Origin of the sequence: Nocardia arizonensis, from assembly GCF_001310275.1 — a bacterium.
Classification (GTDB): domain Bacteria; phylum Actinomycetota; class Actinomycetes; order Mycobacteriales; family Mycobacteriaceae; genus Nocardia; species Nocardia arizonensis.
Genome location: NZ_LGYZ01000002.1, coordinates 1 through 43635 on the forward strand (window position 1 = coordinate 1; position 43635 = coordinate 43635).

The window sequence follows — 43635 nt, forward strand, 5'->3', positions numbered from 1 at the left end:
CTGACATTCATCGACACACTATTGAGTTCTCAAAGAACACACGCACACACACCGACACCGGCAACCAACCGATGACTTCCGTGAGGCAACTTTTCCAGCCTAACTGACCTACCTTACGAAGTCAACTCCGCTCGGCCGTCCAGTTCAGGAAGTGTTCTACATGCTGGTCAGGCGCTCCTCGTACTACCTCGTTTCCCGGTCCCTGTTCCAGCCTCTGAGCTGGGGTTTCGGGCTCCGGGTCGGTGTCCGTGTCGCTCTGACTCGCAATAAGTTACGCGGCGGAGAACGCGCCGTCAAATCCGCACTACACGGCTGTGATTCCCCAGGTCAGAGACCCACGGCGGCACCGAAACGTGGCTTGGGCCGCACAAGTGTGACCCAAGCCACGCCGAACTCACGCTCGCGAGCGCAGCACTCCCGCGATATTGCGCTTGCCGCGGCGCAGTGCCAACCAGCGTCCGTGCAGGTAATCGCTCTCGGCGGGGGTCCATTCGGGGTCGGAGATCTTCACGTTGTTCACATACGCGCCGCCCTCGTTCACCGCCCGGCGCGCGGCGCCGCGGCTCTCCGAGAGTCCGCTCGCCACCAGCAGGTCGACGATCGTATTCGTATCGTTCGCGCCGATCTCCGCGACCGTCGCGTCGACGGCGGCCTCGCGCAGCGCCGCACCCAATGTCGACTCGTCGAGTTCGCGCAGATCGCCCCGGCCGAACAGTGCCTGGCTGGCGAGCTGCACCGCGCGGGTATCGGCCTCGCCGTGCACCAGCGTCGTCATCTCGGCGGCAAGCCTGCGCTGCGCCTCGCGGGCGTGCGGGCGTTCGGCCGTCGCGAGTTCGAGTTCGGCGAGTTCCTCGCGGGTGAGGAAGGTGAACCAACGCAGGTAACGCACCACGTCGGCGTCGGCGGTGTTCACGAAGTACTGGTACCAGGCATACGGGCTGGTCATCTCCGGATCGAGCCACAGACTGCCGCCGCCGGTGGACTTGCCGAACTTCTTGCCGTCGGCGGAGGTGACCAGCGGCACGGTCAGCGCGTGCACCGATTCGCCGTCGACGCGGCGGTTCAATTCGACGCCCGCGATGATGTTGCCCCACTGGTCGGAGCCGCCCACCTGCAATCGGCAACCGTGGGTGCGGCGCAGCTGGAGGTAGTCGTTGGCCTGCAACAGCATGTAGCTGAACTCGGTGTAGGACATGCCGTCGCCGTCGAGGCGCCGCTTGACGGTGTCCCGGGCCAGCATCACGTTCACCGAGAAGTGCTTGCCGATATCGCGCAGGAAGTCCACCGCCGAGAGTTCGCCGGTCCAGTCCATGTTGTCGGCGATGATCGCGCCGGTCGGCGAATCGTCCAGGTCGACGAACCGCTCCAGTTGCGAACGGATGCGCCCCGCCCATTCGGCGACCGTGTCGGTGGAGTTCATGGCACGTTCGCCGACATCGCGGGGATCACCGATGAGTCCGGTTGCCCCGCCCGCGAGCACGATCGGGCGATGACCGGCGCGCTGGAATCGCTTCAGCGCCAGCAGCGGGACCAGGTGTCCGGCGTGCAGACTCGCCGCGGTCGGATCGAAACCGGCATAGAGCGTCAACGGCCCGCCGTCCAGCGCCGCGCGCAGGGCGTCGAGGTCGGTGGACTGTGCGATCAGTCCGCGCCAGGTCAGTTCGTCGATGATGTCGCCGCTCACGCCGTCCCATCTTTCCGCACCGTTGCCCTGCGCCGATGCTCAGGTACCGCCGTCGCAGGCGAGGACGGCACCGCGCGGTCGAGCCGTTTTCCGCCGCCTCGATGGTCACCGCCGACCCGTCGGATGATCATCGAGGCGCGAACGCGACCGTGCGACCGGAGGGTCATGCCCTCCGGTCGCCGGTGGTTCGGGTCGGGTCAGCGCGCCACCGTCGCCCGCAGCGCATCGATGCTGTCGCGGCGCAGGTAGGCGATCGCGGCGAAGATCGCGGCCAGGACCAGCGGGAAGATCGCCATGAGGGGTGCGTCGAGGATGAAAGCCTGAGTGGCCGCGGCGCAGACCGTGAGGATCGACAGGCCCGCGGCGGCCAGTCCGCTGGTGCGGTAGATCAGCAGCCCGAGTCCGCCCGCGATCTCCACCGCGCCGGTGAAGTACATGAACCAGGAACCCGCGCCGATCTCGGCGAACGTACGCACGGCGTTGGATTCGCCGATCAGCTTCGGCAGGCCGGAGCCCGCGATGAAGAACACGCCGAACAGGATCTGAAGCGTCCACAGGGTCCGATTGAGTGCCTTGCCGGGACGGACGGCGGCGGCGGTGATGGCGGTCATGATGTGTGTCCTTCTGGTCGGTCGCACCGGGTCGGTGGTGCGTTCACCAGACAGGACGGGGCATCGTCGCCGAACTCATCGCCGCCGCGGAAGATTTTTCCCGTCGCCCGGATCAGGCCGATTCCGCGGCGGGCCGAGGTGCGCGCGGACTGCGACGATAGACCGATACCGCGCGCGAGGCGGGCAGCCAGAAACGCCACGGCAGGTCGGCGGCGAGACTGACGCCGACGCGCGGCCCGACGGCGATATCCGCGGCGGTCACCGGATCGCGCAGTTCCAAGCGAATCGGCGAGGACGAGTCGAGCAACCGGGTGCCGTAGTCGGCGAGCTCGATGGCGAGCACACTGCCGAAGTTGCCCGGCCCCCGTGCCAAGTCGCTGTCGGAGCGGGCAGCGCGCCGACGGGCGCGGGCCTCATCGATGCCCGCGACCACTTCGCCGGAGCGCAGCAGCGCCGCACTGGCGACCCCGTCCGGTCCGGTCGTCACGTTCAGGCAGTAGTGCATGCCGTAGCTCAGATAGACATACAGTGACCCGGCCGGGCCGAACATGACCGCGTTGCGCGCGGTGCGACCGCGACCGGAATGCGAGGCCGGGTCCGGCCACGGCCCCGCGGGATCGCCGCCGTACGCCTCGACCTCGGTGATCCGCACCCCGACCGGACCCGACCACAGAATCGACCCGAGCAGGCGCTTGGCGGCGGTGGGGGGATCGTGGGCGAGCGAATCTGCGGACACAGCCGCCAATTCTCCCGGATTCGCGGTCGCCTCAGCCGATGAGGTCCGTACCGCGGGTCAGGCCGGCGAGTTTGTGCGGGTTGACCTGGAAGCGCAGGTTCACGATGTGGCCGTCGATCAGGTCGTAGGTGAAGGCCGCGACCGGGTTGCCGTCGATGAGGGTCAGCACGCCGAGTTCGCCGTTGATCGTCGCGGTGCGGAAGCGGAATCCGGCGGCGACCGGCTTGGCGAGCACGCCGAGGGTCCAGCGCGCGACGTGGTCGGGACCGTGGAGCGGTCTGCGCGCGGCGGTGACCACGCCGCCGCCGTCGGACCACGAGGTCACCTCGGGGGCGAGCAGATCCATGAGCGCGTTGAGGTCACCGCCCGCGCACGCGGCCATGAATCGCGCGGTGACCCGTTCGCGTTCGGCCCGATCGGTGTCGAAGCGCGGACGCCGGGACCGCACGTGCGCGCGGGCGCGGTGGGCGATCTGACGCACCGCGGCCTCGGATCTGTCCAGTGTCGCGGCGATCTCGGCGTGGCTGTAGCCGAAGACCTCGCGCAGCAGGAAGACCGCGCGTTCCACCGGCGCGAGGGTTTCCAGCACCACGAGCACGGCGGTGCAGACGGTGTCGGCCGACTCGGCTTCCTCCGCGAAATTCGGTGTGGTCAGCAGGGGTTCGGGGAGCCAGGGGCCGACATAGGTCTCCCTGACCGCGCGAGCCGAGGTGAGCCGGTTCAGCGCCAGATTGGTCACCGTGCGCACCAGGTACGACTTCGGATGTCCGACCGCCGCGTGGTCGGTGTCGTGCCATTTCAGCCAGGCGTCCTGGAGGACGTCCTCGGCGTCGGTCACGGTGCCGAGCATGCGGTAGGCGGTGGCGAACAGCAACCGTCGTAGGGCAAGGTCGCTTCGTGGTCGACGGTGACCCGCCGGAGTTCGGTGTCGACAGCGGTGGCGGCGCCGCGTACGAAGTGGATATCGGTGCCGCGCAGCAGGTCGGGAATGCGGTGGTCGGCGAGTTGCGCGCCCGCCGCGACCTGGTGCATGCGCAGGCGTTCGGTGAAACGGTCGGAGGGGTTGACGAGGGTTATCCGCACGTCGCGGGTGCGGGTCCGCGCGGACAGGCGGATGGCGGCGAGCAGGCCGGTGTATCCCGCGCCGAGGACGACTACGCGGTGGGTTGTCGAGGTGGCGTTCATGGTTGTCACTCCCGGTGGTCGGTGGGTCATCGGTCGGGTCCGTGGGCCGGTGACACTCAGGGGACAAACGGCCGCGCCCCGATGTGACAGCCATCCGAGTGATCTGCGTCACAAGACGCCTCGGTGTCGGTTCAGGGACGAATCGGGGTCGCTCCCGGATGTGCCGCGACCCTGTCGATTCCTAACGTCGAGGCATGTCAACACAGATTCGCCCGCGCCGCGCACGGCGCTGGATTCTCGGTTCGATCGCCGCGGCGTCGCTCGCGGTGACGGCGGTAGCGGGCTGCGTCGTCGCGACCTATGTCGACGCGCCGATATCCACCGTGGGCACGGTGCAGTTCCGCAATCCGCTCGCCATACCGCCGGAAGACACCGGGCGCGTCGACGCCGACGGCGTGCGCGTCTTCGACCTCGGGATGTATTCGGGCCGAACGGAGTTCACCCCGGGCACGCGTACCGAGACATGGGGTTTCAACGGGACCTACCTCGGCCCGACGCTGCGGGCGCGCCGTGGCGAGCAGGTCCGCGTCGAGGTGCGCAACGAGCTGCCCGAGACGTCGAGCGTGCACTGGCACGGTATGCACCTGCCCGCGGCGATGGACGGCGGGCCACATCAGCCGATCGCCGCGGGCGCGAGATGGACTCCGCACTGGACCGTGGACCAGCCCGCGGCCACGCTCTGGTATCACCCCCATCCGCACGGCGCGACCGAATCCCACGTCCGGCGCGGACTGGCGGGGCTGTTCGTACTCGACGACGAGGACACCGACGCGCTCGCGCTGCCGCACGACTACGGCGTCGATGATCTCCCGGTCGTGGTGCAGGACGTGACCTTCCGCGGCGACCGGCTCGACGATTCGCACCGGATCTTCCGCACCACCGGCTTCCTCGGCGAGCAGATCCTGGTCAACGGCACGCTCGCCCCGTTCCGCGAGGTCGGCGACGAACTCGTGCGGCTGCGACTGCTCAATGCCTCGACCGCGCGCCTCTACGATTTCGGCTTCGCCGACGATCGCGGATTCGACCTGATCGGCACCGATAGCGGCCTGCTGCACCGGCCCGTGCGCGTGACCCGGGTGCCGCTCTCGCCCGGGGAACGCGCCGAGATCGTGGTCCGGGTGCGCCCGGGTGAGCGCGCCGTGTTGCGCAGTACCGCGCCGCGGGCCGGACTCGATTTCTGGAACGCGCGCTTCTCCGGCGGGGACGACAGCTTCGACATCCTCGAACTGCGCGCAGCCGCGACCCTGCGCCCCGCCCCCGCCCTGCCCGATGTCCTGGCGCGACCGTCGACGCCGGAGGGGACGAATCCGGCGCGGCAACGCGACTTCGATCTGGCGACGGACGGTATCAACGGGCAGCCGATGGATATGGGACGCATCGACTTCACGGTCACCCGTGGCACGGAGGAGATCTGGACTGTGCGCAATGTCGACGGGGCACCGCACAACTTCCACGTGCACGATGTGCGGTTCCGGGTGCTGAGCGTGAACGGCGCGGCGCCGCCGCCGACGCTGTCGGGCCCGAAGGACACGGTGTATGTCGCGCCGGGTACGGCCGTGCGGCTGGCCCTGCGCTTCGACGGACCGGCCGATCCCGCGGCGCCGTACATGTACCACTGTCATCTGCTCTGGCACGAAGACCGGGCGATGATGGGCCAATTCGTCGTGGTGGAGCCGGGGCAGAACGCGGAAACACTCGCACCGCACGGACATTGAGTCGCGGCGACTCGCCGAACGACCCTTGTCCGTCCGGTCGGGCCGCGCTAAATTCATCGCATAATGAATTCAACAACTGATGAGTTCAACAACTGATGAATTGAGGCGACCATGTCGCAGCCCTCGTCATCCGCGGCCGTGGAGATCCGCGATCTCACCGTCCGACGCGGTAAACGCGAAGTACTGCACAATATTTCGCTGACCATCCCGCGCGGCTCGATCACCGGCTTGCTCGGGCCGTCGGGATGCGGCAAGACCACGCTCATGCGCAGCGTCGTCGGCACCCAGATCGTGGCGTCCGGCCAGGTCACGGCGCTGGGGCTGCCCGCGGGTTCGCCCGAACTGCGCCGCCGCATCGGCTACGTCACCCAGGCGCCGAGCATCTACCCCGATGTCAGCATCCGGGAGAACGTCGCGTACTACGCGGCGCTGTACGGGCGTGACCGCGCCGATGTCGATGAGGCCATCTCGGCGGTCGGGCTCCTCGAACACGCCCACCAGCGCGGCGACGAACTCTCCGGCGGACAGCAGACGCGCGCCTCACTTGCCTGCGCGCTCGTCGCTCGGCCGGACATGCTGGTCTTGGACGAACCCACCGTCGGGCTCGACCCGGTCCTGCGCGTCGAACTGTGGAAGCAGTTCCACGAGTTGGCCGCGGGCGGCACCACCCTGCTGGTCTCGAGTCACGTGATGGACGAGGCCGAACACTGCGACCGGTTGCTGCTCATGCGCGAGGGCGTGCTGCTGGCCGAGCTCAGCCCGGACGAACTGCGCGAGCGCACCGGCGAACACAATCTCGAACAGGCATTCCTCGCACTCATCACGACGGGATCGACCGCATGACCGCCAACCTCACCCCCGCGCGAACGCCCCTGCGTCCCTATGCCGCGACCACCGGCCGCATCCTGCGCCAACTGCGCAACGACCACCGCACGGTCGGCATGATCCTGGTGGTGCCCGCCGTGCTCATGGCGTTGCTGTATTTCATCTACCAGGACTCGCCGCATCCGCCGTACGGTCCCTCGCTGTTCGACCGGGTCGGCATCAGCATGCTCGGCATCCTGCCGTTCATCGTCATGTTCCTGATCACCGCGATCGCCATGCAGCGCGAGCGCACCTCCGGCACCTTGGAGCGACTGCTCACGACCCCGCTGTCCAAGGTCGACCTGCTCGCGGGCTACGGCACCGCATTCTCCCTCGCCGCCGCGGCCCAGGCGACCGTGGCCTGCGTGGTCTCCTTCGGACTGCTCGGACTCGAGGCCGAGGGCAATCCCGGCTGGGTCGTGCTCATCGCGGTGGTCGACGCGATCTGCGGTGTCGCGCTCGGACTGCTGGCCAGCGCCTTCGCGCGCACGGAATTCCAGGCCGTGCAGTTCATGCCGGTGGTGGTCGCCCCGCAGATCTTCTTGTGCGGGCTGCTCGTGCCGCGCGATCAATTGCCCGGCTGGCTCCAGCCGGTCAGCGATGTGATGCCGCTCAGCTACGCGGTGGACGCGCTGCAACAGGTATCGGTCAATACCGAGGTGACCGGCGAGATGTGGCGGGATCTCGGCATCGTCGCCGCGTTCTCGGTCGTCGCGCTCGGCCTCGGCGCGGCCACCCTACGCCGTAGGACCGCATGAGCACCGTATCCGGGAACGATATCGGGGACCGGGATATCCCCGATGCCACCGATCTACCCGACGACGAGCGCCAGGGGCGATCCGGACGCCGTCCCGGCCGGTCGGGCGCCAAGGAGGCGATCCTCGCCGCGGCTCGGACGCGTTTCGCACGGCACGGCTTCGACAAGACCTCCATCCGTGCCATCGCGGGCGACGCGGGCGTCGATCCGGCGCTCGTGCACCACTACTTCGGCACCAAACAGCAGTTGTTCGTGGCGATGGCGGGACTGCCGGTCGACCCGGAGGCGACCTTGCAGACGATTCTGTCTGCCCCGATGGACCGGCTCGGCGAGACGATCGTGCGCGCGGTGGTCGGAGTATGGGATTCGCCCGCAGGTCCCGGACTCGTCGCGGTACTGCGCAGCATGCTCGCCGGTGGCGATATGTCGCCGGCCCGCATGTTCATCCTCGAGGTGGTGCTCGAACGGGTTCGGGAGCGGATCGCCACTCCCGAGGACGACGGCCGGGTACGGATCGGACTGCTGGCCACGCAGATGATGGGCGTGCTGGTGGCGCGCAAACTGATCGGCGTCGAGCCGATCGCCTCCATGCCCGTGGCCGACCTGGCGGCCGCGGTCGGGCCGACCATGCAGCGCTATCTCACCGGTCCGGTCGACCTTTCCGCCGAATCCGCCTGATCAGGCGTCGGGATGCTGCGCGAGGTATGCCTCGTGCTCGGCGTCGCCGACGTCGCGCGCCTCATCGATGAGCAGCACCGGGATGCCGTTCTCGATCGGGTAGGCGCGGCGCAGGCGCGGGTTGTAGAAGAGGCTGCGACCGTCGTCGGCACGGACCAGCAGCAGCGGGCCTTTGTCCTGTGGGCAGGCGAGCAGGCTCAACAGTGTGGCGTCCAAGGCGGCATCGTGCGGCATAGCCGATAACCTACCTGGCCGACGGATTCGACCGGGAACCGTCCGCCGCGGTCGCGGGACGGCGGAACGAGATGTAGCGGTGTCCGAAGAAGCTCGCGACCGCGACCAACCCCATGACCACGACCGCGGCGGGTTTGTCCGGGAAGCGCAGCACGGTGACCGCCAGTTCGAGCAGCACCACGTTCATCAGCAGTCCGCCGGAGTTCACCACGCAGAACCGCAGGAAATCGCGCACCACGTGACCGCGTACCCGGAACACCAGCGTGCGGTGCAGCACGAAGGCCACCGCGATGCCGATGACATAGGCGAGTACCACCGCCACCGACGGCGGGGTGTCGGCACCGAGTACGGCCAGCCAGGCGACGGTCAGGCCCATACCGAGCAGGGTGTTGAAGCCGCCGACGGCGGCGAAGGCGATCTCCTGGCGGCGAACCAGTCGCAGCAGCGGACCCGGGTTCTCCGCGCCGGTGGCGCCCGCGTGACCGGCGGCCTCACCGAGAACCTCCCCGCTCACCGGCTCGTCTCCGCGAGTTCCCGGGTCGGATGCGGCGTCGAATCCGTCTCCGGATCGCCGGGCGTCGGTGTCCGTCGATGCAGCCATTGCAGAACCCCCACTCCGAGTAGTCCGAGCAATACTGTCGCCGCGCCGATCCGCCATCCGGGCGGTTCCCAGGTGACGACGAGTCGGGCGTCGCGGGTGCCCGGCGGGATCTCGACGGCGACAAAGGTTTCCGAGACCAACCGGTACGGGATCTCCCGGCCGTCGAGTGTCACACGGTACCCCGGCCAGCCCAGCCGGGCGAGGACAACGCGCCCGCCGTTCGCCGAGTCGACCCGGACTCGGCTGGTCCGGTCGGTCTCGGACACCGATACCGCGCGCACCCCGTCCGCCGCGGCGATCCGGCCCTCGCGGGTGGACACCGGCCCGTCGACGCGCTCCAGAACCGCGATGTAGCGCTCGTGTCCCGGATAGTCCACCCATCGCCAACCCGGCGGGGCTGGATCGACGCCCGCGCCCGGGAACAGTGCCTTCTGCACCACGACCCGGTCCACCTTCATCAGGTCGACCACGCTGCGGCCGGTGGTCGGCTCGACGGCGAAGGCGCGGCGGTAGGCGTCCGGGCAGACACTGGTGTCCCAGCGCATGCACAGCATCTCGCCGAACCGGAGATGGCCGTTGGGGGTGTACCCGCCGACGTAGGTGAGCTCGAGATCCTTGGCGTAGTTGCCGAAGACGAGTGACCCGTACGCGCCGTCGAGGCTGCGATCCGACGGTGCGATCAGCGCGCGGTCGGCCAATTGCAGCGTGGTGCCCTCGAAATCGGGGAAGGCCGCCTTCATCTCCGAGCGCCGCTCGGCGAGCTTCCAGTTCAGCGGGGTGGGCTGGGCGGCGCGAACCTGGAGGTAAGCGATGGGAAAGATCGAGACGATGATCAGCGCGCAAGCCGCCGCCGTCCCACGGCGCAGCCCCAGCCACACCGTCGCGGCGCCGAGCGCGCCGACGCCGAGTGCCGAGATCACATGCCATACCACCTCGTCCGGCGCGGCCGATACCGACCGCAGCCACAGCACGCCGATCAGCACACCCGCGGCGACGCCGCGGCGACGCCGGTCCCGCGCGGTGGCGTACCGACCGAGCAGGACGCAGACCAGAATCAGCAGACTCAACGCCACCAGGGGCAGTACGCGGGCGGGCCAGCGCAGCGGACCGATGGTGCCCGGCCCCGCGGTCCACATCAGCGCGGCGATGGCGACCAGTCCGATCGCGGTGAACTCCCGCCAGTCGCGCCGAGCCCTGCGCCAGTCGACGAAGGCCAGCGCCGGAATCAGGAACCACGCGATGTAGACCACCGGTATCGGCTGGATGTAGCCCCACCACGAACTGTAGGCGGGCAGGGTGCTCGGCAGGCTCGCGTTCAGCGACTCCGACCACGGCACGGTCAGGAACTGGTCGTTGTTGATCTGGGCCGTGCCCCGCCACGTGACCCGCGCCGACAACATGCTGGGCAGATAGGTCGCCAGACCGGCCGCGGCCGCGCAGGCCGCGACCGCGAGCACCCGCGCCGAGGGCAGCGCCCGGCGCTGACGGACCAGTTCGCCGATGGCCACGGCGGCGATCACGAGTCCGGCCTCCACGGCCGGGAAGATGTACTGCACCGAGATCGCGAGATACAGGAAGACGAAGACCGGAATCGGCCCGCTACGCCCGCGGGCGTAGCGCACCCCCGAGGCCCACGCCTGCACCAGCCACGCCGTGCCGGTCAGCGCCGTGTACCAGCTGGCCTCGTCGAAGAACAGCAACCAGCCGGTGAAGGGCGCGGCGATGCCCGCGGCCGCGGCCCACGGCAGTGCCGCGCCGTACTCCTCGCACACCCGGAAGACGCCGAGCGCGAGAATGATGGCGAAGAGCAGTTTCACCACGGTCGCGTAGAGCGCGACATTGTCGACCGACGGCGCGATCAGATCGATCAGCAGCTGCGGCGGATTCAGCAGTCCGGCTTCCTCAATGGCGTAGTTGCCCGCCATCCAGTGTTCGGGGACCAGGACGGGGAACCGCCCGTCACGCAGTGTCCGGCCGAGAATGACCCACAGCGGGGCGTACTGCGATTCGGTGTCGTCGGCGTAGAAATGTCTGGCATTGGCGAACAGGACCGCAAGATATCCCGCAATCACGCCGATCGCGGTGATCAGACCCCAGGTGTACACATCCCGCCGGGCGCGGGCGCCGCTATCCGCCACGAGTCACAGACCATACAGTGCCGCCTCCGGCAGCCTGCACGGCCCGAACCCGCGTCCGGCGATCCGGCCCGACGCGGATCACCCGACTACGAGACCGCCTCGGCCAGTTCGCGTTCGGGTTCGCGTGTCGACGGCCCGGAATCGGGCGCGCCGGTGTCACGACGTCGCGAGCGCACGTAGAACCATTGCAGGGCGCCGAGGCCGATGACACCGAGGGCAAAGGTCGCGATGCCGATCTTCCAGCCCGGCGGACGCCAGGTGAGCACCAGTTCGGCATCCCGAGTGCCCGCCGGGATATTCACCGCGACAAAGGATTTCGCGACGGTGGTGATATCGATCGGCTTGCCGTCGAGTGTGGCGCGGTACCCGGGCCAGCCCAGGCGGGCGAAGACGATCCGGCCGCCGTCGGCGGAGCTCACCCGCACCCGGCTGGCGGTGTCGGTCTCGGATGTCGACACGGCGTCCACGCCCCTGGTGTCGGAGACCCGGCCGTTGACCGTCGAGATGCGCCCGCTCTCGCGTTCCAGCACCGCGATATAACGCTCGTGGCTCGGATAGGTCACCCATTTCCAGCCGTCGGGGGCGGGCTGGTTCACGGCATCGGGGAACAGCGCCCGCTGCACCACGACCCGATCCAGTTTCATCAGGTCGACCAGCGGCCTGCCCGTCGTCGCCTCGGGGGCGAACATGCGGCGGAAGGCGTCGGGGCAGACGCTGCTGTCCCAGCGCATGCAGGTCAACTCGCCGAAATAGAAGTGGCCGGTAGGGGTGTAGCCGTTGACGTAGGTCTGTTCGAGCGCCCTGGCGTAGTTGCCGAAGACCAGCGAACCGTACGCCCCGTCGATGCTCTTGTCCTGCGGCTGCAACAGTCCGCGATCACCCAGCTGGATGGTGGTGCCGGTGAAGTGCGGGAACTTCGCCATCGCCGTGGAGCGCTGCGCGGGCAGATTCCACGACATCGGGGTCGGCTGAGCGGCCCACACCTGCACGTAGGCGATGGGGAACATGGCCACGATGGTCAACGCGCACGCCGCCGCGACGCCCTTGTGCGCGGCCAGCCACACGACCGCGGCCACCAGCGCCGCCACCACCGCCGCGGCCAGCACGTGCCAGAGCGCGTCATGCGGATCGGCGGAGAAGGTGCGCACCCACAGCAGACCGATCAGCACGGCGGCGGCGATCGCGCGCCCGCGGTGGTCGCGCAGTGTCCCGAACCGGCCGAGCAGCACGCAGACCAGTACCAGCAGCCCGATGGCCAGCATGGGCAGCACCCGCACCGGCCAGCGCAGTGGGCCGACCGAGCCCGGACCCGCGGTCCACATCAGCATCATGATCGAGAACAGCCCGATGGTGACGAACTCGCGCCACGCCGCGCGCGCCCGGCCCCAGTCCACGAAGGCCAGCGCCGGAATCAGGAACCACGCGATGTAGGTGACCGGCATCGGCTGCACGTATCCCCACCACGAGGTGAAGGCGGGCAGTGAACTCGGCAGGCTCGCGTTCAGCGATTCCGACCACGGCACGGTCAGGAACTGGTCGTTAATGATCTGGGCGGTGCCGCGCCAGGTCACCTTGGCCGAGAGCATGCTCGGCAGGAAGGTCAGCAGTCCGGCCAGTCCCGCGCAGAGCGACACGAGAGTGAGCCGCAGGATCGGCAGCGCGCGGCGCTGGGTCACCAGCTCGCCCACCGCCACCGCCAGCAGCATGAGCGCCGCCTCGACCGCCGGGAAGATGTACTGGGTGGAGATGCACAGGTAGAGGAAGACGAAGACGGGAACTGGTCCCGATTGCCCGCGCGTGTAGCGCACCGCCGAGGCCCACGCGTGCACCAGCCACGCGGTGCCGGTCAGCGCGGTCATCCAGCTGGCCTGGTCGAAGAACAGGAAGAAGCCCGACAGCGGGAAGGCGATACCGGCGACCGCGGCCCACTGCGGTCGGCCGCCGTAGGCCAGGCAGATGCGGTACACGCCGGTGGCGGCGATGATCGCGAAGATCAGCTTGACGACGGTGGCGTAGACGGCGACGTTGTCCACCGACGGCGCGATCAGATCGATCAGCAGCTGCGGCGGGTTGAACAGGCCCGCGTCGTCCATGGTGTTGTTCCCCGACATCCACTGTTCGGGCACCATGACCGGGAAGGTGCCCTCGCGCAGCGCGCGGCCCAGGCCCACCCAGAGAGCGGTGTACTGCGACTCGGTGTCGTCGGTGAAGAAATGGCGGGCGTTGGCCAGCAGCACCGCCGCGTACCCGGCGATGACGCCGACCACCGTGATCACGGTCCACCGGATCACCTCGCGGCGCGAATCGGGCAGCGCCGCAACCGGACCGGGAGCGGAGACGACCTCCGTCGCGGCCATCGCGGCCCCGTCGTCCATCGCCTTCGGTACTGCACTTTCCGTCACGAGATCCAAACCCTACAGTGCACCGCGGTGCTTGGCATCGGCGCTGGAGGCCACGATGATGGTGTGATGTCCGGCCTCGGAACCCGCCACCGCCACCGTGCTAGAGTTCACGGCGGCTCGGGCTCTGCTGTCCAGCGGGGAATTCCGGCTCGCACCGTCATCGAAAGTCGATCCAGCTGATGCCGATTCCCTCAACACGCGTTCCCTCCACACGCGCCTTCCGGTCCCCCGACGCCGCGCCGAGCAGCCGTCCGGGCGCCGACCGTCCGCACGCGATCTCGGTGGTCGTGCCGGTCTACCGGGGCGAGGACACCATCGGCGACCTGGTCGCCGAACTCGACACGCTGACCGCGCCGGGGCTGACCCCGGGTGGCGCGCGGTACGTCGTCGAGGAGATCATCCTCGTCCACGACAACGGCCCGGACCGCTCCGACGTGGTGCTCCAGGAACTCGAGGCCACCCACGCCCGGGTTCGCACGGTCTGGCTGAGCCGTAATTTCGGGCAGGACGCCGCGACCATCGCGGGCATGTCCGCCGCACGCGGCGACTGGATCGTCACGATGGACGAGGACGGCCAGCACGATCCGGCCTTCATCGCCACCTTCCTCGACGCGGCGCTGTCCGAACGCGCCGATCTTGTGTATTCCAAGCCGACCAACACCCGCCCGCACGGGTTCCTGCGCAACCTCACCTCGCGCGGAGCCAAGCTGGTGCTGGCCACCTTGTTCGCCTTCCCCGACTCCACCCGGTTCGAGAGCTACCGCCTCATCCGGGGTGATATCGGCCGCCGGCTCGCCGAGGTCGCCTCCAACGGGGTGTACCTCGACGTCGCGCTGACCTGGGTGGTCGGGCGGGTGGCGCAGGTGCCGGTGCGGTTGCGGGCCGAGGGCCGCGAGGAATCCGGCTACAACTACCGGCGGCTGTTCTCGCTGTTCTGGAAGATGGTGCTGTGCAGCGGCACCCGTGGTCTGCGGCTGGTGAGCATGCTCGGCATCACCCTGGCGCTCGGCGGCGTTGTCATGGCAGGCGTCGTGGTGGTCGAGGCGCTGGGCCGCGACGACTGGGCGCCGGAGGGCTGGGCGTCGACGATCGTGGTGCTGCTGCTGTGTTCGGGCGCGATCCTCTTCTCGCTGGGATTGATCGCCGAATATCTCGGCGTGGCCCTGCACATCCTGGTCGGCAAACCGCTCTATCTGACCGTGCAGACGCCGACGCCTCGTCCGGCGCCGGAGCAGCCGCGACCGGTAGCCTCCGTAACCTCGGGATCGGCGAACGGCGCCGCGGACTTCCGGGAACTGTCCACGACCACCGCCACCAAGGGGAACGACCGGCTTGAGCACTGACCGCGTCATCTTCAGCCGCCCGTACCGGGCGCGCAGGGAACTCGCCAATCTGGAGGCCGTGCTCGCCTCCGATCACAGTCACGGCGACGGGCCGTTCACGGCCGCGGCCACCGCGAAGCTGAAGACCATCACCGGTGCTCCGCACGCCCTGCTGACCACCTCCTGCACCTCGGCGCTGGAAATGGCGGGCCTGCTGCTGGAACTCGGTCCCGACGACGAGGTGATCGTCCCGAGTTTCGCGTTCACCTCCACCGCGACCTCGATGGCGCTGCGCGGGGCCACCTGCGTATTCGCCGATATCGACCTCGACACCGGCAATCTGGATCCCGAGTCGGTCGCGGCGCTGGTCACCGAACGGACCAAGGCGGTGGTGGTCATCCACTACGGCGGTGTCGCCGCCGATATGGATCGCCTGCTCGACCTGGCCAACACGCACGGGTTCGCGATCGTCGAGGACAACGCGCACGGTCTGGGCGGCAGGTGGCGGGGGCTGCCGCTGGGCACCATCGGCACCCTCGGCACGCTGAGCTTCCACGACACCAAGAACGTGCACTGCGGTGAGGGCGGCGCGCTGCTGCTCACCGACGAGATCTTGATGGCGCGGGCCGAGATCATCCGCGAGAAGGGCACCGACCGCGCCCGCTTCCTGCGCGGCGCGGTGGACAAGTACTCCTGGCAGGACATCGGCTCGAGCTATCTGCCCAGCGAGCTGAACGCCGCGGTGCTCGACGCCCAGCTCGACGAGTTCGCCAACATCCAGGCGCAACGGCACCGGGTGTGGAACGGCTACGCGGCGGCGTTGCCGGACTGGGCCGCCCGCAACGACGTGCGCCTCATGCGGGTGCCCGACGACCGCGAGCACACCGCGCACCTCTACTACCTGCGCACCCCCACCGAACAGCGCCGCGACGAGCTGATCTCGCATCTGGCCGCGCGCGGCATCGTAGCGCCGTTCCACTACGTGCCGCTGGATTCGAGTCCGGCGGGTCTGAAGCTCGGTCGCACCCCGGTGCCGTGCACGCGCAGCGCCCACTTCTCCGGCACCGTCGTACGGCTGCCGCTGTGGCCCGCGCTCGGTGATGACCAGCTCGCCCGGGTGGTCGACGCGGTCACCGCCTTCACGGTCTAGGTCAGGCCGACAGCACGTACAGCTTCTCCCGTCCGCCCGCGATCAGTTCGCGGGCGACCACCCGGTCGCGATAGCCGTCGAGGAACGCGTCGAGGCTTGTCTCGGTGAACCGGTGGTCCTGCGCGCCGTCGCCCGCGTCGGTGAACCGGCGGGCGACGGCGGCGAGCACCGGATTGTCGCTGGAAGCGAGATTGCGCACCGGTTCGGCGAGTATCACCTGTTTGCGGGCCGCGGCCAGCATGCGGTCGAGCACCGGTGCCGGTTCGGGCAGGAAGTGGTAGAGGCTGGCCTGCATGATCACGTAGTCGGCGGCGGGCAGCGGATCATCGGAGTGCATGTTCCATACCAGGCCCGTGCCGCCCGCGGCGGTGAGACGGGCGATGAAACCGGCGTTGAGGTCGAGTCCGGTGTAGTCCACGCCGCGCCCGCGCAGGTGACCGGTGTAGAGCGTCGCGGGTCCGCAGCACACGTCCACCACGCTCGCGCCGTCGGGGATGAGATCCGCGATGGCCCGGTAGCGGGCCCGGTAGTGCCGTCCGTACAGTCCGCGCATCAGCAGTTCGTAGGTGGTCCGATTGGAGTAGATAACGCTCGCCCTCACACCGACGGATGCTACGTGCACACGGCGCGCCCGGCACGGCGATGAGTGTCCACGCAGGTCGATCTGTTACCGAACCCCTTGCCGGACATGGTGTGTCATCACGCGCCCGCATGCGGCGGGTGCACGGGAATCTCGGCTCACTCCCCCAGCAGTACCCTCGCCTCGTCCTCGGTGAGTACCTCGTAGCAATCGGAGACGCGGTTGTACCACCAGGTGTCGGGTCCGGGCGACGGACGGCCCTGCGCCTGCACGGCCCGTGTCGAAGGTCGATAGGTGGCGCTGCGCGGAATGTCGTCCACCACGTAGACCAGGTCCGGGCGCTGCGACGGGTCGAGAGCGCGGGCGGCCTCGGTGACGTCCTTGGGTTCGAGCCGGTGTCCCGCCCGCACGCTCACCGCGGCGACGGCCAGTGTGCGCTCGCCCGCTGTCAGACCGTAGGCGACCTCTAGGTCGACGGCGGTGATGTCGTTGAGCATATCCACGATGGGCTGGGTGTACACCGGTCCGCGCGTGGTCTCGATGACGGTGTCGGTGCGGTCGACCAGCCAGTAGTCGCCGTCGCCGTCGCGGCGGAACAGATTCTCCGTCGGCATCCAGGAATCGCCCGCGACGAATACCCCGCGCAAACCGCCCGCGGAGATGTCGATGCCGTCGGCCGCCTTGCCGAGCAGCAGACCGACCTCGTTGTCCGCGCAGCGGCGCGCGAAACCGGATTCGTCGGTGAGTATGCGTTCGGTGACCGGATCGTAGGCGACCAGTTCGACCTTGGCCGTCCCCGGCACGGGCCTGCCCTTGCAGCCGACCTTCACGCCGGTGACATTGGCAAGCACCACATCGCCCTCGATGGAGGCGTAGAACTCGAGCACGCGGGCCGGTTCGAACTGATCGGTGGTGCGCCGCCACAGTCCCGCGGGCATGCCGGAGCCGATGAACAGCCGGATGGGATGTGAATGCCCGGCGGGGAAGACCTCGGCGTCGAGGATGTCACGCATCATGGTCCAGGTGTAGGTGACCACGGTGACGCCGTAGCGGTGCACCTCCTCCCCGAAGCGGGCCGGGTCCAGCGACCGGGCCAGGGCGATGCGGCTGCCGCCGGCGATGGCTCCGCCCAGGCTGACCAGCAGGCCGGAGGAGTGGTGCAGCGGTGCCAGACAGTAGACGGTGTCGCGGCGGCCGAGATCGGCGGAGGTCGCGGTGCCGAAGGCCGACAGCGCCCAGCGGTGGTTGGTGATGTATTTGGTCTCCAGGCGGTCGCCGGTTCCGGTGACAAGGACGAAGGCCAGCTCGCGGGCCAGTCCCGGATCGGGGCGGTACCAGGCGGGCAGGCGCACCTGGGTCGGGTCGACGCGTTCGAGGTCGACCACCCGGTCGTCGGTGGGTATGTCGAGGGTGCGGGTGCCGCCGCCGCCGAGGACCAGGACCCGCAGACCGGTGGCGGCGGCTTGGCGCACATTCTCCGGGTCGGCGACGATGGTCTGCGCGCCGGTCCGCTCGATCGCCCGGCCGAGTTCGCTGCCGGGGGCGAGCAGCACCGCCACCGCGCCGAGCCGCGACAGCGCCGCCACCCCGGCCAGCGCGCTCGGCCGGGTCTCCATGACCACCGCGACCCGCTCGGCCGGCCGGATGCCGACCGAGATCAGTCCGCGCACCACATTGTCGATACGGGCGTCGACCGCGGCGTTGGTGTGCACCCGGTCGTCGAAGAGGAAGCATTCGCGCAGCGGCGCGCGCCGGGCCTGTTCGGCGATGAGCCGTCCCAGCGAGATCCGGGTGCTCGGCTGGATCATGCCGAGTCGGGTGAGCCGCGGCAGCGCCCGCGCCGCCTCGCCGACGCGTTCGACCGAACCGCGCATCGCGGAGTTGGCGACGGTCTCGATGGCCTTGCCGAATCCGGCGCCCGCTTCGGCGAGGATCACGGCGGTGTGCACCACGCGGGTCGCCGCCGATCGCGGAACCGTGCTCGCGACGTGCTCGCTCATGGGCGCGATCTCGGCGGGCAGTTCCTTGCCGCGTTCGAGCCAGTCGATCCACTGGCGCACCAGCGGCCAGGTCGTCGAGCTGGCCGTACTGCCCGCGACCAGACCGAAATGGCCCGCCACCAGACTCGCCTCGTACACCTCTGCATTGGGTGCCGCGCGCACGATGCCGCGCACGGCGGCGGGCTGGCCGATATCGTCGACCTCGCCGACGAAGGCCAGGATGGGGCACTTCAGCTCCGCCAGCGAGACGGGCTGGTCACGGATGACGAAACCGCCCAGCATCATCCGGTTGTGCACCACGAACTGCTTGAGCAGATCCGCCGCGGCCGGCCCGGCGTAGCCCACCCAGCCGTCGTTGTTGAGGAAGCGCCGCTGGCGCTCCTTGGGCAGCAGCGCCTCGCGATCGTGCAGCTGGCGCAGGAAATCGATCCTGGACTTGGCGGTCTTGACCGGATCGAGCATCTGGAAGCCCAACCTGACCATCGAATCGGTGATCGGCAGTCGGGTCACCACGTGGTCGGCCAGGAAGTCGGCGACTTCGGAGACCAGACCGTAGGGCAGGCCGAAGGGCAGGCCCGCGACGATGTCGACCGGGCTGCCGAAGGTCACGATGCTGGCGATGCCCTTGCCGAAGCGGTAGGCGGCGGTCTGATAGGCGAACATGCCGCCCTGGGAGTAGCCCATGAGGTGCACCCCGGACCCGGTCGCCTCGGTGACGGCGTCGATCGCGCTGTCGACCGCGAGCACGTGATCGGCGAGGTCGCGCTGCCAGCCGCCCTCCTCGGTCGCGGGCGAGCCGAAGTCGACCACCCAGCAGTCCACGCCGCCCCGATGCAGGATGCCGACCGCGCCGTCCTCGGCGTTGACGTCCCAGATGTCGGCCTTGACCATGAGCGGCGGAACCAGCAGGGCCACCGGCCGCTGTTCGCCCTCGGCCACCGTGTCGTCGGGGAAGTAGTGACGCAGCCGGTACATGCGTCTGCGCTCGACCACCTCGAACGGCGACGACTCCAGGTCCTGGGTCAATCCGCCGAATCGGATCACCTCGAGGCCGTTCTGCGCGGTGGCCATCAATCGCCGAACCGAGTTCATCATTTTCTTCGCCCCAAACTTCACGATCGCTCCGGCCCTACCTCAGCGTGACCCATGACACAGCCCGACCACTCGAGTCGAGCGTCCCACACATGTGTCCATTATGTGTCCGCTGCGGCCAGTTACGTGTACCGATGGCCAGGCGCTGTCATCACGCCGTGGCCGACGCGACGGCCGACCCGCCGCGATCTCGGAGGATGCCGAGGGTTCGCCGCACCAGGTCGAGTCGGCGGCGATCGTCCGGTACCGCGGCCTGCCGGACAGCCGGGTAGCCGACGTGGGCCGTTCGAACGGTCTGCGACATCACCGCCCCGGCGCCGACCACGCGGAGGCGAGGCGATACGCCTACTCCTCGAATCGAACCGCACCGCGGTGTGTTACGTCTCGGCCGGCGAGTTCGAACGCGAATAGACCCACGCCACAATCGATTACAGAAGGCGGCCGGACGCGCCACGGCCCCCTGCGCGCATACGACCAAGAGGCTGCCGCGGGTCATCGGATCGACATGAAATACCGTCCGGTCGGGTGCGTCCCCGACTCACCGCGGATTGTGGAACGTACCGACCGGGATTCGACGGATCCGCCAATTCCGCTGCGCCGCTATCGCTGCGCGACCTAGCATCGATACGTCCGGGACAAGCGTTCTCTCCGGAAAGCAGTGTCCTGTAAGTCGATTCGTTCGAGGGCGGACGTCCACGGTCCGCCTGCACCCACAGTTCCGAACAGATATCGATTCTCGATCTCCAGTGCACGTTTCGTGACCGTCTCGAGGTGAGGACCACGCATGACAATTGAGATGCCGATTCCGACGGATGATTCGGTGAGCGCCGCACAGCAGTCGCTGTCGACCACCGCGGCCCACCAATTGGCGACGACGACGAAGTCGGAGCCGCAGATGCAAGGGATCACCTCGCGGTGGTTGACGCGCTCACTGCCGTGGGTGCAGGTCAACGGCGGCGTATACCGGGTGAACCGACGCTTGACCCACACCGTCGGCAACGGCGAGATCGAATTCGTGATCGAGGGCCCGACGGCGCGGGTGATTCCCGCCGAGCTGACCGAGATCCCGGCGCTGCACGGATTGGACGATCCCGAGGTGCTCGCCGGTCTGGCCGACCGCTTCGTCCAGCACGATCTGGACGCCGGATCGGTGCTCGCCGAATTCGGAAACCCCATGCACCAAATCGTTCTCGTCGTGCACGGAAAAATCGCCCGCGTCGGCAACGGCGAATACGGCGAGCAGACAGTGATCGGCATACTTGGGGCGGGCGATCACGACGGCGCCCGGATCCTGGTGGACACCAACGCGATCTGGGATTACACGCTCAAGGCGATGACCCCGGCCACGGTGCTCGTACTGACCCGGGACGCGCTGGACGATCTGCGCACCGCCGTGCCGGTGCTGCGCGACCATCTGGCCGCCGCGGCCGCCGCGCCGCCGCGCGCGCAGAACGCCAAGGGTGAGGCGGATATCGAGATCGCCTCCGGCCATGTCGGGGAACCGTTGCTGACGACCACGTTCGTCGACTACGAGACCAGCCCGCGCGAGTACGAACTGTCCTTGGCGCAGTCGGTCTTGCGGATACACACCAGGGTGGCGGATCTGTTCAACGATCCGATGAACCAGACCCAGCAGCAGCTGAAACTGACCATCGAGGCGCTCTACGAACGCCGCGAACACGATCTCCTCAACAACCCCGACTTCGGTCTGCTGCACAACTGCGATCTCAAACAGCGCATCCACACCCAGTCCGGTCCGCCCACCCCCGACGACCTGGACGAGCTGATCTCCATGCGCCGCGGCACCAATGTGCTGCTGGCCCACCCCAAGGCCATCGCCGCGTTCTCCCGGCAGACCACCGCCGCCGGGATCTACCCCACACCCACCACCGTCGACGGCCACCACCTGCCCGCCTGGCGGGGCATTCCGCTGCTGCCGTGTTCGAAGATCCCGGTCTCGCCCACGGGCACGACCAGCATCCTGGCCATGCGCACCGGCGAGAACAACCAGGGCGTCATCGGCCTGCACCAGACCGGCATTCCCGACGAGTACGAACCCAGTCTCAATGTCCGCTTCACCGGCATCGACAACCAGTCGATCATCAGCTATCTCGTCAGCTGCTACTACTCCGCGGCCGTGCTCGTTCCCGACGCTCTCGGCATTCTCGACAACGTCCAGATCGCCCGAACCGCGAGCTGATCGGAGCGACGGCCATGTCGGTACTATCCCGTGCCGCCGCGCCACCCGCCATGGACGAGGTGGCGGCGACGGTCACCGCGCTGCTCGGCGCCGTCGGCGTCGCCGCGCCCGCCGAACTCTTCCGTGCGGCGAAACCGGCGCCCGAAGGCGCACAACATCGTTCGACCACGTCGCGACCGCCGTCGGGGGCGACCCCGGCGCGGTTGCTCGGCCCGACGGGCGTCGGCTCGGCCGCCCTGCGACTGCCGCCGCCCGCGCCGCCCGACACCGCGACCGCGGATGTCGAGTCCAGCGATGACCGCGAGACTCCCGCCGGATCGGCGCCCGCGGCCCGTCCGCCGGACACCCGTCCCGAAATACCCTGCGGCCCCAGCGGATTGGGAATAGCCGCGGCCACGATCGCGCCGCGCGGTGATCCCGGCGCCCTGACCCCGCCCGCGGCCGACAGCGAATCCGGGGCCGAGGCGATTCCCCCGCTCTACTGCCCGCCGCCCGTGCGCGACGATCCGGCTTTGGCGGAGCTGGTGAACGACGGACTGATCACGTGGGCGGCGGAAATCGGCTTGTACGAGGGCCGTCTGGACGAGCTGCGCGACGCCGACTTCGGCAGGCTCATCATGCTCGCCCACCCGTACTGCGACGACGCCGATCGGCTGCTGGCCGCGACCAAATGCGCGGTCTCGGAATGGTCGGTCGACGACTACTACTGTGAGGAGGGCGCCGACGCGCGCGCACCGGACGGCACCGCGTCCAGCGCCACCGCCGAACTCGGCCCTCGACTCGAATTGGCCGCCGCGGCAATAGATCCGGCCCATCTACCGGTGCGGTACGCCGGGCAGTTGGAGCAGGCGATGCGGGCCGATCCCATCCTGCGCGCCTTCCGCACCTCCTTCGAACACCTCGGCCGCTACGCCGTCCCCGCGCAGCTGGCCCGGCTGCGCACCGAGATCGCGGGCTGGTTCATCGCCCTCGGCGCCGAGGCGGGCTGGCGGGTGGCCGACCGGATGCCGCCGGTGTGGGAATACCTCACCAATCGGCAGCCGCACAGTTTCCTGCCCTGTATGGCGCCCATCGATGTGCTCGACGGCTACGAATTGTCCGCCGCCGAATACACCGAACCGCGGGTGCGCCGGGTGGTCACCACGGCGGCGCTGGCCGCGCAGATGGTCAACGACCTGTATTCCATGGCGCGCGAGGACCGCGCCGAACACCGGGAGTTCAATCTCCCCACCGTGCTCGCCGCGGAGGAGGGGTGTTCACGGCGGGAGGCGGTGCGGCGCACCGCCGCCGTACACGACGAACTGGTGCACCGGTTCGAGACCGAGGCGGCTCCGCTGGCCGCATCGGGGTCACCCGAACTGCGCCGTTTCCTGGTCGGTCTGTGGGCGTGGATGGGCGGCAATCGCGCCTGGCATGCGGGCAGCAAGCGTTACCACGACGCGAAATAACCAGTACCGCCGAGAGAGGATGATCACGAATGACCATGCTCAACCCCGAAACCAGCGCCGTACTGCGTACCAGTTATCAGAAGTCCGTTGCCGAGTACTGGAACGACAATCCCAACGACGACCGCGTGAACACCGAGCTCGGCGAGGTGGACGGGCTCTACCACCACCACTACGGCATCGGCGAGCCCGATCGGTCGGTGCTCGACGGCCCGGAGGACACCCGGCACAGCCGCATCGTGGAGGAACTGCACCGTCTCGAGACCGCCCAGGCCGAACTGCTGCTCGACCACCTCGGCGAGGTGCGGCCCGGCGACCGGCTCATGGACGGCGGCTCGGGTCGCGGCGGCACGAGTTTCATGGCCAACCAGCGCTTCGGCTGCCGGGTCGACGGGGTCACCATCTCCGAATACCAGGTCGGTTTCGCCAATGAGCAGGCGCGTCACCGCGGCGTCGAGGACCGGGTGCGGTTCCATTTCCTGAACATGCTCGACACAGGATTCGAATCCGGCTCGATGCGCGGCATCTGGACCAACGAGACCACCATGTACGTGGATCTGCCCGAGCTGTTCGCCGAATTCTCCCGCCTGTTGGAGTCGGGCGGGCGCTACGTGTGCATCACCGGCTGCTCCAACGACGTCACCGGCGGGCGGTCCGCCTCGGTCAGCTGGATCGACGCGCACTACGGCTGCATGATCCATCCGCGCAGCGAATACTTCCGTGCGCTGGCCGATAACGGGCTCGTTCCGATCGAGGTGACAGACCTCACGGCGGCCACCATCCCGTACTGGGAGATGCGCGCGAAATCCGAGCTCGCGACGGGTGTGGAGAAGCCGTTCCTCACCGCCTATCGGGAGGGCAGCTTCCAGTACCTGCTGATCGCCGCCGATAAGGTAGGACGGTGACCGAGACCCTGGCCGCCCCCCGCACCGATCGCGAGGCACTACCCGTCGAACTGGTCGACGACGCGGGCCGCGCGATCGGCGCGTGTCCCGTCTCGCGGGCGCACCGACCGCCCGGCCTGCTGCACCGCGCCTTCTCGGTGCTGTTGTTCGACGGCACGGGCCGGGTACTGCTCCAGCGGCGTGCGGCGGTGAAGACCCGCTTCCCGCTGTTGTGGGCCAACACCTGCTGCGGTCATCCCGCCCCCGGCGAATCGGTCGTGGACGCCGCGGCGGTGCGACTGGACCAGGAATTGGGATTGACCGCCGACCTCGTGGAAGCGGGGGTCTTCCGGTACCACGCCGAGGACCACGGTTCCGGGCGGGTCGAACACGAATGGGACCACGTCGTCATCGGCACGCTGGATGGCGGGCAGCCGCGCCCCGATCCGACCGAGGTGGCCGATTTCGCCTGGGTGCAGCCCGATGCGCTGCGCATGCGGCTGTGCGACGACCCGCGCAGCTATTCGCCCTGGCTCGGGCAGGTGCTTGATATCGCCGACGAGGCGTATCACCGGGTCGAAGGGTAGCCCCGGCGAGTCCGCCGTTGTCACCCGGTTATCGCGCGACGGATATATCTTCCGCGGGCGCCGGCAGGCCGGTGTCGGCGGCCAGGGTCGTGATCACCGATTCGAGCCTGCGGTGGTGGGCTTCCGCGATGAGCAGCAGCCGGTCCACGTCGCGAGCGAGGAATGCGTCGAGCATGAGGACGTGATCGGTGTGCAGCCGGGCCCGGTCGGCGCGGTCGATGTGCACCATGGACTGCACGGGTTCGGTCACATTCCACGCGGACTCGAGCATATGCAACAGCCGGAACATGCGCGAGGGTCTGGTCAGGCCGACGTGGAAACGACGTGACTGGCGATGGTAGGCCACCGGATCATCCTCGCGGATCGCCTGTTCCAGCAGTGCGTTGACCTCGAGCAGTTCCGCGCGGTCGGCGTCGGTGGCGCTCGTGACCGCCGCGGCGAGCGAGGCCGTCTCCAATGTCTCACGCACGACGTACATTTCGCGCAATTCACCCGCGCTCAGCCGTGCGACGGCGTAACCGCCGCGCGGCTCATGGGTGACCAGCCCCTCCCCCATGAGGGTCGCGAGCGCCTCGCGCACGGGAATGTGGCTGACCCCGAAGAGTTCCGCCACTTCACGCAGCGGGATGACGGTGCACGGGGGGACCGCGCCGTCGAGTATCACCCGGCGTAGTTCGCCGAGAATCACTTGCGGTCTGCCCGGCTCGTCGACTACCAACCTCGCGAGCAGGGCCGAACGTCTCCGTGGCGGCATGATCACACCGTAGGACAGCCGTGTTGCGATCTCGGTCCCCGATGTGACGGGCAGGAAAATGCGCGGTCACGCTCAGCGGGCGGTGAGGTAACGAATTCGTGCGGCGTCATACGCTGTAAGGCGATGGAGGAGAGGATCACATGACCACAACCGCGACCACCCAGTTCGTCGACCGTCGCTTCGCGTCGCTGGTCGCCGAGTTCGACCGGCTGTTCCGCCGCCCCGCCGACGGCGGCGGCGCGCTCGCGGTCTACCAGCACGGAGAGCCCGTCGTCGACGTGTGGGCGGGTTTCGCCCGGCCCGGCGAACCGTGGCGCCACGACACGGTCGCGATGGCGTATTCGACCGGTAAGGGTGTGGCCTCCACCCTGCTGCACCGCTTCGCCGAACGCGGCGCGCTCGACTACGACGCTCCGGTCGCGCGGTACTGGCCGGAGTTCGCGGCAGCGGGCAAGGACCGGATCACGGTGCGCGAACTGCTCAGCCACCGCGCCGGTCTGCACCGGCTGCGCGGACTGCTGACCGGCCCGGTCGACTCCTTCCTCGACGACACGGCCGTCACCGCCGCACTCGCCGCGGCCACGCCCGATCCGCGCCACCTGGTCACCAGCGGCTATCACGGGATCACCTTCGGGCATCTGGTGGCCGAACTGGTGCGCCGGGTGGGCGGCGCGGAGTTCACCGACCTGCTGCGCACCGAGATCGCCGAACCGCTCGGCGCGACCGAACTCTGGTTCCGCGTGCCCGAATCCGAGCGCGGGCGCATCGCCACGAACTTCCCGCGCCTCACCGTGGCCGGGATGAGCTGGGACGCGGGCGCGAAACTGATGGGCCGTTCCCGCTTCACCTCGGCCGCCGCCGAGACCACCCCGATCGGATTCGCCGACCTGGTCGCCGATCCTCGGCTGCACGATTCGATCATGCCAGGCGTGAACGGCGTCTTCTCCGCCCGCGCACTGGCCCGCATGTACGGGGCGCTGGCCGATGGCGGCGAACTCGACGGCTACCGTCTGCTGTGCCCGGAGACCATCGCCGCGATGTCCACCCGTCAGGTCTTCACCCCCGACTACGTGCTGGCCTTCCGCATTCCGTGGGGACTGGGCTACCACGGCGTGCCGATGAAACCGTCCAAGGCGGAACCCATTTCGGCGTTCGGACATTTCGGCCTCGGCGGTTCGGGCGGCTTCGCCGATCCGAGCACCGGCATGTCGCTCGGCTTCGTCACCAACCGGCTCGGCGGCCGGCTCACCCCGCTCGGCGACGCGCGCCTGGCCCGACTCGGCGCGGTGGCGCACTCGCTGGCGAAAAAGGCGAACGAAGCCTGATTCGGCCCCTCAGTGCCCGCCCAATTCCAGGGCCAGCACACCGAGGATCACCAAGCCGACACCGCCCACCTGTACCGGGGTGAGGCGTTCGTCCAGGAACAGCGCCCCGATGGCGGCGACCGCGGCCACCCCGATCGCCGACCAGATGCCATACGCCACTCCGATCGGCATACCGCGTTTCAACGCCTGTGACAGGAAGAAGAACGCGGCGCAGTAACCGATCACCACGACGATCGACGGGATGACCTTGCTGAAACCCTCGGACAGTTTCAGCGAGACGGTCGCGGATATCTCGGAGACGATCGCCAGTGCCAGGTACAGAAAGGTCATCGCGGCACAATCACCGGCGCAGCCAGTCGCGCAGTTCCGTGACGCTCGCGCGGACCTCGTCGAGCTGGGCCGCCACCTGAACGCCCGCCGTGCCGCCGCGGGCATTGCGAGAGGCTATAGAACCCCGCACGGTCAGCACCTCGCGCACCCGCGGGGTCAGCGCGGGATCGATGGCGGCGAATTCCTCGTCGGTGAGCGCGTCGAGTCCCACGCCGCGCCCTTCGGCCGCGCGCACGCACGCGCCCGCCGCCTCGTGCGCCACCCGGAACGGAACACCTTGGCGGACAAGCCATTCGGCGATGTCGGTGGCCAGGGTGAAGCCCGCGGGGGCGAGTTCGGCCATGCGCTCGGTGTGGAAGGTGAGGGTGGAGACCAGTCCGGCGATGGCGGGCAGCAGCAGTTCCAGCTGGGCCACCGAGTCGAACAACGGCTCCTTGTCCTCCTGGAGATCGCGGTTGTATGCCAGCGGCTGCGCCTTGAGGGTGGCGAGCAGTCCGGTGAGATTGCCGATGAGCCGGCCCGCCTTGCCGCGGGTGAGTTCGGACACGTCAGGATTCTTCTTCTGCGGCATGATCGAGGAGCCGGTGGACCAGGCGTCGGCCAGGGTGATGTAGCCGAATTCCGGTGTGCTCCAGATGATCACCTCCTCGGCCATCCGACTCAGGTCGACGCCGATCATCGCGAGCACGAAGGCCGCCTCCGCGGCGAAGTCGCGCGCCGAGGTCGCGTCGATCGAATTCGCGGCCGAGGCGGTGAAATCCAGCTCCGCCGCGATCTGCGCCGGATCCAGGCCGAGCGAGGAACCCGCCAGCGCGCCCGACCCGTACGGGGAGATCGCCGCGCGACGGTCGAAATCGCGCAGCCGGTCGATATCGCGGAGCAGCGGATGCGCGTGCGCGAGCAGATGGTGGGCCAGCAGCACCGGCTGCGCGGCCTGGAGATGCGTCTTGCCCGGCATGACCGCATCCGTATGCGCCGCGGCCTGGGCGACCAGCGCGTCCACCACCTCGAGCAGGCCGAAGGCGATCCGGCGGACCGCGTCGCGCAGCCACATGCGGAACAACGTGGCGACCTGGTCGTTGCGGGACCGTCCGGCGCGCAGCCTGCCACCGAGTTCGGCACCGACGCGCTCGATGAGCCCACGCTCCAGCGCGCCGTGCACGTCCTCGTCGGAGTCTTGCGGACCGAACGCGCCCGAGGCCACGTCGGCGGCCAATCGATCCAGCCCCGCGAGCATGTCCGACAGGTCGGAATCCGACAGCAACGCCGCCTTGTGCAGCACCCGGGCGTGTGCCTTGGAGGCGCGGATGTCATAGGGCGCGAGCGCCCAGTCGAACTGCGTGGACTTGCTCAGCGCCGCCATCGCCGCCGCGGGCCCCGAGGCGAATCGACCACCCCACAGCGCGCCTTCGTTCGTGCCGTGCCCGGTCGATTGCTCGCCGCCGGATGTCATGGGTGGGCTCTCTCCTCGCCGGTGGGGTTTTCGGTGATCGAGTTCGTGCGGACGCTCCGCACGGGTGTGGCCCGGACGCATGTCGCGCGCCGGGCCCGGGACGCGCTACTTCTGGTTGAGGTCGCGCCGCGCGGCGACCTTGGAGGACAGCCCGTGGATCTGGACGAAGCCCTTGGCCAGCGACTGGTCGAAGGTGTCACCCTCGTCGTAGGTCGCCAGGTTGAAATCGTAGAGCGACTGCTCGGAGCGACGGCCGTTGACCACCGCGGAACCGCCGTGCAGCACCATGCGTATCTCGCCGGTGACATGCTGTTGGGTGTCCTGGACGAACGCGTCGAGCGCGCGCTTGAGCGGGGAGAACCACAGGCCGTCGTAGGCCAGCTCGCCCCAGCGCTGCTCGACCTGCCGCTTGTAGCGGCCGAGTTCACGTTCGATGGTGACGTTCTCCAGCGCCTGGTGGGCGGTGATGAGGGCGATGGCGCCCGGCGCCTCGTAGATCTCGCGGCTCTTGATGCCCACCAACCTGTCCTCGACCATGTCGAGGCGGCCGACGCCCTGCCGTCCGGCTCGGTGGTTCAGTTCCACGATGGCCTCGAGCACGCTGACCGCGCGGCCGTCGATGGCGACCGGAACGCCCTTGTCGAAGGTGACGATCAGCTCGTCGGGCGCCTCGAAGTTGACGGTGGGGTCGACGGTGTAGTCGTAGACATCCTTGGTCGGCGCGTTCCACAGATCCTCGAGGAAGCCGGTCTCGACGGCACGGCCCCACACGTTCTGGTCGATGGAGAACGGCGACTTCTTGGTGACATTGATCGGCAGCCGGTTCTCCTCGGCGAAGGCGATGGCCTTCTCCCGAGTCCAGGCGTAGTCGCGCACCGGCGCGATCACCCTCAGGTCCGGCGCGAGCGCGCCGATACCGACCTCGAACCGGACCTGGTCGTTGCCCTTGCCGGTGCAGCCGTGCGCGACGGTGCTCGCGCCGTGGAACTTCGCCGCTTCCACCAGATGCTTGACGATCAACGGCCTGCTGATGGCCGACACCAGCGGATACTGCCCCATGTACATGGCGTTGGCCTGGATGGTGGGCAAGCAGTACTCGTCGGCGAACTCGTCGCGCGCGTCGACCACGATCGCCTCGACCGCGCCGCAGTCGAGCGCGCGCCGGCGCACCACGTTCATGTCCTCGCCGCCCTGCCCCAGGTCGATGGCGACCGCCACGACCTCGGCGCCGGTCTCCTTGCCGATCCAGCTGATGGCGACAGAGGTGTCAAGCCCACCGGAGTAGGCGAGTACGACGCGATCGGACATAGTCTGTGTGCTCCTAGTTCGTGCGGTGTCATCGGCATAAGGGGCGGGCATCCGAAGATGTCCTGGTCGGCGCGGTGGACGGCCAGCCGGTCGCGTCGGCGGGTCGGGCGGCTCGCACCCGTCTACAAATGATTATGCATGTCTATGCAATCTCATTCACAATCGGGTCGACCTTCGGTCCCGGTCCTACCCCGCGCCGCCGAACGAGCGCTGCGAGCAGACTACTGCGCCACCTGCCGTGAACGCACCGGACAAGGCACCCCGAGCGGCACCGTCACGCGCGAAGAGCGCCCCTGTCCCTCGACCTCAACCGGCACGCGCCGTAACAGCGATACGAAGCGCGAATCGTCGGTCACCGATCGCGACAGTCGCCCACCTACTCGGGTGCGAGTTTCTTGCCCCCGGTGCCGACGAGCGGTGTATCCGAAAGAATCTGGTCTCGTCCTCGAAAGTCGAAGGGGCGTTGGCCGGGTTCGAACCAGGGAGTTATCTGAATCGGCTGATTTCCGTTGAGGAATAGGTAATAGCCATATCGTGGGCGGCCGTAGTCGGAGTCACTCATCTCCGACAGCCCCTTCCAACAGACGCCGGAGGTGCCTGCGCGACGATCGAGTTCGGCGGCGGTGGTTTGCTGCGGCACATCGACGATGCGATCGAAGCCGTCCTGCCAGCCCGCGGATCGCGCCAGGTCACGGAGCGTCGTCGGCGTACCCGCGGCAGCGGCGGCGATCGCACCATCGGCGAACCGAGACAGGGAACCCAACGGTTCGGCATTCTTATTAAAACTGAACTCCGACGCGCACGCCGCGGTCTTGTTCTTCCCGTCGGGCGACGCCACGGGCGTGCATCCCGCGTTGGCGACCGCGGCGGCGGCGATCAGGGCCAGGAGAACCGGGACTCGTCCACTCACGGAATCACTTCTTTCCAGGCAATGGAATGCCAACACCCGGCGCGAGCCCGGTATTGCCTTCGGGAATGTTGCTGAATGCCAGCTTCGGCGAATGCTCCGCACCGTTGGCGTCCTTGGTTTCCAGCACCACCAGCGTGCCCTTGTCGATCTCGCTCTTGATGATCTGCTGCAACTCGGCCGGGCTCGCATTCGGATTTGCCAGCGCGATCTGGCGACCGCGTTCATTGTTGTACAGGTCCATCGCTTCGCGTTGCGGGACGTTTCCGGCCGACTTCTCGTGCGCCGTACCATACTCCTTCGTCCAGTCCTCGCCGAACTGCTGCGTCATCAAGGCATTCCAGTAGGCGTGCCGGAACGCATCGCCTTGGCCGTCCGCCGTCGACGCGGGGAAAGTCGATTCCGCCGCGGCCATCGCTTCCGAGGAGAGCTTGAAGTGCTCACCTACGGCTTCGGGGCCCTGGGTGAGGAGAAGGGTCTTCATCGCCGACATTTCCTCGGGCGTCAACATCGACGGGTTGACGTCCGGATACTTCAGTCGAATCAGCTCGAGCTCCAACCCGGTCGGCCAGAGTTCGGCGGCCGTGGACGAGACGTCCGTCTGGTAGTTCTTCAGGATCTCGTCCAGCTGTGGATTGCCGGTTTCCAGCGACTTCGCGACTCCGGCCTTCACGGAGTCGGGGAGCAGTTCGAGGAAGCGGACGAGTTGTTCGGCGCCTTCTTGGTCGTCGCGCTGAACAGCATCCAGCGCCCCCTTGATCGATGACGACAGCCGAGACGTCTCGAATTCCTTCGCCAGAACGGCCGCGGCGCCCATCGGCCAGTAGTCGCGGGATGTTTCGGCGTTCGATTTGCGTGACCGCACCGTGCCGTCGTCCTGCACGAAGAGATCCCAGCGCGACGCTTCCGCCGAGGCGATTCCCGCCTTGATCGTGGCTATGTTCATGGCGATGTCCTCGGCCAGTGATGCGGTCTTCGTTGCCATCTGCGCCAACACATCAGCCGTGCCGACGAGTTCGTTCCGGTCGGATTGTCCTCGTACCCGAGCCGCGTCGCCCGCCGAACCTTTGAAGTAGTCGATCGACCGCGAAATCTTGCTCTCCGCGGATTTTGCTTCGGCTTCCAGGATGTCCGAGCAGGACGCCATCCGAACAGCGGCCTGTGCCATGTGCGCCGTATCCCATTCGATAACGGTCGGCACAGTGAGCAGGTCGATCCCTGTCATCTGGGCTCCAGTCGGTTCATTTGATCCCCCGTCGCCTTATCCAATTCCTCTTGCAGCGCGGCAACGTAATCGGTATCCGTACAGAAGTTACGCAGAGCCGTCGTATGGTATTTGACAACCGTATCGAGCGCCTGCAGCGACTCTTGCAGTTTGGTCGCCAGATTGGATTTCTTCATGAAGCGCCGAGCATTGTCGCGCTGCTCACCGACGATAGGCGAGACGGCATCGATGGCATCCGCATTGAGCCGAACGTCATTCGCCATCTCCCGCATTCTGGCGGGATCGATCTCGAACGACATCCGTCATCCTCGCCTGATATGCGAAGGTATATAACCGAATTCGCCCGAACCGCTGTCCTCGACGATACTCTCCCGCGCGGAACGTCGGTCCGCCACGGACTCTTCCGGCGGAGGAAGCGCCTCGAAGAGGTCGACCACTTTCGCCTCGACCGCGTTCATCGCGGCCCTGTGCCGATCGGTGATGAGACTCGCCAACGCGTCCGGGCCATTGTCCATCGCGTAGTCGGCGAGGTACAGGTGGGTGATTCGGCCGCTGGGGTCGGTCTCGATGGCGACGCTACCGTCGACGGCGCGGGCCGATCCGCGTAATTCGGCCAGACGCTTGTTGATTCGATCGATCTCGTCCTGAGCGGCGTCGACGCCCATCCCACTTCCCCCAACTGCCGGAATACATTCGGCGGACAGTGTATATCAGCCGTCGCGCCGGCCCGTCCCAGCGCATGAGACCGAGCGAAAGCGCATCGCCCACGATGGCATCGGCATCCGCCCCTCGAGGTGGTTGTCGTCGGCATACCACGATATCTCGAAATGCGCGGCGGCCATCCGCTGCTGGATGCCGGCCAGACTGTCTTCATCGAGTTCGGTCAGATCGACCCGAAACGGTTCGACCATGAATCGTCTCCCCCGAGATCTACGGCAAATCGAGTGAACTGGTGTATGTGGCCCGATCGGTATCGAGCCGGGCATCCGTTATCGACCTCGTCACACCGCACGGCCACCGTGGCGGCGGTCAATACCCCTTCGCCTGAACCTTTTTCAGGCGCGCGCGGGAGTCGTCGAGGCGGTCGGCGAGGGCGAGGTAGCGGTCGGACCATCCGCTGCCGATGGCGATTTCGCAGAGTGGGCCCGTCGGGGCGAAGGTGAACGACAGGTCCCGCAGGCGGGTGTGGTCGCCTCGGCGCAGGCGGGCGGTGTGGTCTTCGATGTCGGAGACGAGTTCCTCGGTGTCGGCATAGGTGGCCTGCCACATCATGTCCTGGTCCACGGCGCGGACGATGCTCAGCACGTCCGCGAGTATCGCGATGATCTCCTCGGCTGGGGTCACGGGTCAGGCGAGTTCTTCGATCTTGGCGGCGAGTTCGGCGCCGGTGAGGGGTTCGCGGGCGATGACCGCGATGGTGTCGTCGCCCGCGATGGTGCCGACGATGAAGGGCAGGGCGGCGCGGTCCAGGGCGCTGGCGAGATAGTGTGCCGCGCCGGGCGGGGTGCGCAGGACGGCGATATTGCCGCTGCAATCGGTGGAGACCAGTAGGTCGCCGAGGAGTTTGGAGAGGCGGCCGGTGCCGCCGGTGACTCCGCGCACCGGACTGCCGTCCTCGGGGACGACGTAGACCCCGGCTCCGCCGTCGGCGGCGCGCAACTTCACGGCGCCGAGTTCGTCGAGGTCGCGCGACAGGGTGGCCTGCGTGGTCTCGATACCCTCGGCGGCGAGCAGGGCCGCCAATTCGGTCTGGCTGCGCACCGAATGGGCGGACAGCAGTTCGACGATGCGGGACTGGCGCCCGGCGCGGGTGCGGGCGATGGCCGCGCCCTTGGTGTTCGTGGTTCTGCCGGTTTCCGGCTGCACGGTCATGGCCGCACCTCGCCGCGGCGACGGCTCCGAGTCCGAATATCCGGCGATGCCGCGAGACCGGGACCGCCGCCCCGTTCTCGCCGCGCGCTAGCGGTTCCCTCGCTCACCGGGCGTCACCGCGTCGCTTGGCCAGTAACCACACCAGCAGCGCCTTCTGGGCGTGCAGCCGGTTCTCGGCCTCGTCCCATACCGCGCTGCGCGGACCGTCGATCACCTCGTCGGTGATCTCCTCGCCGCGATGGGCCGGAAGGCAGTGCAGGACAACGGCATCGGGCCGCGCCGCGGCCAGCAGGTCGGTGTCGAGCCGGAACGGGCGGAACGGGCCGACCCGGTCGAGGCCGTCGTTCTCCTGTCCCATCGAGGTCCAGGTGTCGGTGACGAGCGCGTGCGCGCCCGCGGCGGCGGAGATCGGATCGCCGCAGACCCTGACGGCGGCCCCGGTTTCGGCGGCCCGTTTGCGCGCCGCCTCGAGAATCCACGGCTGCGGTTCGAAGCCCCCGGGTGCGGCGATGGTCACGTTGAGACCCGCGGTCACACCGCCGAGCAACAGCGAATGCGCCATGTTGTTCGCACCGTCGCCGAAATAGGTGAGATCGCGGCCCGCGAGGTCGCCCAGGCGTTCGCGCAGGGTCAGCAGATCGGCGAGCACCTGACAGGGATGGAATTCGTTGGACAGCGCGTTCACCACCGGAACCGTTGCCGCGGCGGCCATCTCGTCGAGCCGCACCTGTTCGAAGGTGCGCCACACGATGGCGTCGACGTAGCGGGAGAGCACCCGGCCGGTGTCGCCGAGGGTCTCCTCGCGGCCGAGCTGGGTGTCACGGCCGTCGACCACCACCGCGTGCCCGCCGAGTTGGGCGATACCCATCTCGAAGGAGAACCGCGTGCGAGTGGAGTTCTTCTCGAAGATCACACCGACCCCGCGCGGCCCCTCCAGCGGCCGACGCGAGAACGGCGCCTTCTTGAGTTCGGCTGCCAGCGTGAGAATCTCGTCCTGTTCGGCCGGGGAAATATCGTCGTCACGCAGAAAGTGCCGCACCCCGCTCCCGTCGCTCATGCCGTGGTTCCCTTCGCATCGTCGGCGGCGCCGTCCAGGATCTCGGGCAGGTCGGCCACGAAATTGTCGGACTGGGTCTCGGTGAGCACCAGCGGCGGCGCCAGCCTGATGATATTCGGCTTCGGCGCGTTGACCAGATAGCCCGCGGCCCTGGCCCGACTCTCGACCTCGGCCGAGATATCGCGATTCAGAACGATGCCGAGCAGCAGACCGGCCCCGCGCACGTGGTCGATCAGCGGATGTTCGAGCAGTTCGATACCGTCGCTGAGCCGCTTGCCCACCGATTCCACGTGCGCGAGCAACCCCTCCTGGTCGATGGTGCGCAGCACCGCCAGCGCCGCCGCCGCGCATACCGCGTTGCCGCCGAAGGTGGTGCCGTGCAATCCGGGGGTGAGCAGGTCGGCGGCCCGGCCGGTGGCCAACACCGCGCCGATCGGCAGTCCGCCGCCGAGGCCCTTGGCCAGGGTGATGACATCGGGGACGATGCCCGAGGCATGGTGGGCGTAGAACTTGCCGGTGCGCCCGATACCGGTCTGCACCTCGTCCAGTACCAGCAGCGCGCCGTTGCGCGCGGTGATATCCCTCGCTTTGACCAGGTAGTCCATCGGTGGCACCACCACGCCGCTCTCCCCCATCATGGGTTCGAGGAACACCGCGGCGGTGTCGTCGTCGACCGCGGCCTCGAGTGCGGCCGCGTCACCGTAGGGGATGTGCACGACGCCGGGCGGCATGGGTTCGAACGGGGCGCGCTTGGCGGGTTGCCCCGTCAACGCCAGCGCGCCCATGGTGCGGCCGTGGAACGCCTCCTCGCAGGCGATGATCTTGTGCCGACCGGTCAGCCGGGCCATCTTGAACGCGGCCTCGTTGGCCTCGGTGCCGGAATTGCAGAAGAAGGCCCGGCCGTGGCCGTCGCCGAATTCGCCGTCGCCGAAGTGGGCGAGCAACCGTTCGGCGAGTTCGACGACCGGCTCGTTGACGTAGAGATTCGAGGTGTGCCCGAGCGTGCCGAGTTGCTGGGTGACCGCCTCCAGGATGGCCGGATGGCCGTGGCCGAGGCTGTTGACCGCGATACCGCCGAGGAAGTCGAGGTAGCGCTTGCCGTCGGCGTCGTAGACGACCGCACCCGCGCCGCGCACCAGCGCGACCTTCGGGGTGCCGTAGTTCTTCATCAGCGCCGCGGACCAGCGCCGCTGTAGATCTTCTGTACTCATTCGTCGACTCCGTTCAGCTCGGGTCCGGCGACCGTGCGGTTGGTCTCGTTGACTCGTTCACTCGTGACCGGCGTCACCATAGTGCCGATGCCCTCACCGGTGAACAGTTCCAGCAGTACCGAATGCGGGACGCGTCCGTCGATGACGTGCGCCGTCGGCACACCCGCGAGCACCGCGCGCAGACACGCCTCCATCTTCGGCACCATGCCCTCGTCCAGGCTCGGCAGCAGCGCGGCGAGCGCGGCGGTGTCGATACTGCTGGTCAGCGAGGAGCGATCCGGCCAGTCGGTGTAGAGGCCCTCGACATCGGTGAGGATCACCAGCTTCTCCGCGCCGATGCCCTCGGCGAGCGCGGCGGCCGCGGTGTCGGCGTTGATGTTGTGCACCACGCCGTCGGCGTCCGGGGCGATGGTGGAGACCACCGGGATCCGTCCGGCCCCGATGAGGTCGAGCACCGCCGCCGAATTCACCGTGGTCACATCGCCGACCAGACCGATATCGGTCGGCAGGCCGTCCACGTCGACGGTGCGGCGGGTGGCGGTGAACAGGTGCGCGTCCTCACCGGAGATGCCGACCGCGTAGGGGCCGTGCGCGTTGATCAGCCCGACCAGTTCGCGGCCGACCTGACCGAACAGCACCATCCGCACCACATCCATGACCTCGGGTGTGGTGACCCGGAATCCGCCGCGGAATTCCCCTTGCAGCCCAAGCCTTTTCAGCATCGCGCTGATCTGCGGGCCGCCGCCGTGCACCACCACCGGATGCACGCCGACGGTGCGCAGGAAGGCCATATCCGCGGCGAAGGCGCGTTTGAGCTCGTCGTCGACCATGGCGTTGCCGCCGTATTTCACGACCACGATCTTGTCGCGGAACTTCTGCAACCAGGGCAGCGCGCCCGCGAGGACGTGTGCCTTGTCGAGGGCCGAGAGTTCGTGCAGCAGTTGACCCGTCGCGGTGTCGCCGGTCATGAGCTGTAGGCCGAGTTCTCTTCGACGTACCCGTGTGAGAGGTCGGTGGTGCGCACCGTCGCGGTTCCGTCGCCGAGTCCGAGGTCGATACGCACCTCGATATCCGTGCCGGACAGATCGACCTGGCGCGCGCCCGGCGCACCGACGCCGTCGACGCACACCGGTTTACCGTTGAACGACACCGAGATTCGGTCCGGCTCCAGGGTGACGGGCGCGATGCCGACGGCCGCCAGCACCCGGCCCCAGTTCGGGTCGGAACCGAATAGCGCGGTCTTGACCAGCGAGTCGCGCGCGACGGCGCGGGCGGCGACGAGCGCCTCGTCCTCGTCGACGGCGCCCGCGACGGTGATGTGCACCCGCTTGGTAACGCCCTCGGCGTCGCCCATCAACTGCTCGGCCAGATCGTCGCAGACCGCGAGCACCGCGGCGTCGAGGTCGTCCTGGGCGGGCGTCATGCCGCTGGCGCCGCTGGCCAGCAGGAGAACGGTGTCATTGGTGGAGCAGGAGCCGTCGACGTCGAGCCGGTCGAAGGTCAGGCGGGTGGCCTTGCGCAGCGCGCTGTCCAACTGGGCGGCCGAGGCGACGGCGTCGGTGGTGAGGACCACGAGCATGGTTGCCAGCGAGGGCGCGAGCATGCCCGCGCCCTTGGCCATTCCGCCGACATTCCATCTGTCGTGATGGTGGAAGGCGGCCTCCTTGGGCACGGTGTCGGTGGTCATGATGGCGTGGGCGGCGTCGAGGCCGCCGGAGAGGCCGCCGCCCATCTCGTGCACGATCTCGGTGACCGCTGGGACCAGCTTGTCCATCGGCAGCCGGTCGCCGATCAGGCCGGTCGAGCACACCGCGATCTCGCCCGCACCGGTCTCGGTGCCCCAATTGCTCAGCGCCGCGGCCAGTTCCTCTGCGGTGCGGTGGGTGTCCTGGAAGCCGCCCGGTCCGGTGCAGGCGTTGGCGCCACCGGAATTGAGGATGACCGCCCGCAACCGACCCGAGGTCAGCACCTGCTGCGACCACAGCACCGGGGCGGCCTTGACCTTGTTGCGGGTGAACACGCCCGCCGCCGCGTACTCGGGGCCCTCGTTGAAAACCAGTGCCAGATCGGGTTTTCCGCTCGCCTTGATCCCAGCGGCGATACCCGCGGCGCGGAAACCGAGCGGGGCGGTCACGCCCTGGGTCCGCACCAGCCTGCCGCTCTCGACTGTCGTCACGGTGCCACTCCTACGGTGGAAAGTCCTTCGGCCTCATCGAATCCGAGAGCCAGATTCATGGATTGCACCGCGGCGCCCGCGGTGCCCTTGGTCAGGTTGTCGACGGCGCCGATCACCACGAGTAGGCCGGCGTCGGCGTCCACGGTCACCTGGAGGGTGATGGCGTTGGAACCGAGTACCGAACCCGTCTGCGGCAGTGCGCCTTCGGGCAGCAGATGCACGAAAGGCTCATTCGCGTACGCCTTCTCGTAGACAGCGCGCGCCTGCGCGGCGTCGACCCGCACCGGCGCGGTACAGGTCGCCAGTATGCCGCGCGGCATGGGCGCGAGGACCGGGGTGAACGACACCGAGACCGGCGCGCCGTTCGCGGCCGCGAGATTCTGAGCTATCTCCGGGGTGTGCCGGTGCGCGCCCGCGATGTTGTAGGCGCGCACCGAGCCCATGACTTCGGAGCCGAGCAGGCCGACATCGAGTTTGCGCCCCGCGCCCGAGGTGCCGCTCACCGCGACGACCCGCACGGCGGGTTCGACGATGCCCGCGGCGAGCGCGGGCGCGAGCGCCACACTGGCCACGGTGGGATAGCAGCCGGGCACGGCGATGCGCCGCGCACCGCGTAGGGCGTCACGGCCGCCCGGCAGCTCGGGCAGACCGTAGGGCCAACTTCCCGCGTGCTCGGTACCGTAGTACCTGGTCCACGCGCCCGCGTCGCGCAGCCGGAAGTCGGCGCCGCAATCGATGATCACGGTCGACTCCGGCAGGGTCGCGGCCAGCGCCGCGGACCGGCCGTGCGGCAGTCCGAGGAACACCACGTCGTGTCCGGCGAGTTCCTCGGCGGTGGTCGGCGCCAGCACGCGATCGGCCAGCGGTAGCAGGTGCGGCTGGTGCTCGCCCAGCGTGCTGCCCGCGTTCGCGCCCGCGGTGAGCGCGCCGATCTCCAGGCGACCGTCGCGCAGGCGAGGATGGCCGAGCAGCAGGCGCAGCACTTCACCGCCCGCGTACCCGCTCGCTCCGGCAACGGCAACCCGCACGCGGGTCTCGTCCGAGGAATCAACCATGAAATGATTATGCACGACTGTGCAAGCTCATTCACGAATGGGGGCGCGTCGCTCGGCGTTTCCCCAGGACACACCCGAATCGGACACGCCATCCGCTCGACTCCACCCGCAGGCGTCGCGCCGACGAAGCCCGACCCGACCGTACGCGCACGCGGCGCGGCGGGGCCGTTCCCACCGCGGGGCCGCCGCGGGTTGATGAGTGCCCATTCGGTAGGTCGTCACACTCTTCGGAACGGCGCCGACCGTGCTCCTGGGGGCTGCACCGGCTCCGTCGGCGACCAAGGGCAGTGCTGTGGCGTCACCCTGGTAGACGCGGTTCCGGTCAGGTGCCGGACAGCTGTCTTGTCAGGTTCACGAGGAATTGGGCGGCTTTTTGCTTCTTCTCGTCGGTGAGGCGCAAGGGCCCGCCCGCGGTGTTCGTGGTCTCGTTCTCGATGTAGAGGCGGACATTCCATTCGTTGACGCGGGTCGCGAAGCGGATTTGGCTGGAAGGGTTGAGCGGATCGGCGGTGCGGTCGCGCACCCAGACGGAGACGCCCAGGACGGTGCTCTGCTCGAAGCCGGGAACACCTTCGGTCGGGTCGTCGTCCTCGGGTGCATGACGCGACTCGACCCAGCCTGCCGGTTTGCCGCCCTGCACAACCTGGCATATCCCGCTGATGGTTATCGTCGAGGACTCGTCCTTGGACACCGGGATGGTTTGCAGTGCCCGTGCGTGTAGTTCTTCGGTGAAGAACTGTTTCAGCGAGGCGCACAACTCTCCTTGAGTCATGGCTGCTCGATCTGTCGTAGGCGGTGGTGCCGAGGGCGACGGTGCGGGGGAGCACCCGAATATCGGCAGGGTGAATATCACCGCCGCGACGGCTACGGGTACGGAGATACGTGTCATGGTGTGATCACCGCCGTATTGCCGATTTCCCAGTCGGATTTGTCCCCGTCCAGGGTGGTTCCATCACCGATGGCGCCACGCACATCATCGAGCGCCGAAGATCCGGCCGATGCGTAGACGTCCTTCTGCACGGCGGGTGGCCATTTGTTGTTCGGGAGTCCCACCTGGATCGATGTGTTCTGTGCGATCCGATTCCCCTCGATCATATTGTCGACCGCGCTATTCGCCATGGATTCGACGATGTCGGTGACGAAGCTGTTGATCGCGGCCGCCGCCGTGGCGAGATCAGCGAGTGAGGATATGGGTCCCCATGGCAGGTTGAACACGGCCTTGGCGAAGTCCGTGACTATCCCGGTGACCTTTTCGACCAGCTCTTGTGTTTTGGTCGCCAGGTCTCCGTAGAGTGTCATCTCCGCTTTGGCGACGTTTTCGAGACTCACCGCGATCTCCTCGCAGACCTTCGGCAGGTTCGCGAATGCTTTTGCCTGCCCGTACGCACGTGTTGCAGGAATCGTTCCAGGATGGCTTCGGGTGAAACGAGATCGGCGGCGCCCGCCCCGGCCGCGCGAGCGCGCGCGTCGATCGCCAGATGCAGATAGAACGGCACACCCGCACTCGACACGGCGATAGCGCGGCGCTCGGCGGCATCATCGACACCCGCCGAATCGAGCAGTTCGTATCGCGCCTCCATGGGTAGGTCGTCGACCCGGCACACCCGCACCCGGGTCACCCATTCCCTATCGTGACGCTCCCAGCCGAGTGGTTCCCGGCTCGCGACCACCACGAGCCCGGTATCCAGCTGCGCGACCACATCACGCAGCCAGGCATCCGACGCCGCGGCCCGACCCTCGCGGTCGGTACCGCCCATCAACGCCTCGTACGCGTCGAGGAATACGACATACGGCTTCTTGTTCGCCGTACCGATTTTCAGATCCTCGACGAAAAGGTAGGAGACCGCGGCCTCCAACGCCGCGAGGCCGAGCTGATCGAGTTCTTGCAGCACCGCATCGTGACGAATCCTGTGCGTGCGAATCGTCCGGCGCGCACCGGTGTCGAGCAATCGGGTGGCCGTGCCGAATACCGGAATCCCGGTCGCGTCGTTGAGGATTTCGGTCAGGATCTCGCTGTGCTGCGCCAAGGCCGGTGAATCGAATCCGAGGCGTAGATGCGGATGCATCCGCTGCCACAGCACGGCGCAGGCGATGTCGAACCGGTGGAATTTGATCTTCTGCCGGCCGAACTGCATACGCAGCGCGGCCAGGCCGTCGGCCGCCTGACGCTGACTCGGCACCTGTAGGTCGAGCACCGCGGCGGGATGCTTCTTGTCGACGCGCGCACGCAATTCGGCGATCAGCCGCGATTTGCCGATGCCGCCCACACCGCTGAGCAGCATGACCCGCGGATGTTCGGCGGCCTCGGCGAGCAGTTCGTCGAACATCGCTAGCACCGGCGTCCGGTCGACGAACGGGCGGCGGGTGGCTCCGGGTTGGAACCGTGCGGTCAGCACCATGGTCGTATCCCCCTCGGACGAATCCGCCACGATTCTGTCAGAGGTGCCGCCGGAAAGCAGGGCCGGTCAATGTTTTTCGACTACGTGTTCGCCTTTGCCGGGAGTCCAGATGGTGATGCGGAGGTGGTCGTCGGTCACTTCCACGGTGGAGGCGCCGGTGAGGGTGGCCGTGAAGTAGTGGTCGAATTCCTGGTCTCGGATATCGAAGCCGGTCTCTTCGAACAAAGCCTGGGCGAAGCGGCGGTGTACGGATATGTCGGGGATGTCGGTGACGGTGCCGAAGAGTTTGGCGTCGCCGTCGCCGACCATGGGGTCGACGGTGGCGGTGTGCAGGCAGAATCGCGGGTCGCGGGCGAGATCGTGGAATTTGGTGGTGTCGGGCATACCGGCTATCACCAGGTCGCCTTCGAAGACACGGGGTTCGACGGGGCTGATGCGTGGGCTGCCGTCGGCGCGCAGGGTGGCGAGCATGCAGAGGTTGCCGGTGGCGCGGTGGCGGCGAATGAAGACCTCCGAGATGGTCGGGGCCTGCTCGGTGAACTCGCTCCATGTGGTCATGTCTCGACGGTAGGCGGTGAACCTGTCATCTTCTGTCATGTTTGCCGGATAGTGTCGAATGGTGCGTGCGAGCCGGTTGGTGCAGTTGCTGTTGATCCTGCAGACGCGGGGCAAGGTGACCGCGCCCGAGTTGGCCGACGAGCTCGAGGTGTCGGTGCGGACGGTGTATCGAGATGTGGAGGCGCTGTCGGCGGCGGGGGTTCCGGTGTTCGGCGAAGCGGGGCGGGCGGGCGGCATCCGGCTGGTCGACGGCTACCGCACGCGGTTGACCGGATTGACCGCCGACGAGGCCGACGCGGTGCTGCTCACCGGTCTGCCGCACGCCGCCGCCGATCTCGGCCTCGGCACCGTGCTGGCCACCGCGCAATTGAAGATGCTGGCCGCGCTGCCGCCGGAACTGCGCGGGCGCGCCACCCGCATCGCCGAACGGGTCCACGTCGACGCCCCCGGCTGGTTCCACCGCCCCGACGAAACCCCCACCCTGGCGACCATCACGGACGCCCTGTGGCGCGATCGCCGACTATCGGTGCGCTACGCCCGCCGCGACCGAACCGTTGACCGCACCCTCGACCCGCTCGGCCTGGTTCTCAAGGCGGGCACCTGGTATCTGGTGGCCCGTCACCGCACCGATATCCGCTCCTACCGTGTCGGCCGCATCGACGCGGCCCAACCACTCGACGAAACCTTCACCCGTCCCGATGGTTTCGATCTGTCCGTGCACTGGGCGACGGCGCGGGAAGAGTTCGCGCGATCGATGCTGCGGGTGCGGGCCGACTGCCGCGTCGACCGGGCGCACCTCGGTCTGCTGCGCCTGGGCTTCGATCCCTTCGCCGTCGGCGAGGCCGAGGCGACGATGTCGCAACCCGACGCCGATGGCCGGGTGCGTATCGACATCGCCGCCGAGTCGTATCCGGTTCTCCTGCACGGCATTCTGCTGCTCGGCGAATACGCGGAAGTGCTCGGCCCGCCCGAGGTGCGGGCGCGCATGGCCGAGATCACCGCGGCGATGGCGAAGCGCTACGCCGATCCGCCGAACGGGGCGGGCTGACGATTCGGGGAGGCATCGCTCGCCGGGGTGGCCGAGCGATGCACCGGCTAGTACTCCAGCCGTAGTTCGTGACCAGGCCGACGGCCTGGTCA

43 protein-coding genes are annotated in these 43635 nt (G+C 68.2%); 12 read left to right on the top strand and 31 right to left on the bottom strand.

The window, feature by feature from the left end; translation table 11 throughout:
• Window positions 1-394: 394 nt before the first annotated feature.
• The 5 genes from tyrS to APZ21_RS35310 all read right to left on the bottom strand — a co-directional run bounded on the left by tyrS (window position 395) and on the right by APZ21_RS35310 (window position 4216).
• Window positions 395-1684 (bottom strand): tyrosine--tRNA ligase, encoded by a 1290-nt coding sequence (gene tyrS, locus APZ21_RS00660; protein ID WP_054811255.1) that lies wholly within the window; start codon window positions 1682-1684, stop codon window positions 395-397.
• 197 nt (window positions 1685-1881) lie between these two features.
• The gene (locus APZ21_RS00665) at window positions 1882-2295 is read right to left on the bottom strand and encodes a DoxX family protein (protein WP_054811256.1); all 414 of its coding nucleotides are present in this window, start codon (window positions 2293-2295) and stop codon (window positions 1882-1884) included.
• Between the two features lie 112 nt (window positions 2296-2407).
• The gene (locus tag APZ21_RS00670) at window positions 2408-3040 is read right to left on the bottom strand and encodes a DNA-3-methyladenine glycosylase (RefSeq protein ID WP_054811257.1); all 633 of its coding nucleotides are present in this window, start codon (window positions 3038-3040) and stop codon (window positions 2408-2410) included.
• A gap of 22 nt (window positions 3041-3062) precedes the next feature.
• Entirely contained in the window at window positions 3063-3881 is an 819-nt protein-coding gene (gene sigJ / locus APZ21_RS00675) for an RNA polymerase sigma factor SigJ (RefSeq protein ID WP_371852398.1), read from the bottom strand.
• On the bottom strand, window positions 3866-4216 hold the full coding sequence (locus APZ21_RS35310; protein ID WP_054811259.1) for an NAD(P)/FAD-dependent oxidoreductase: 351 nt from the start codon (window positions 4214-4216) through the stop codon (window positions 3866-3868). The genes sigJ and APZ21_RS35310 overlap by 16 nt, the downstream gene beginning before the upstream one ends.
• A 194-nt stretch (window positions 4217-4410) precedes the next feature.
• Between APZ21_RS35310 and APZ21_RS00685 the strand changes: the two genes are divergently transcribed.
• The 4 genes from APZ21_RS00685 (at window position 4411) to APZ21_RS00700 (ending at window position 8230) form a co-directional block, all read left to right on the top strand.
• Window positions 4411-5931 carry a multicopper oxidase family protein gene (locus APZ21_RS00685; RefSeq protein ID WP_082392718.1) on the top strand — a complete coding sequence of 507 codons (1521 nt, stop codon included), beginning with the start codon at window positions 4411-4413 and terminating at the stop codon, window positions 5929-5931.
• Window positions 5932-6042: 111 nt separating this feature from the next.
• Window positions 6043-6774 (top strand): ABC transporter ATP-binding protein, encoded by a 732-nt coding sequence (locus APZ21_RS00690; RefSeq protein ID WP_054811260.1) that lies wholly within the window; start codon window positions 6043-6045, stop codon window positions 6772-6774.
• Window positions 6771-7553 carry an ABC transporter permease gene (locus APZ21_RS00695; protein ID WP_054811261.1) on the top strand — a complete coding sequence of 261 codons (783 nt, stop codon included), beginning with the start codon at window positions 6771-6773 and terminating at the stop codon, window positions 7551-7553. The genes APZ21_RS00690 and APZ21_RS00695 overlap by 4 nt, the downstream gene beginning before the upstream one ends.
• The gene (locus APZ21_RS00700) at window positions 7550-8230 is read left to right on the top strand and encodes a TetR/AcrR family transcriptional regulator (RefSeq protein ID WP_082392719.1); all 681 of its coding nucleotides are present in this window, start codon (window positions 7550-7552) and stop codon (window positions 8228-8230) included. Before APZ21_RS00695 ends, APZ21_RS00700 begins: the two co-directional genes overlap by 4 nt.
• Here APZ21_RS00700 and APZ21_RS00705 read toward each other — a convergent pair whose 3' ends face one another.
• The 4 genes from APZ21_RS00705 to APZ21_RS00720 form a co-directional block, all read right to left on the bottom strand.
• Entirely contained in the window at window positions 8231-8464 is a 234-nt protein-coding gene (locus tag APZ21_RS00705) for a Trm112 family protein (RefSeq protein WP_054811262.1), read from the bottom strand.
• Between the two features lie 10 nt (window positions 8465-8474).
• The gene (locus tag APZ21_RS00710) at window positions 8475-8978 is read right to left on the bottom strand and encodes a GtrA family protein (RefSeq protein ID WP_054811263.1); all 504 of its coding nucleotides are present in this window, start codon (window positions 8976-8978) and stop codon (window positions 8475-8477) included.
• Window positions 8975-11203: a hypothetical protein gene (locus tag APZ21_RS00715; RefSeq protein WP_054811264.1), complete on the bottom strand. Its 2229-nt coding sequence runs from the start codon at window positions 11201-11203 to the stop codon at window positions 8975-8977. The genes APZ21_RS00710 and APZ21_RS00715 overlap by 4 nt, the downstream gene beginning before the upstream one ends.
• Before the next feature lie 86 nt (window positions 11204-11289).
• A complete protein-coding gene (locus APZ21_RS00720; protein ID WP_371852397.1) occupies window positions 11290-13578 on the bottom strand; it encodes a hypothetical protein in 2289 nt (762 codons plus the stop codon).
• Window positions 13579-13784: 206 nt separating this feature from the next.
• Between APZ21_RS00720 and APZ21_RS00725 the strand changes: the two genes are divergently transcribed.
• On the top strand, window positions 13785-14948 hold the full coding sequence (locus APZ21_RS00725) for a glycosyltransferase family 2 protein (RefSeq protein WP_054811265.1): 1164 nt from the start codon (window positions 13785-13787) through the stop codon (window positions 14946-14948).
• A complete protein-coding gene (gene rffA, locus APZ21_RS00730; RefSeq protein WP_054811266.1) occupies window positions 14938-16077 on the top strand; it encodes a dTDP-4-amino-4,6-dideoxygalactose transaminase in 1140 nt (379 codons plus the stop codon). The genes APZ21_RS00725 and rffA overlap by 11 nt, the downstream gene beginning before the upstream one ends.
• Before the next feature lies 1 nt (window position 16078).
• Here rffA and APZ21_RS00735 read toward each other — a convergent pair whose 3' ends face one another.
• A complete protein-coding gene (locus APZ21_RS00735; RefSeq protein WP_156370525.1) occupies window positions 16079-16678 on the bottom strand; it encodes a methionine biosynthesis protein MetW in 600 nt (199 codons plus the stop codon).
• A gap of 137 nt (window positions 16679-16815) precedes the next feature.
• Entirely contained in the window at window positions 16816-19773 is a 2958-nt protein-coding gene (locus APZ21_RS00740) for an AMP-binding protein (RefSeq protein WP_082392721.1), read from the bottom strand.
• A 760-nt stretch (window positions 19774-20533) separates the two neighbouring features.
• Here APZ21_RS00740 and APZ21_RS00745 point away from each other — a divergent pair.
• The 4 genes from APZ21_RS00745 to idi are packed head-to-tail and all read left to right on the top strand — an operon-like array spanning window position 20534 to window position 24865.
• Window positions 20534-21949 (top strand): family 2B encapsulin nanocompartment shell protein, encoded by a 1416-nt coding sequence (locus APZ21_RS00745; RefSeq protein WP_054811268.1) that lies wholly within the window; start codon window positions 20534-20536, stop codon window positions 21947-21949.
• Window positions 21950-21963: 14 nt separating this feature from the next.
• Window positions 21964-23397 carry a family 2 encapsulin nanocompartment cargo protein terpene cyclase gene (locus APZ21_RS00750; protein ID WP_054811269.1) on the top strand — a complete coding sequence of 478 codons (1434 nt, stop codon included), beginning with the start codon at window positions 21964-21966 and terminating at the stop codon, window positions 23395-23397.
• Window positions 23398-23426: 29 nt separating this feature from the next.
• Complete coding sequence (locus APZ21_RS00755) at window positions 23427-24299, top strand: geranyl diphosphate 2-C-methyltransferase (RefSeq protein ID WP_054811270.1); 873 nt, start codon at window positions 23427-23429, stop codon at window positions 24297-24299.
• The gene (gene idi, locus APZ21_RS00760) at window positions 24296-24865 is read left to right on the top strand and encodes an isopentenyl-diphosphate Delta-isomerase (RefSeq protein ID WP_054811271.1); all 570 of its coding nucleotides are present in this window, start codon (window positions 24296-24298) and stop codon (window positions 24863-24865) included. The genes APZ21_RS00755 and idi overlap by 4 nt, the downstream gene beginning before the upstream one ends.
• Window positions 24866-24893: 28 nt before the next feature.
• Here idi and APZ21_RS00765 read toward each other — a convergent pair whose 3' ends face one another.
• The gene (locus APZ21_RS00765; protein WP_054811295.1) at window positions 24894-25619 is read right to left on the bottom strand and encodes a GntR family transcriptional regulator; all 726 of its coding nucleotides are present in this window, start codon (window positions 25617-25619) and stop codon (window positions 24894-24896) included.
• A 140-nt stretch (window positions 25620-25759) separates the two neighbouring features.
• Here APZ21_RS00765 and APZ21_RS00770 point away from each other — a divergent pair, with 140 nt between their 5' ends.
• Window positions 25760-26944 (top strand): serine hydrolase domain-containing protein, encoded by a 1185-nt coding sequence (locus APZ21_RS00770; RefSeq protein ID WP_054811272.1) that lies wholly within the window; start codon window positions 25760-25762, stop codon window positions 26942-26944.
• 9 nt (window positions 26945-26953) lie between these two features.
• On the opposite strand, the gene APZ21_RS00775 is transcribed toward APZ21_RS00770, so the two are convergent.
• The 19 genes from APZ21_RS00775 to APZ21_RS00865 form a co-directional block, all read right to left on the bottom strand.
• A complete protein-coding gene (locus APZ21_RS00775) occupies window positions 26954-27274 on the bottom strand; it encodes a DMT family transporter (protein ID WP_054811273.1) in 321 nt (106 codons plus the stop codon).
• Between the two features lie 10 nt (window positions 27275-27284).
• The gene (gene argH, locus APZ21_RS00780) at window positions 27285-28727 is read right to left on the bottom strand and encodes an argininosuccinate lyase (RefSeq protein WP_054811274.1); all 1443 of its coding nucleotides are present in this window, start codon (window positions 28725-28727) and stop codon (window positions 27285-27287) included.
• 105 nt (window positions 28728-28832) lie between these two features.
• Window positions 28833-30035, bottom strand: a complete 1203-nt coding sequence (locus APZ21_RS00785) for an argininosuccinate synthase (protein ID WP_054811275.1) — start codon at window positions 30033-30035, stop codon at window positions 28833-28835.
• 376 nt (window positions 30036-30411) lie between these two features.
• A complete protein-coding gene (locus APZ21_RS00790) occupies window positions 30412-30873 on the bottom strand; it encodes a hypothetical protein (RefSeq protein ID WP_156370527.1) in 462 nt (153 codons plus the stop codon).
• Between the two features lie 76 nt (window positions 30874-30949).
• Complete coding sequence (locus APZ21_RS00795; RefSeq protein ID WP_054811277.1) at window positions 30950-32167, bottom strand: DUF6973 domain-containing protein; 1218 nt, start codon at window positions 32165-32167, stop codon at window positions 30950-30952.
• Window positions 32164-32466, bottom strand: a complete 303-nt coding sequence (locus APZ21_RS00800) for a hypothetical protein (RefSeq protein WP_054811278.1) — start codon at window positions 32464-32466, stop codon at window positions 32164-32166. The genes APZ21_RS00795 and APZ21_RS00800 overlap by 4 nt, the downstream gene beginning before the upstream one ends.
• Before the next feature lie 3 nt (window positions 32467-32469).
• Window positions 32470-32832 (bottom strand): YbaB/EbfC family nucleoid-associated protein, encoded by a 363-nt coding sequence (locus APZ21_RS00805; RefSeq protein WP_054811279.1) that lies wholly within the window; start codon window positions 32830-32832, stop codon window positions 32470-32472.
• 45 nt (window positions 32833-32877) lie between these two features.
• Complete coding sequence (locus tag APZ21_RS00810) at window positions 32878-33078, bottom strand: hypothetical protein (protein ID WP_054811280.1); 201 nt, start codon at window positions 33076-33078, stop codon at window positions 32878-32880.
• A gap of 118 nt (window positions 33079-33196) precedes the next feature.
• The gene (locus tag APZ21_RS00815) at window positions 33197-33511 is read right to left on the bottom strand and encodes a hypothetical protein (RefSeq protein WP_054811281.1); all 315 of its coding nucleotides are present in this window, start codon (window positions 33509-33511) and stop codon (window positions 33197-33199) included.
• Between the two features lie 3 nt (window positions 33512-33514).
• The gene (locus tag APZ21_RS00820) at window positions 33515-34039 is read right to left on the bottom strand and encodes an arginine repressor (protein WP_054811282.1); all 525 of its coding nucleotides are present in this window, start codon (window positions 34037-34039) and stop codon (window positions 33515-33517) included.
• 103 nt (window positions 34040-34142) lie between these two features.
• Window positions 34143-35096, bottom strand: coding sequence for an ornithine carbamoyltransferase (argF, locus tag APZ21_RS00825; RefSeq protein ID WP_054811283.1), 954 nt, complete (start codon window positions 35094-35096; stop codon window positions 34143-34145).
• Entirely contained in the window at window positions 35093-36307 is a 1215-nt protein-coding gene (locus APZ21_RS00830) for an acetylornithine transaminase (protein ID WP_054811284.1), read from the bottom strand. Before APZ21_RS00830 ends, argF begins: the two co-directional genes overlap by 4 nt.
• Entirely contained in the window at window positions 36304-37275 is a 972-nt protein-coding gene (gene argB / locus APZ21_RS00835; RefSeq protein ID WP_054811285.1) for an acetylglutamate kinase, read from the bottom strand. The genes APZ21_RS00830 and argB overlap by 4 nt, the downstream gene beginning before the upstream one ends.
• A complete protein-coding gene (gene argJ / locus APZ21_RS00840) occupies window positions 37272-38483 on the bottom strand; it encodes a bifunctional glutamate N-acetyltransferase/amino-acid acetyltransferase ArgJ (RefSeq protein WP_054811286.1) in 1212 nt (403 codons plus the stop codon). The genes argB and argJ overlap by 4 nt, the downstream gene beginning before the upstream one ends.
• Window positions 38480-39538: an N-acetyl-gamma-glutamyl-phosphate reductase gene (argC, locus tag APZ21_RS00845; protein ID WP_054811287.1), complete on the bottom strand. Its 1059-nt coding sequence runs from the start codon at window positions 39536-39538 to the stop codon at window positions 38480-38482. Before argC ends, argJ begins: the two co-directional genes overlap by 4 nt.
• A 322-nt stretch (window positions 39539-39860) precedes the next feature.
• Window positions 39861-40310: a hypothetical protein gene (locus tag APZ21_RS00850; protein WP_156370529.1), complete on the bottom strand. Its 450-nt coding sequence runs from the start codon at window positions 40308-40310 to the stop codon at window positions 39861-39863.
• Window positions 40311-40423: 113 nt separating this feature from the next.
• Complete coding sequence (locus APZ21_RS00855; protein WP_054811289.1) at window positions 40424-40867, bottom strand: hypothetical protein; 444 nt, start codon at window positions 40865-40867, stop codon at window positions 40424-40426.
• The gene (locus APZ21_RS00860) at window positions 40864-41937 is read right to left on the bottom strand and encodes a P-loop NTPase family protein (protein ID WP_054811290.1); all 1074 of its coding nucleotides are present in this window, start codon (window positions 41935-41937) and stop codon (window positions 40864-40866) included. The genes APZ21_RS00855 and APZ21_RS00860 overlap by 4 nt, the downstream gene beginning before the upstream one ends.
• Before the next feature lie 66 nt (window positions 41938-42003).
• Complete coding sequence (locus APZ21_RS00865) at window positions 42004-42495, bottom strand: pyridoxamine 5'-phosphate oxidase family protein (protein ID WP_054811296.1); 492 nt, start codon at window positions 42493-42495, stop codon at window positions 42004-42006.
• Window positions 42496-42553: 58 nt separating this feature from the next.
• Here APZ21_RS00865 and APZ21_RS00870 point away from each other — a divergent pair, with 58 nt between their 5' ends.
• Entirely contained in the window at window positions 42554-43543 is a 990-nt protein-coding gene (locus APZ21_RS00870) for a helix-turn-helix transcriptional regulator (protein WP_443093704.1), read from the top strand.
• The last annotated feature ends 92 nt before the right edge of the window (window positions 43544-43635 follow it).

What these genes read in the sequence shown, in the direction of transcription:
- argB (WP_054811285.1), bottom strand. Translation starts at nt 37,275, where the DNA reads ATGACCGGCGACACCGCGACGGGTCAACTGCTGCACGAACTCTCGGCC.
- APZ21_RS00770 (WP_054811272.1), top strand. Translation starts at nt 25,760, where the DNA reads ATGACCACAACCGCGACCACCCAGTTCGTCGACCGTCGCTTCGCGTCG.
- APZ21_RS00805 (WP_054811279.1), bottom strand. Translation starts at nt 32,832, where the DNA reads ATGGGCGTCGACGCCGCTCAGGACGAGATCGATCGAATCAACAAGCGT.
- APZ21_RS00865 (WP_054811296.1), bottom strand. Translation starts at nt 42,495, where the DNA reads ATGACCACATGGAGCGAGTTCACCGAGCAGGCCCCGACCATCTCGGAG.
- APZ21_RS00705 (WP_054811262.1), bottom strand. Translation starts at nt 8,464, where the DNA reads ATGCCGCACGATGCCGCCTTGGACGCCACACTGTTGAGCCTGCTCGCC.
- APZ21_RS00870 (WP_443093704.1), top strand. Translation starts at nt 42,554, where the DNA reads ATGGTGCGTGCGAGCCGGTTGGTGCAGTTGCTGTTGATCCTGCAGACG.
- APZ21_RS00800 (WP_054811278.1), bottom strand. Translation starts at nt 32,466, where the DNA reads ATGTCGTTCGAGATCGATCCCGCCAGAATGCGGGAGATGGCGAATGAC.
- argF (WP_054811283.1), bottom strand. Translation starts at nt 35,096, where the DNA reads ATGAGCGACGGGAGCGGGGTGCGGCACTTTCTGCGTGACGACGATATT.
- APZ21_RS00750 (WP_054811269.1), top strand. Translation starts at nt 21,964, where the DNA reads ATGTCGGTACTATCCCGTGCCGCCGCGCCACCCGCCATGGACGAGGTG.
- sigJ (WP_371852398.1), bottom strand. Translation starts at nt 3,881, where the DNA reads ATGCTCGGCACCGTGACCGACGCCGAGGACGTCCTCCAGGACGCCTGG.
- APZ21_RS00695 (WP_054811261.1), top strand. Translation starts at nt 6,771, where the DNA reads ATGACCGCCAACCTCACCCCCGCGCGAACGCCCCTGCGTCCCTATGCC.
- APZ21_RS00795 (WP_054811277.1), bottom strand. Translation starts at nt 32,167, where the DNA reads ATGACAGGGATCGACCTGCTCACTGTGCCGACCGTTATCGAATGGGAT.
- argH (WP_054811274.1), bottom strand. Translation starts at nt 28,727, where the DNA reads ATGACATCCGGCGGCGAGCAATCGACCGGGCACGGCACGAACGAAGGC.
- APZ21_RS00665 (WP_054811256.1), bottom strand. Translation starts at nt 2,295, where the DNA reads ATGACCGCCATCACCGCCGCCGCCGTCCGTCCCGGCAAGGCACTCAAT.
- APZ21_RS00850 (WP_156370529.1), bottom strand. Translation starts at nt 40,310, where the DNA reads ATGACTCAAGGAGAGTTGTGCGCCTCGCTGAAACAGTTCTTCACCGAA.
- APZ21_RS00775 (WP_054811273.1), bottom strand. Translation starts at nt 27,274, where the DNA reads ATGACCTTTCTGTACCTGGCACTGGCGATCGTCTCCGAGATATCCGCG.
- argC (WP_054811287.1), bottom strand. Translation starts at nt 39,538, where the DNA reads ATGGTTGATTCCTCGGACGAGACCCGCGTGCGGGTTGCCGTTGCCGGA.
- APZ21_RS00860 (WP_054811290.1), bottom strand. Translation starts at nt 41,937, where the DNA reads ATGGTGCTGACCGCACGGTTCCAACCCGGAGCCACCCGCCGCCCGTTC.
- APZ21_RS00720 (WP_371852397.1), bottom strand. Translation starts at nt 13,578, where the DNA reads ATGGACGACGGGGCCGCGATGGCCGCGACGGAGGTCGTCTCCGCTCCC.
- APZ21_RS00820 (WP_054811282.1), bottom strand. Translation starts at nt 34,039, where the DNA reads ATGACCGTGCAGCCGGAAACCGGCAGAACCACGAACACCAAGGGCGCG.
- APZ21_RS00785 (WP_054811275.1), bottom strand. Translation starts at nt 30,035, where the DNA reads ATGTCCGATCGCGTCGTACTCGCCTACTCCGGTGGGCTTGACACCTCT.
- APZ21_RS00690 (WP_054811260.1), top strand. Translation starts at nt 6,043, where the DNA reads ATGTCGCAGCCCTCGTCATCCGCGGCCGTGGAGATCCGCGATCTCACC.
- APZ21_RS00685 (WP_082392718.1), top strand. Translation starts at nt 4,411, where the DNA reads ATGTCAACACAGATTCGCCCGCGCCGCGCACGGCGCTGGATTCTCGGT.
- APZ21_RS00700 (WP_082392719.1), top strand. Translation starts at nt 7,550, where the DNA reads ATGAGCACCGTATCCGGGAACGATATCGGGGACCGGGATATCCCCGAT.
- APZ21_RS35310 (WP_054811259.1), bottom strand. Translation starts at nt 4,216, where the DNA reads ATGAACGCCACCTCGACAACCCACCGCGTAGTCGTCCTCGGCGCGGGA.
- APZ21_RS00745 (WP_054811268.1), top strand. Translation starts at nt 20,534, where the DNA reads ATGACAATTGAGATGCCGATTCCGACGGATGATTCGGTGAGCGCCGCA.
- APZ21_RS00755 (WP_054811270.1), top strand. Translation starts at nt 23,427, where the DNA reads ATGACCATGCTCAACCCCGAAACCAGCGCCGTACTGCGTACCAGTTAT.
- APZ21_RS00765 (WP_054811295.1), bottom strand. Translation starts at nt 25,619, where the DNA reads ATGCCGCCACGGAGACGTTCGGCCCTGCTCGCGAGGTTGGTAGTCGAC.
- APZ21_RS00830 (WP_054811284.1), bottom strand. Translation starts at nt 36,307, where the DNA reads ATGAGTACAGAAGATCTACAGCGGCGCTGGTCCGCGGCGCTGATGAAG.
- APZ21_RS00725 (WP_054811265.1), top strand. Translation starts at nt 13,785, where the DNA reads ATGCCGATTCCCTCAACACGCGTTCCCTCCACACGCGCCTTCCGGTCC.
- APZ21_RS00810 (WP_054811280.1), bottom strand. Translation starts at nt 33,078, where the DNA reads ATGGTCGAACCGTTTCGGGTCGATCTGACCGAACTCGATGAAGACAGT.